At 58.5% G+C, this 57671-nt stretch carries 49 protein-coding genes and 1 tRNA gene (2 of these 50 only partly in view); 30 read left to right on the top strand and 20 right to left on the bottom strand.

Annotated features, from left to right (window positions below; all coding sequences use genetic code 11):
* Both QPL94_RS14870 and QPL94_RS14875 read right to left on the bottom strand, forming a co-directional pair.
* A protein-coding gene (locus QPL94_RS14870) for an oxygen-binding di-iron domain-containing protein (RefSeq protein ID WP_285358428.1) crosses the window boundary here: on the bottom strand, positions 1-407 show its 5' portion. It extends 400 nt beyond the left edge of the window; only the first 407 of its 807 coding nucleotides appear in the window; it begins with the start codon at positions 405-407; its stop codon lies off the left edge, out of view.
* A 141-nt stretch (positions 408-548) separates the two neighbouring features.
* A complete protein-coding gene (locus tag QPL94_RS14875; protein WP_285358429.1) occupies positions 549-977 on the bottom strand; it encodes an SRPBCC family protein in 429 nt (142 codons plus the stop codon).
* A gap of 280 nt (positions 978-1257) precedes the next feature.
* On the opposite strand from QPL94_RS14875, the gene QPL94_RS14880 reads away from it, so the two are divergent.
* Complete coding sequence (locus tag QPL94_RS14880; protein ID WP_285358430.1) at positions 1258-2406, top strand: alcohol dehydrogenase catalytic domain-containing protein; 1149 nt, start codon at positions 1258-1260, stop codon at positions 2404-2406.
* A complete protein-coding gene (locus QPL94_RS14885; protein ID WP_285358723.1) occupies positions 2406-3449 on the top strand; it encodes a proline racemase family protein in 1044 nt (347 codons plus the stop codon). The genes QPL94_RS14880 and QPL94_RS14885 overlap by 1 nt, the downstream gene beginning before the upstream one ends.
* Positions 3450-3503: 54 nt before the next feature.
* On the opposite strand, the gene QPL94_RS14890 is transcribed toward QPL94_RS14885, so the two are convergent.
* A complete protein-coding gene (locus QPL94_RS14890) occupies positions 3504-5432 on the bottom strand; it encodes a sigma 54-interacting transcriptional regulator (RefSeq protein WP_285358432.1) in 1929 nt (642 codons plus the stop codon).
* A gap of 314 nt (positions 5433-5746) precedes the next feature.
* Here QPL94_RS14890 and QPL94_RS14895 point away from each other — a divergent pair, with 314 nt between their 5' ends.
* The 4 genes from QPL94_RS14895 to cynS are packed head-to-tail and all read left to right on the top strand — an operon-like array spanning position 5747 to position 9417.
* Positions 5747-7165 carry an ABC transporter substrate-binding protein gene (locus QPL94_RS14895; RefSeq protein WP_285358433.1) on the top strand — a complete coding sequence of 473 codons (1419 nt, stop codon included), beginning with the start codon at positions 5747-5749 and terminating at the stop codon, positions 7163-7165.
* A 2-nt stretch (positions 7166-7167) separates the two neighbouring features.
* Positions 7168-7995: a nitrate ABC transporter permease gene (gene ntrB / locus QPL94_RS14900; RefSeq protein ID WP_285358434.1), complete on the top strand. Its 828-nt coding sequence runs from the start codon at positions 7168-7170 to the stop codon at positions 7993-7995.
* Between the two features lie 54 nt (positions 7996-8049).
* Positions 8050-8943: an ABC transporter ATP-binding protein gene (locus tag QPL94_RS14905; protein ID WP_285358435.1), complete on the top strand. Its 894-nt coding sequence runs from the start codon at positions 8050-8052 to the stop codon at positions 8941-8943.
* A 30-nt stretch (positions 8944-8973) separates the two neighbouring features.
* A complete protein-coding gene (cynS, locus tag QPL94_RS14910; RefSeq protein WP_285358436.1) occupies positions 8974-9417 on the top strand; it encodes a cyanase in 444 nt (147 codons plus the stop codon).
* A 197-nt stretch (positions 9418-9614) separates the two neighbouring features.
* Here cynS and QPL94_RS14915 read toward each other — a convergent pair whose 3' ends face one another.
* Together QPL94_RS14915 and ilvG are read right to left on the bottom strand one after the other, a co-directional pair.
* On the bottom strand, positions 9615-9893 hold the full coding sequence (locus QPL94_RS14915) for an ACT domain-containing protein (protein WP_285358438.1): 279 nt from the start codon (positions 9891-9893) through the stop codon (positions 9615-9617).
* The gene (gene ilvG / locus QPL94_RS14920) at positions 9890-11590 is read right to left on the bottom strand and encodes an acetolactate synthase 2 catalytic subunit (RefSeq protein ID WP_285358439.1); all 1701 of its coding nucleotides are present in this window, start codon (positions 11588-11590) and stop codon (positions 9890-9892) included. The genes QPL94_RS14915 and ilvG overlap by 4 nt, the downstream gene beginning before the upstream one ends.
* Positions 11591-11885: 295 nt before the next feature.
* On the opposite strand from ilvG, the gene QPL94_RS14925 reads away from it, so the two are divergent.
* A complete protein-coding gene (locus tag QPL94_RS14925; protein WP_285358441.1) occupies positions 11886-12968 on the top strand; it encodes an efflux RND transporter periplasmic adaptor subunit in 1083 nt (360 codons plus the stop codon).
* A gap of 5 nt (positions 12969-12973) precedes the next feature.
* On the top strand, positions 12974-16069 hold the full coding sequence (locus QPL94_RS14930; protein WP_285358442.1) for an efflux RND transporter permease subunit: 3096 nt from the start codon (positions 12974-12976) through the stop codon (positions 16067-16069).
* On the opposite strand, the gene QPL94_RS14935 is transcribed toward QPL94_RS14930, so the two are convergent.
* Complete coding sequence (locus tag QPL94_RS14935) at positions 16036-17850, bottom strand: putative bifunctional diguanylate cyclase/phosphodiesterase (RefSeq protein ID WP_285358444.1); 1815 nt, start codon at positions 17848-17850, stop codon at positions 16036-16038. The two genes, QPL94_RS14930 and QPL94_RS14935, sit on opposite strands and share 34 nt — an antisense overlap.
* Before the next feature lie 245 nt (positions 17851-18095).
* On the opposite strand from QPL94_RS14935, the gene QPL94_RS14940 reads away from it, so the two are divergent.
* On the top strand, positions 18096-19976 hold the full coding sequence (locus QPL94_RS14940) for a sensor domain-containing diguanylate cyclase (protein ID WP_285358445.1): 1881 nt from the start codon (positions 18096-18098) through the stop codon (positions 19974-19976).
* Here the strand turns inward: QPL94_RS14940 and QPL94_RS14945 are convergent.
* Positions 19949-21418: an amidase gene (locus QPL94_RS14945; protein ID WP_350310636.1), complete on the bottom strand. Its 1470-nt coding sequence runs from the start codon at positions 21416-21418 to the stop codon at positions 19949-19951. The two genes, QPL94_RS14940 and QPL94_RS14945, sit on opposite strands and share 28 nt — an antisense overlap.
* Before the next feature lie 177 nt (positions 21419-21595).
* Here QPL94_RS14945 and QPL94_RS14950 point away from each other — a divergent pair, with 177 nt between their 5' ends.
* Positions 21596-22222: a methyltransferase family protein gene (locus QPL94_RS14950; RefSeq protein ID WP_285358446.1), complete on the top strand. Its 627-nt coding sequence runs from the start codon at positions 21596-21598 to the stop codon at positions 22220-22222.
* A 22-nt stretch (positions 22223-22244) separates the two neighbouring features.
* Here the strand turns inward: QPL94_RS14950 and djlA are convergent, their stop codons facing one another.
* Positions 22245-23015: a co-chaperone DjlA gene (gene djlA, locus QPL94_RS14955; RefSeq protein WP_137437723.1), complete on the bottom strand. Its 771-nt coding sequence runs from the start codon at positions 23013-23015 to the stop codon at positions 22245-22247.
* Between the two features lie 57 nt (positions 23016-23072).
* Here djlA and alkB point away from each other — a divergent pair, with 57 nt between their 5' ends.
* Entirely contained in the window at positions 23073-23723 is a 651-nt protein-coding gene (alkB, locus tag QPL94_RS14960; RefSeq protein ID WP_285358448.1) for a DNA oxidative demethylase AlkB, read from the top strand.
* A gap of 6 nt (positions 23724-23729) precedes the next feature.
* On the opposite strand, the gene QPL94_RS14965 is transcribed toward alkB, so the two are convergent.
* Complete coding sequence (locus QPL94_RS14965) at positions 23730-25010, bottom strand: MgtC/SapB family protein (RefSeq protein ID WP_285358449.1); 1281 nt, start codon at positions 25008-25010, stop codon at positions 23730-23732.
* Positions 25003-25893, bottom strand: coding sequence for a LysR family transcriptional regulator ArgP (locus QPL94_RS14970; protein WP_285358450.1), 891 nt, complete (start codon positions 25891-25893; stop codon positions 25003-25005). Before QPL94_RS14970 ends, QPL94_RS14965 begins: the two co-directional genes overlap by 8 nt.
* Positions 25894-25976: 83 nt before the next feature.
* Between QPL94_RS14970 and QPL94_RS14975 the strand changes: the two genes are divergently transcribed.
* From QPL94_RS14975 to QPL94_RS14995, 5 genes are all read left to right on the top strand, one after another.
* Complete coding sequence (locus QPL94_RS14975) at positions 25977-26597, top strand: LysE/ArgO family amino acid transporter (protein ID WP_285358451.1); 621 nt, start codon at positions 25977-25979, stop codon at positions 26595-26597.
* Between the two features lie 235 nt (positions 26598-26832).
* Positions 26833-28338: a sodium/proton antiporter NhaB gene (nhaB, locus tag QPL94_RS14980; RefSeq protein ID WP_285358453.1), complete on the top strand. Its 1506-nt coding sequence runs from the start codon at positions 26833-26835 to the stop codon at positions 28336-28338.
* Positions 28339-28374: 36 nt separating this feature from the next.
* A complete protein-coding gene (locus QPL94_RS14985; RefSeq protein WP_285358455.1) occupies positions 28375-29862 on the top strand; it encodes a SulP family inorganic anion transporter in 1488 nt (495 codons plus the stop codon).
* A 1-nt stretch (position 29863) separates the two neighbouring features.
* On the top strand, positions 29864-30790 hold the full coding sequence (locus tag QPL94_RS14990; protein ID WP_285358457.1) for a universal stress protein: 927 nt from the start codon (positions 29864-29866) through the stop codon (positions 30788-30790).
* A complete protein-coding gene (locus tag QPL94_RS14995) occupies positions 30790-32361 on the top strand; it encodes a phospholipase D family protein (protein WP_285358458.1) in 1572 nt (523 codons plus the stop codon). Before QPL94_RS14990 ends, QPL94_RS14995 begins: the two co-directional genes overlap by 1 nt.
* Here the strand turns inward: QPL94_RS14995 and QPL94_RS15000 are convergent.
* From QPL94_RS15000 to QPL94_RS15015, 4 genes are all read right to left on the bottom strand, one after another.
* The gene (locus QPL94_RS15000; RefSeq protein ID WP_285358459.1) at positions 32358-32891 is read right to left on the bottom strand and encodes a PRC-barrel domain-containing protein; all 534 of its coding nucleotides are present in this window, start codon (positions 32889-32891) and stop codon (positions 32358-32360) included. The genes QPL94_RS14995 and QPL94_RS15000 overlap by 4 nt on opposite strands.
* Positions 32892-33047: 156 nt before the next feature.
* Positions 33048-34232: a BaiN/RdsA family NAD(P)/FAD-dependent oxidoreductase gene (locus QPL94_RS15005; RefSeq protein WP_285358461.1), complete on the bottom strand. Its 1185-nt coding sequence runs from the start codon at positions 34230-34232 to the stop codon at positions 33048-33050.
* Between the two features lie 201 nt (positions 34233-34433).
* Positions 34434-35243, bottom strand: a complete 810-nt coding sequence (locus QPL94_RS15010) for a PhzF family phenazine biosynthesis protein (RefSeq protein WP_285358462.1) — start codon at positions 35241-35243, stop codon at positions 34434-34436.
* Complete coding sequence (locus QPL94_RS15015) at positions 35240-35536, bottom strand: hypothetical protein (protein ID WP_285358463.1); 297 nt, start codon at positions 35534-35536, stop codon at positions 35240-35242. Before QPL94_RS15015 ends, QPL94_RS15010 begins: the two co-directional genes overlap by 4 nt.
* A 177-nt stretch (positions 35537-35713) precedes the next feature.
* Here QPL94_RS15015 and QPL94_RS15020 point away from each other — a divergent pair, with 177 nt between their 5' ends.
* The 5 genes from QPL94_RS15020 to QPL94_RS15040 all read left to right on the top strand — a co-directional run bounded on the left by QPL94_RS15020 (position 35714) and on the right by QPL94_RS15040 (position 41105).
* Entirely contained in the window at positions 35714-37126 is a 1413-nt protein-coding gene (locus QPL94_RS15020; protein WP_285358465.1) for an aminotransferase-like domain-containing protein, read from the top strand.
* Between the two features lie 198 nt (positions 37127-37324).
* Entirely contained in the window at positions 37325-38158 is an 834-nt protein-coding gene (locus QPL94_RS15025; RefSeq protein ID WP_285358467.1) for a metal-dependent hydrolase, read from the top strand.
* A 108-nt stretch (positions 38159-38266) separates the two neighbouring features.
* Entirely contained in the window at positions 38267-39217 is a 951-nt protein-coding gene (locus QPL94_RS15030; protein WP_285358468.1) for a DegV family protein, read from the top strand.
* A 156-nt stretch (positions 39218-39373) separates the two neighbouring features.
* Positions 39374-40408, top strand: coding sequence for a hypothetical protein (locus QPL94_RS15035; protein ID WP_285358469.1), 1035 nt, complete (start codon positions 39374-39376; stop codon positions 40406-40408).
* 31 nt (positions 40409-40439) lie between these two features.
* Positions 40440-41105, top strand: coding sequence for a LysE family translocator (locus tag QPL94_RS15040; protein ID WP_285358470.1), 666 nt, complete (start codon positions 40440-40442; stop codon positions 41103-41105).
* A gap of 9 nt (positions 41106-41114) precedes the next feature.
* Here QPL94_RS15040 and fdxA read toward each other — a convergent pair whose 3' ends face one another.
* Both fdxA and mutS read right to left on the bottom strand, forming a co-directional pair.
* Positions 41115-41438: a ferredoxin FdxA gene (fdxA, locus tag QPL94_RS15045; RefSeq protein WP_137437739.1), complete on the bottom strand. Its 324-nt coding sequence runs from the start codon at positions 41436-41438 to the stop codon at positions 41115-41117.
* Positions 41439-41575: 137 nt separating this feature from the next.
* The gene (gene mutS / locus QPL94_RS15050) at positions 41576-44209 is read right to left on the bottom strand and encodes a DNA mismatch repair protein MutS (RefSeq protein WP_285358471.1); all 2634 of its coding nucleotides are present in this window, start codon (positions 44207-44209) and stop codon (positions 41576-41578) included.
* Between the two features lie 82 nt (positions 44210-44291).
* Between mutS and QPL94_RS15055 the strand changes: the two genes are divergently transcribed.
* The 3 genes from QPL94_RS15055 (at position 44292) to QPL94_RS15065 (ending at position 46495) form a co-directional block, all read left to right on the top strand.
* On the top strand, positions 44292-44792 hold the full coding sequence (locus QPL94_RS15055; RefSeq protein WP_285358472.1) for a CinA family protein: 501 nt from the start codon (positions 44292-44294) through the stop codon (positions 44790-44792).
* Between the two features lie 146 nt (positions 44793-44938).
* Entirely contained in the window at positions 44939-45985 is a 1047-nt protein-coding gene (gene recA, locus QPL94_RS15060; RefSeq protein ID WP_137437742.1) for a recombinase RecA, read from the top strand.
* Between the two features lie 39 nt (positions 45986-46024).
* Positions 46025-46495, top strand: coding sequence for a flavodoxin family protein (locus QPL94_RS15065; RefSeq protein WP_285358473.1), 471 nt, complete (start codon positions 46025-46027; stop codon positions 46493-46495).
* Positions 46496-46502: 7 nt separating this feature from the next.
* On the opposite strand, the gene QPL94_RS15070 is transcribed toward QPL94_RS15065, so the two are convergent.
* Complete coding sequence (locus QPL94_RS15070) at positions 46503-46880, bottom strand: PilZ domain-containing protein (protein ID WP_285358475.1); 378 nt, start codon at positions 46878-46880, stop codon at positions 46503-46505.
* A 127-nt stretch (positions 46881-47007) separates the two neighbouring features.
* Positions 47008-47292 (bottom strand): hypothetical protein, encoded by a 285-nt coding sequence (locus tag QPL94_RS15075; protein ID WP_285358476.1) that lies wholly within the window; start codon positions 47290-47292, stop codon positions 47008-47010.
* 167 nt (positions 47293-47459) lie between these two features.
* Between QPL94_RS15075 and QPL94_RS15080 the strand changes: the two genes are divergently transcribed.
* The 3 genes from QPL94_RS15080 to QPL94_RS15090 are packed head-to-tail and all read left to right on the top strand — an operon-like array spanning position 47460 to position 52167.
* Positions 47460-49868 carry a Lon protease family protein gene (locus QPL94_RS15080; protein ID WP_285358477.1) on the top strand — a complete coding sequence of 803 codons (2409 nt, stop codon included), beginning with the start codon at positions 47460-47462 and terminating at the stop codon, positions 49866-49868.
* A gap of 37 nt (positions 49869-49905) precedes the next feature.
* On the top strand, positions 49906-50532 hold the full coding sequence (gene fixJ, locus QPL94_RS15085) for a response regulator FixJ (RefSeq protein ID WP_285358478.1): 627 nt from the start codon (positions 49906-49908) through the stop codon (positions 50530-50532).
* A gap of 45 nt (positions 50533-50577) precedes the next feature.
* Positions 50578-52167 (top strand): ATP-binding response regulator, encoded by a 1590-nt coding sequence (locus QPL94_RS15090; RefSeq protein ID WP_285358479.1) that lies wholly within the window; start codon positions 50578-50580, stop codon positions 52165-52167.
* Positions 52168-52171: 4 nt separating this feature from the next.
* Here the strand turns inward: QPL94_RS15090 and QPL94_RS15095 are convergent, their stop codons facing one another.
* Positions 52172-53047, bottom strand: coding sequence for a MaoC/PaaZ C-terminal domain-containing protein (locus QPL94_RS15095; protein ID WP_285358480.1), 876 nt, complete (start codon positions 53045-53047; stop codon positions 52172-52174).
* 169 nt (positions 53048-53216) lie between these two features.
* Between QPL94_RS15095 and QPL94_RS15100 the strand changes: the two genes are divergently transcribed.
* The gene (locus tag QPL94_RS15100) at positions 53217-54248 is read left to right on the top strand and encodes an AraC family transcriptional regulator (protein ID WP_285358481.1); all 1032 of its coding nucleotides are present in this window, start codon (positions 53217-53219) and stop codon (positions 54246-54248) included.
* A gap of 125 nt (positions 54249-54373) precedes the next feature.
* A tRNA-Asp gene (locus tag QPL94_RS15105) sits at positions 54374-54450 on the top strand.
* Between the two features lie 205 nt (positions 54451-54655).
* Here QPL94_RS15105 and QPL94_RS15110 read toward each other — a convergent pair.
* Positions 54656-55714: an AraC family transcriptional regulator gene (locus tag QPL94_RS15110; RefSeq protein WP_285358482.1), complete on the bottom strand. Its 1059-nt coding sequence runs from the start codon at positions 55712-55714 to the stop codon at positions 54656-54658.
* A gap of 132 nt (positions 55715-55846) precedes the next feature.
* On the opposite strand from QPL94_RS15110, the gene QPL94_RS15115 reads away from it, so the two are divergent.
* A protein-coding gene (locus QPL94_RS15115) for an NADPH-dependent 2,4-dienoyl-CoA reductase (RefSeq protein WP_285358483.1) crosses the window boundary here: on the top strand, positions 55847-57671 show its 5' portion. Its footprint extends 242 nt past the window's final position; only the first 1825 of its 2067 coding nucleotides appear in the window; it begins with the start codon at positions 55847-55849; its stop codon lies off the right edge, out of view.

Consider the following 57671-nt stretch of genomic DNA (forward strand, 5'->3'; position numbering starts at 1 on the left):
GGCACGTTAATGCCGCCGTCCGGCACGCTTACAATGCGGTCGTAAACGCTTCCGCTGAGTTGCCCGGTTACATAGCCGGATACCAGGTGCGGCAGGAAACGGGCCCAGAGGCGGGAGGTGACGATTTTGGCGCGGGTGTGCACAATCCAGCGGTCGATGGCGCCGATGATATCCGGGTCCTGGTGGGAGGCAAACACGTAGTCCATTTCGCGGATATTCATGTATCGCGATGCCGCAACAGACAGCGGGGTATAGGTCAGATCTCCGCCCGGATCAATCAGGGCCTCATGCTTGCCATCAACAATCAGGAACTGGTTGGACTGTACGCCCTCGCCGGTTACCAGTGAATCGAACATCAGGCACTTGTGTTGCCCGTTATCAAACAGAACGATGGGTTCCGCTGCCATTCTTGTCTCCCGGTAGGCTGACTATCCGGCCGGGACGGCCGGATACTGCAAAATTTCCGGGAGGGTACAAAATTGGTAAAAGCGACCTATTGCGTCAGGTCAATAAACTGATATCCATCAAGAAATGTTTTTCAATATCCCTCAGGCAAGCCTGGGAACGCGCCGAATACCCTTGCGTATGGCCTGGTCCAGTGCGGAGCTCACCAGTTTGCCGGTGTGGGGCACGATGTCTTCGAAGGATATGGTGTACTGGACACGAGTCCTGCCGTTAGCGGCATCCTCGAAGCGGATTCTGCCCAGATGGTTGCGGATAGGGCTCATGCTGGTAATGGTGTACTCGATCAGCGAGCCCGGCTCAAAGGTAATCACGGTTTCCTTGAGACCGATGGGGCCAATTCCGATTTTGCGGATAGACCCGACGCCATTGGGATCGGCCTGGTCGCTATCGCGAATTCGTTTTACCGGGGCACCCAGCAATTTGCCAAAACGTTCGTGGTCGGCAAACAGGGCGAACACCCGGTCTCGCGGAACCTCAAAGGTTTCATCAATTTCAATCGTGTAGGTAGCCATAACTGCACTCTCAAGAGACTGTTTCAAACAGAGTATCGGGTTATGTGCTACAACAAAAGTCGTAGAGCACCGATGACCGGGAGCTGGCCCGAAAGGGGCCATCACAAATCAATCCAGACAGCAAAGGCACTCTGATCTGCGTGGATGACGAACCCCGGAAAAACCAACCGAATGACGAATCGGGCACCGAAGCACCGGCCCACTCCGACCGATCTACAAGGTCATCGCGCGCTAGTGTTATCCTGAACCAATACCCAGCAAAAACAGGAGCAGAAAGCCCATGATCCCCAAGACCATGAAAGCGATGCTGCTCACCGGCCACGGTGGCATTGAAAAACTGGAATACACCGAAGACGTACCTACCCCCGAACCCGGCGCGGGGGAAGTGCTCGTCCGGGTAACCGCTACTGCCAAGAACAACACCGACCGCAAAGCCCGGGAAGGGCTTTACCCCACCAAGGAAAAGGGCGAAGTCACCTCTTTCCAGATGGGTGGCTCAGCGACACTGACGTTCCCCAGAATCCAGGGGGCGGACGTCGTAGGCCATGTGGTCGCCGTGGGTGAGGGAGTGGACGAGACAAGGATAGGCCAGCGTGGCCTGCTGGATTTCAACCTGTACGCCGATGACCGCCGGGATATCAACCTCACCCCGGATTACTACGGCCACGGCGCCGATGGCGGTTTCGCCGAATACATTGCGGTGCCGTCGGACCAGTTCCATCATATCGAGAATACCGAGCTGGCCGATGCCGAACTGGCATCCATGGGCATGTGTTCCTATCAGACAGCCCTGCACATGCTCACCTCGGCCAGGGTGAAGGCGGGCGAACATATACTCGTCACGGGTGCCAGCGGCGGTGTCGGCACCGCCCTGATCCAGCTTTGCCGCATCATCGGTGCCATTCCCTATGCACTGAGCCAGCAGGACAAGGCAGAGGCACTGCTGAAACTGGGGGCAGCTGCAGTACTGGATCGCTCGGATATGGCCAACTTCACCGACAAGGTTCGTGCCGTGACCGGCGGCCGGCCTATCGATGCAGTGATGGACCTGGCCGGCGGCGAGATGACGGACCAGTTCATCGACACCATGATCTTCGACATGAACAGCCGCGACGACTACCCCCGTCTCAGCATTGCCGGCGCCAGCGCGGGCAATGTCAGCGAAATCATGTGGACCCGGATCTACCTCTACCAGGTACAGGTTTTCGGGGTGTCACACGGCACCCGTGAAGAAGCCGAACAACTGGTGGCGTGGATCCGCAGCGGCCAGTTAAAGCCGGTGCTGCACGCTGCCTTCAAGCTTTCAGAGCTGCACGAAGCCGAACGCTATTTCGTCAACCGTAACAGTAACTACCTTGGCAAAATCGTAATTGTTCCGGACGCCCAGTGGGCCGAACACGGCTCCCCTTTTGCCCTGGAGAAAAAATGATGCACCCTGAGCTTAACCTGCAACTGATGGATACCCACGCCGGCGGCGATGTGAGCCGGATTGTGACGGGCGGTATTATGCAGCTTCCGGGAGCTACGGTACGTGCCCAGATGGAATACCTGCGGGACGAGGCAGACGGCTTGCGACGGCTTTTACTTGAGGAACCCTATGGTATTCCCGAAATGTCCGTGGACCTGCTGGTGCCACCGACTGACCCGGAGGCGGCGGCCGGCTATATCATCATGGAGGTTATGGGGTACCCGATCTATTCCGGTTCAAACACCATATGTACCGCCACGGCGGTACTTGAAGCGGGGATCGTGCCGAAGCGGGAGGGTTGGCAAAGCTTCGTGCTTGAAGCCCCGGCGGGCCTGGTTCATATAGACGCCCTTGTACGTGACGGTGTCGTGGAGGCCATTACCTGTGGGGGGCTGCCCAGTTATATTCATACCTACCGGGCCAGCATCCATGTTCCTTCAATCGGTGATGTGACCTACAGCGTGGCCTATAGTGGCGGCTTTTATGCTCTCGTGGATGCGGCAAGCCTGGGGTTCTCCCTGCACCTGAATGAAGAGCGGAAGCTCGCCGAATGCGCCTACCATATTACTGAAGCGATTCAGGCGGAACGAGGTTTCTCCCACTATACGCTGGGCGATGTGGGGCCGCTGCCCTTCCTCCATTTCATGGGGCCGCTGGAGCAGCTGTCTGATCACTTCTATCGCTCCCGGTCAGCCACCTACGTGCATCCAGGCGTGATCTGCCGCAGTACAACGGGCACCGGTACCTCGGCACGGCTTGCGCTGATGAACTACGAGGGCTTGATCAAGCCGGGGGACCGCCTGGAAACGGTTTCCCTTCGGGAAACCGGGTTCATCGGCAAGTTTACCGGTGTGCGTCAGGAAGGGGATCACGAGGTGGTGGAAAATACCATCACCGGCAAGAGCTATGTGCTGAGCCGGGCCGACATCATCGTGAACTGTGACGACCCAATGGTGGACTGCGGGGGGCTCACACACATTCTGACCAGTGCCCATCCGGAATGACCAACTCGCTGTGGTATTTATCGCAGTAACCCTGCTGGCGGCGACAGCTGGGTGTTATTCCCGGCCCGCCCTGAAACCGGCCGGGTTGATGTCCAGTTTCTTCAGGCGCGAGGACAGGGTGGTGGGTTTCATGCCCAGCATGGCCGCCGCACCATCGTCACCGAAAACCCGTCCGTCTGTTGCCGTAAGTGCCCTGATCAGGTTGTTCTTCTCGAGCTCCTGCAGTTCATGCGCCGTCAGTACCTGCGAGCCGGAATGGCGTGGCGGGGGCTCATCGGCTGCCGGCCCGGGCGAGGCGTCCCGGCCCGGCAGGTCAAAGTCCAGGTGACGGTCGGCGGTGATCACCTGCCTTTCGATGACATTCTCCAGTTCCCTGACATTCCCCGGCCAGTGGTATTGCTTGAGGGCTTCCACATCGCTGACCCGCAACGCGAGGCGAGGGCGATTGAACCTCACGCAGGCCCTTTCCAGGAATTCCTGGGCCAGCATCGGGATGTCTTCAATGCGCCGACGCAAAGGCACTGATTCGATGGGGAAGACATTGAGCCGGAAATAGAGATCTTCGCGGAAGTGTTTTTCCTGTACTTCGGCTTTGAGGTCACGATTGGTGGCGGCGATGACACGAACGTTGACGGCCCGGGTGCGGTTCTCGCCGACCCGCTCGAACTGCTGGTCCTGCAACACCCGAAGCAGCTTGCCCTGTTGCTCCAAAGGAATTTCGCCGACTTCATCGAGGAAGAGTGTACCGCCGTCGGCCAGCTCGAAACGGCCAACCCGGTCACTGAAAGCGCCGGTGAAGGCTCCTTTTACGTGGCCGAAGAATTCACTCTCGAACAGGTCTTTTGGGATGGCGGCGCAGTTGACCCGTATCAGCGGCCGGTCCCTGCGGTCACTGGCCTGGTGAATGGCCCGGGCGATGAGCTCCTTGCCGGTGCCGGACTCACCGGTGACCAGCACATTGGCATCGGTGGGTGCCACCAGGCCGATGCGACGGACAATCCCCTTGATGGCGTCACTCTGCCCGACGATTTCATGGAAGTGGTATTCAGCGCTCAGCTCTTCCTGCAGGTAAGCATTTTCGATCTCAAGCCGGTGCTTGAGGTTCTCGACTTCTTCCAGCGCCTGATGCAGTTCCTTCTGCGCCTGCAATCGGGGGGATATGTCGCGGAACACCACCACGGCACCGACCGGGTGGCCGTTGTCGATGATGGGCGTGCTGGTGTATTCAACGGGGAAACCCGAACCATCCTTGCGCCAGAACCAGTCCTCGCCGACGCGGCGGATGCTGCCATCGCGAAAGGCGGCGTAGATGGGGCAGTCTTTGAGCGGGAACAGTGAGCCATCCTCATGGGAATGATGCACCACCCGATGGATGACGCGGCCCATGAGCTCGTCGGCGCGCCAGCCCAGCATGCGCTCGGCCGCGGGGTTCACAAAGGTGGTGCGACCTTCGGCGTCAACGCCATAGATGCCTTCCCCCACCGCATGGAGGATCAGTTGGTTTTCCCGTTCCATGTCCTTGAACAGCTCGGCCACCCGTCGCCATTCCAGGAGTCCACCCCGGTGGTAATGGTTGACCTCGTGTCGCTCGCGCAGGGTTCTCAGTAGCTGACGGTCCCGCAACAGGAACAACAGCTGCTGATCTACGGCATCGCCGGCACGGGCTGCTGATATCTCCAGCTCGATAATACGGCCGTTGCGGTGCTGAAGCGTAAAGTCGCGGCTCCAGGCAGTACCGCGAAACAGGGTTTCCTCAGTAAAGGCGATCAACTGTGGACGTTGGTCCCGGAAGAGAGCGGTACAGGGCTGGCCCAGAAGCGCCCCCCGGCTGCTGCCCAGCAATTTCGCCATGGCCGTGTTCACCGCCAGAACCGTGTCCAGGGAGGCATCTACCAACAATGCCGGTTCCGGAAGGTGGTTTACCCAGTTCCCGGATGGCGCATCAGCAGCAGAAATCGTTGTTTCGGTATCGGTAACTGGCATTGGAGCCTCCCGGGCCGCGCTGTCCCGGTGCATGCCGGGAGGGCATGGGAAAAGGAATCAATTGCCGTGCCAATTACGAGATTTCGTGTCATACGCTACGAAATTTCGGGTTCCACGAATATTCGTAGTGGTCGTTCGAAGCTGGAATTTCAAGAATGTTCAATAGAAACAGATAGATAAAATTTTACGGAAACATGGCACAAACCCTGCGATACCCAGAGGCAGACAGTTGCGATTGGTGATGGCGCGACAGGCGTCGAACACCTATAGCGCACCAAACAAGTGCAAAAGAGCCAAGTTGGGGAGAGCAAGCCATGACAATCAAGAGCCTGGGAAATCCATTTGACGGGGACCAGACCCTCATTCATTCCAAGCAGTGCGGCTGTAACGACTGCGCGAGTGCAAAAGCCGGTTCCGGGGCCGGACTGACTGACGTTCCCGAACGGCAGGTCCGGTCGGGCACTGGTCCGCAAGACTCCGAGGCCATGCTGGACCGAGCCATCGAGAGTGCTGTTGTTCGCTCGGTATTCGGTCACAACGACCACAGTCGTCGTAGTTTCATGAAACTGATGGGAGCAGGCACCGCCGCCGCGCTGGTTTCCAGTGTGTTCCCCCTGGACAAGGCCAAGGCGGCCGTCAAAGATTCTCTGGGCAAGCTGGAGAAGACGAAGCTGAACGTTGGCTTTGTCCCGATTACCTGTGCCACACCGATCATCATGGCGCACCCCATGGGGTTCTACGAGCGTTACGGCCTGGATGTCACCGTGACCAAAACCGCCGGCTGGGCCGTGGCCCGGGATAAATCCCTGGCTGGCGAATACGACGCTTCTCACATGCTGACACCCATGCCCCTGGCGATGACCATGGGTGCCGGTTCCATACCCGAGCCTTTCATTATGCCTGCGGTGGAAAACATCAATGGACAGGCAATCGTTCTGCACGTTGACCACAAGGACAAGCGTGATCCCAAACAGTGGAAAGGGTTCAAATTCGGGGTGCCATTCGAGTATTCCATGCACAATTTCCTGTTGCGCTACTACCTCGCCGAGAACGGCATAGACCCGGATACCGACGTTCAGATTCGAGTGGTTCCGCCACCGGAGATGGTTGCCAATCTGCGTGCCGGCAACCTGGACGGCTACCTGTCGCCGGACCCGTTCAACCAGCGTGCGGTCTGGGAGAAAGTGGGTTTCATCCACATACTCACCAAGGATATCTGGGAAGGGCACCCGTGTTGCGCCTTTGCCTGCAGCCAGAAGTTCGCCACTGAAAACCCCAATACCTATGGCGCCCTGCTGCGGGCCATCATTGATGCCACCCAGTACTCCAACGTTCCGGAAAACCGCAAGGAAATTTCCGAAGCCATTGCCCCGAAAAACTACCTCAACCAGCCGGTGCCGGTGATTCAACAGGTGTTGACCGGCCGCTACGCCGATGGCCTGGGCGAAATCCAGAACGTGCCCGACCGTATCGACTTTGACCCCTTCCCCTGGCACTCCATGGGCGTATGGATACTGACGCAGATGAAGCGTTGGGGCTATATCGAGGGTGATGTGGACTACAAAGGCATTGCCGAGCAGGTCTACCTCGCGGGTGAAACCGGCAAGCTGATGGAAGAATTGGGTTACAGCGCTCCGACCGAGACCTACAAAACCCACACCATCATGGGCAAGACCTTTGACCCGGCCAGCCCCGAAGCCTATGCCCGCAGCTTTGCGATCGGGAGGGTATAGCCATGGCCTCGCTGAATGTGCGCGCCGCGCTGTTGTCAGTGAGCTTCCTGATCCTGGTGCTGGGCGCCTGGGAAATGTCCACCCAGCCGCCGCCGGCCCAGGAAAACATGAGCGAGTACGAAATGCTCATGGGGGGCGCGGACCAGGAGTCCCGGGTGCCGCCGCCCTCGGCAGTGATCAGGCTGGCCTGGGAGGAACTGTCCAATCCGTTCTATGACGCCGGTGCCAACGACAAGGGTATCGGCATCCAGCTGGGCTACTCCGTGTATCGGGTATTGACCGGGTACCTGGCAGCCATGGCCATCGCCTTGCCGATTGGCTTCCTGATCGGCATGTCACCGCTGATGTACAAGGCACTGAACCCTTACATCCAGGTGCTCAGGCCGATTTCACCCCTGGCATGGATGCCGCTGGCGCTGTTCATTATCCAGGATTCAGATGCCTCCGCGATCTTCGTGATCTTTATCTGCTCCATCTGGCCCATGTTGCTGAACACCGCCTTCGGCGTCGCCAATGTGAGGGAAGACTGGATCAACGTCGCCCGCACTCACGAACTGGGTCACCTGCGTACAGCACTGACGGTTATCCTGCCGGCCGCCGCACCGACCATCCTGACCGGCATGCGGATTTCCATCGGCATCGCCTGGCTGGTCATTGTGGCCGCGGAAATGCTCGTGGGCGGCACCGGTATTGGCTACTACGTCTGGAACGAGTGGAACAACCTGGACCTGGCCAGTGTGATCTTCTCCATTCTGATGATCGGCGTGGTGGGCATGCTGCTGGACCTGGCCCTGGGGAAGGCTCAGCGCCTGGTGGAGTACAAAGAGTGAATGGTCCGGCGCCCCTTATTGGCGCCGGCTTCAACCTCCGAATGGAGATGTGACATGAGTAAATCATTCCTGGAAGTCGACGGTTTGTCGAAAGTGTATCCGGATGGCCAGGGCGGTGGGCTGACGGTGTTCGAGGATATCCGCTTCAGCCTGGAGAAAGGTGAATTTGTCTGCATCATCGGCCACTCCGGCTGCGGCAAATCCACTATCCTGAATGTACTCGCCGGCCTGGATGAGGCCAGTTCGGGCAACCTGGTGATGAACGGCAAGGAAGTAAAAGGCCCGAGCCTGGACCGTGGCGTGGTGTTCCAGAACTACAGCCTGCTGCCCTGGAAAACCACACTGAACAATATTATGTTCGCCGTCCGCGCGCGCTGGCCGTCCTGGTCGAAAGAGCAGGTGAGGGAGCACAGCGAACGCTACCTGAAAATGGTGGGCCTGGACCACGCACTCGACCGCAAACCATCCCAGCTGTCCGGTGGCATGCGCCAGCGGGTGAGCATCGCCCGGGCTTTCGCCACGCAGCCCGAACTGTTGCTGCTGGATGAGCCCTTCGGAGCGCTGGACGCGCTGACCCGTGGCGTGATCCAGGACGAACTGGTCAAGATCTGGGAAGAAACCCGCCAGACCGTGTTCATGATCACCCACGATGTGGACGAGGCCATTCTGTTGTCCGACCGCATCTTCCTGATGTCCAACGGCCCCAACGCGCGCATTGCCGAGAGCGTCAAAGTGGACGTGCCCCATCCACGCTCCCGCGCCACCATTTTCCAGAACCCCGCCTACCACAAAACCCGCGATTACCTGGTGGATTTCCTGGTCAATCGCAGTGGCGCAGCGCTGCCCGAGGATGATGGCAGCCCGAAATTCGTTGAACCGGCGAAGGGTATGGCCAAGCCGGCCCCGACACCACCAGAAGAATCTGCCGCAAAAGCGGTTAATGCCTGAAAGCAACCATTGTCACAAGAGGAAATGATCATGATGAACAAAGAACTGATGACCGCAAGAATCCTGGAAGCCAAAGTCGGTAAAGGCATGACCTGGGAAGCCATTGCCGAGTCCATCGGCATGTCGCCGGTGTTTACCACATCCGTGTGTTTCGGCATGAACAGTTTTTCCGAAGACAAGGCCTTTGCCCTGTGTGAAACCCTCGGCCTCGACAAGGACGTAGCGCAGGCCCTGCAGGATTTCCCGAAGAAATCCTGGGACGGCGGCGTTCCCCAGGACCCGCTGATCTATCGTCTTTACGAGGTGGTCGGCGTATACGGCGACACCATGAAAGCGCTGATCCATGAAAAATTCGGCGACGGCATCATGAGCGCCATAGACTTCACGATGGACATCGAAAAGGAAGAAAATCCCAAGGGCGACCGTGTCGTGGTCACCATGAACGGGAAATTCCTGCCCTATAAGGCCTGGTGATCTTTGTTAGCTTGGGAGTTGCCTGCTTTGTAGCCTGAGGTTTCGGGGGCGGGCTTGCGGGGTGGCATCTGTATTTTTTTGGAAAAAGAACTCGCTTCGCTCAGACATCTTTTTCTGGCAAAAAATCCAGATACCTCCACCCCCCGTACCTGCCCGCAAACCCTAAGGCTACGAACAAGAGGGCAACTCCAAATGCCTCAGGCCATCTGAGACCGAACAGCCGCAGCCTGACCAAGGGCGACCTCAGCCACGGTATGCAGCTTCTCCAGTTGGGACTGGAGCATGGTGATGGGGCGGGTGCCTTCAAGGGTCAGGGCGATATCCAGGTGCTCCCCTGCGGACTCCACTGCCATGGTGGCGATGCGGAAGCCGCGGATGCGGACTACCTGGCACAGGCGCTCCAGGGCGGCGGCTTCCCGGGACATGCGGCAGTTGAGGGTGTAACTCGGCATTGAGATATCCGCTTGCGGGGTCATGCTGTTTGCTCCTTGTGGGCAGGGCTGGGGCGTCGGGTTTCGTCGAGCATTTCGCGGTTGCTGGCGCCGGGTTTGACGATGGGCCAGACGTTTTCGTCACGGCTGATGGCCACGTGCAGCATCATCGGGCCGTTGTAGGCCAGGATGGTTTCGATACCGCGACGGACCTGGTCGGTGCGTTCGATGTGCAACGCCGGGATGTCGAAGGCGCGGGCCATGGCAACGAAGTCCGGGTTGTCGTCCAGGTTTATCTGGCTTTCCCGGTTGCTGTAGAACAGCTCCTGCTGCTGGCGCACCATACCCAGGCACTGGTTATCCATGACAATGAGTTTCACCGGCAGATTGTAGCGGCGGATGGTGGCCAGTTCCTGGGCATTCATCATGAACGAGCCGTCGCCGGTGACGTTGATGACCGTGCTGTTGCGGTCGGCAAACTGGGCGCCGATGGCGGCAGGCAGGCCGAAGCCCATGGTGCCCAGGCCGCCGCTGGTGAGGTGGTGGCGAGGGTGGTCGAATTCATAGTGTTGGGCGACCCACATCTGGTGCTGGCCGACGTCGCAGGCAATGACGGTGTCGTCCGGGGCAATACGTGAGAGCTGGCGGATAAACGCCGGGCCGGTGATGGGGGCCAGGGGTTCTTCGTTGTCGGCCGCCTGAAAGCCGCCTGTGGTGTGCCAGGTGCGGCACTGTTTCTGCCATTCGGCAATAGCCAGCGGCCTGTCCGCCATCGCCCCGGTCAGCGCCTCCAGAATGTCATTCAGCTCCCCGCGGATGGCAAGATCGGCCGGGCGAAGTTTGTTGATTTCGGCGGCGTCGGCATCGATGTGGATCGTCTTCGCCTTGGGGGCGAAGCCCTCCAGTTTGCCAGTGGCGCGGTCGTCCAGGCGGGCGCCGATGACCAGTAACAGATCGCACTCGTCCACCGCCTTGTTGGCGGCGCGGGAGCCGTGCATGCCCAGCATGCCCAGGTTCCAGGGGTTGTGCTTGCCGGGGTTGCCGATGCCCTTGAGGGTGACAACTGCGGGCAGGGCCGACTTCTCGGCGAACCTGCGGAAGCTTGTTTCGGCATGAGCCAGGCTGATGCCGCCGCCGCTGTAGAGCAGGGGCTTGCGGGCCGCTCGCAGCATCGCCAGGGCTTCGGTCAGATCCGGACAGCCATTCTGCTGGCGCCCGTGCCGGGCGAAGGAGGCATCCGCAACGTCAGCGAGCAGCAGATCCTTTGGTATGTCTATCCACACCGGCCCCGGCCGGCCGCTTTGGGCCAGCTCCATGGCTTCTTCCATGATGGCCGGCAGGGTGTCGGCGTCGTCAACCAGGTAGCTGTGTTTGACGATGCCCAGGGTCATGCCCAATACGTCGGTTTCCTGGAAGGCATCGGTGCCGATCAGGCCGGAGGGCACCTGGCCGGTGATGACCAGCATGGGGATGGAATCCCGGTGGGCATTGGCAACGCCGGTGATCAGGTTGGTGGCGCCGGGGCCTGAGGTGGCAATGCATACCCCAAGCTTGCCACTGGCGCGGGCAAAACCGTCTGCAGCAAGTGCGCAGGCCTGTTCGTGGCGGCACAGCACGTGTTCCACGCCCACGTCGTCCACCAGCGCGTCGTAGAGCGGCATGATGCAGCCGCCCGGATACCCGAAAACCGTGCTGATGCTGTGGCGGTGGAACGCTTCAAGAATGTGCTGTGCGCCGTTCATGGTCGTTTTTCCCTTTTTCTTGCTGCAAAAAAAAGCCCCCGGGACCTTTCGGTGCCGGGGGCTTCTCGTGTCTTGTCAGGTTGTCGCTATCTCACCCGCTTGTCCACGCAAAAGCCCCCGGACGGTACCACGACCACCAGGACTAGCTTCACAAGGACAACCACTGCGTTGAGATTCATAAAATCCGTATTTACTCTGAATTTGTAAAAAATTTATGTGTAGAATTTACCCCACGAAAATAGCCGGGTGCAACCGTTTTCTACCGAAATCACCTGTTTCAACCTGTGAGCAATCAATGACGAAAGCAAAACTGGGATCCATCGGCCTGTCTTTTCTGGTACTGGCGCTACTGGTTGTCTGGATGGCAACGGGGAACGTCCGCGAGGCTCGCGATGAAGCGCCGGATGCGCAACCTGAGCAGGATAAAGGTGTACCGTCGGTACAGGTGGACATGCTGCGGGACCGGCCTTACCAGCCAGGGCTGATGGTGCAGGGACAACTGGAGCCGTGGCGAACGGTGGTTATTGGTGCGCGGGTGGCCGGTACTGTGGATGAGCTTATGGTGGAGCAGGGCGCCCGGGTCGAGGAAGGGGATGTGCTGTTACGCCTGTCCGAGGATGGTCGTGGTGCAGCCGTCGAGCAGTGGCAGTCCCGCATCCGCAAGCTTGAGGCAGACCTCTCGGCCGCCCAGCAACTCCGTGCCCGTGATCTCACTTCCGAATCGGAAGTGCTGACACTGCAAAGTGAACTCTCGGCCGCCAAAGCGGAACTGGCCCGGGCGCGCCTTGTGATGGAAAACCTGACGCCCCGTGCGCCCTTCGACGGCACCGTCAATCGTCGCGACGTCGACCTGGGCGACCTGGTTCAGGTGGGCACGCCCTTGCTGGAACTGGTGCGGATCGACCGGTTGAAAGCAGCCGGCCAGATTCCACAGCAGTCCGTAGGCAACGTGGAAGAAGGCCAGAAAGTGACGATCCGCACCCTGGACGGCGATACGCTGGAAGGTCGGGTCAGCTTTGTGGCCAGTGCAGCAGACCGGGAAACCCGCAGCTTTGCCGTGGAAGTGACGGTGGAAAACCCGGAACGCAAGCGGGTTGCCGGCGGCAGCGCAACGCTGCGGATTGCATTGCCGGAGGTCAGGGCCATGTTTATTTCACCCGCCTACCTGAGTCTGGGCGACGATGGCCGACCTGGTGTCCGCTACGTGGGCGAGAATAATGAAGTGGTGTTTACCACCGTCAAACTGCTGAACGTTACAACGGATGGCGCCTGGGTAACCGGATTACCGGAAGAGATCCGGTTGATCACCCGTGGTGCCGGGTTCGTGTCCATCGGGCAGCAGGTGCGCCCGGTGAACCGTGATTCGGACCGGGGCTGACCGGTATGCGAACCCTGATATTTGCGGCACTCGATCGCAGCCGTACAACACTTCTCACCCTGCTTTTCCTGATTCTGGGCGGCATTGCAGCCTTTCAGGCGATACCCAAGGAGGCGAATCCGGACGTCACCATTCCCATGATCTACGTGTCCATGACACTGGAAGGCATCAGCCCGGAAGACGCTGAACGGCTGCTTATCCGGCCCATGGAGCAGGAGTTGCGATCCCTTGAAGGGATCAAGGAAATGCGCGGCACCGCCTCGGAAGGCCACGCATCGGTGATGCTGGAGTTTGATGCCGGCTTTGACCCGGATATGGCGCTCCAGGACGTGCGGGAGAAAGTGGACACCGCCCGTAGCAAACTGCCCCAGGAAGCGGACGAGCCCAGAGTGAACGAGATCAATGTTGCACTCTTTCCGGTGATGTCTGTTGGTCTGTCCGGCCCGTTGTCCGAACGCGAACTGGTCACCATTGCCCGACGGTTACAGGACGCCATCGAAGGTATTCCGGAAGTGCTGGAAGTCGATATCGGCGGTGACCGGGAGGATCTGCTGGAAATCGTCGTTGACCCCCAGGTGCTGGAAAGCTACGGCATCGACTTTGACCAGTTGGCATCACTGGTCACCCGCAACAACCAGCTGGTGGCCGCCGGCAGTCTGGACACCGGCGCCGGCCGCATGACCATGAAAGTGCCCGGTGTGATTGAGTCGGTGGAGGACGTGATGTCCATGCCCATCAAGGTGGATGGCGACACCGTGGTCACTTTCGGGGACGTTGCCATGCTGCAGCGTACCTTCAAGGACCCCACCGGGTTCGCAAGGATCAATGGTGAGCCGGCCCTGGTACTGGAAATTTCCAAACGTACCGGCGCCAACATTATCGAAACCGTTGGCCAGGTCAAAGCATTGATCGAGGCGGCGGGGCCGGAATTGCCGGAAGAACTCGAAGTCCGTTACATCATGGATCAGTCCGGTGAAGTGCGGGACATCCTCAGTGACCTGCTTAACAACGTGCTTACCGCCATTGTACTGGTGATTATCCTGATCATCGCTGCCATGGGCCCCCGCTCGGCCCTGTTAGTGGGCCTGACCATCCCCGGTGCCTTCCTCACCGGAATTCTGGTGATCTGGGGCATGGGTCTGACTCTTAATATTGTGGTTCTGTTCAGCCTGATTCTGGTGGCGGGCATGCTGGTGGACGGAGCAATCGTGGTGTCCGAACTGGCTGACAGAAATCTCTCTGAGGGGCAGAGTGTACGATCTGCGTGGGGCGAGGCTGCCAGCCGCATGGCCTGGCCCATTATTGCCTCCACCGCGACCACGCTGGCCGTCTTTATCCCATTGCTGTTCTGGCCAGGTGTGGTGGGTGAATTCATGAAATTCCTGCCTATGACCGTCATCATCTGCCTGACCGCGTCCCTGGCGATGGCGCTGGTCTTTCTGCCGGTTCTCGGCAGTATCAGTGGTGGCAGGCGCAAGCGCCAGGCACCGCCGGACGGGCGAATGACGGGGTTGTATCGGAAGCTGCTTGGGCGCCTGTTGGCCGTGCCGGGGTTCACACTGTTGGGTGTGCTGGCGGTGGTTGTGGTGATCTACGTGGCTTACGGCAAATACAATCATGGCGTGGAATTTTTCCCCAGCGTTGAGCCTGACTCGGCCCAGGTGCAGGTGCGCGCGAGAGGCGATTTGTCGGTGGAAGAGCGGGATGCGATTGTGCGGGAGGTCGAGCAGAGGCTGCAGGGCATGCCGGAAGTGAAGGCACTGTATGCCCGCTCAATGGTCAGCCCCGGTAACCAGATGGCACCGGATGTTATCGGTGTGCTGCAGTTCCAGTTTACCGACTGGTTCGAGCGCCGGTCCGCCACCAGGATTCTGGAGGATTTCCGCGAACGCACGGCAGACATTCCCGGCATAGAGCTGGAGTTTCGCAAACAGGAAGGCGGGCCGGCAGGCGGCAAGCCTATCGAGCTGATGGTCAGCAGTCTCGACAGTCAGAAACTGGATCGGTACGTCGGGCTTATCCAGCAGCGCATGGGCGCCATTGACGGCTTCGTGGATATCGAGGACGACCGCAGCCTGCCGGGTATCGAGTGGCGCCTGAATGTGGACCGGGCATCGGCGGCGCGCTTTGGCTCCGACGTGCTGAGCGTGGGCAGCGCGGTGCGCCTGATCACCAACGGGCTGGTGCTGGCCACGTACCGCCCGGAGGATGTCCGTGATGAGGTGGATATCGCGGTGCGGGTGCCGAACAACTGGCGTGAGCTGGATCAGTTCCAGCGCCAGACCATTCATACCAATCGTGGGCAGGTACCGCTTTCCGAATTTGTCGAACTGGCGGCGGGGGACAAGACCGGAAGCATCGTGCGGGTAGATGGCCAGCGCACGGTGACGATCAAGTCCGATGTGAAACCCGGGCGTAGGGCCGATGAGCTGTTGAAATCCCTGCAGGAGGAAATGCCTGAAACACCCGAAGGAGTGTCCGTCCGTTTCGCCGGTGAAAACGAAGATCAGCAGCAGGCATCCAACTTTCTGGCCTCGGCCTTTATGGTGGCGATCGCCCTGATGCTGCTCATTCTGGTGACACAGTTCAATTCCCTTTACCAGACCCTGCTGATCCTGTCCGCCATTGTGCTTTCCACAGCAGGGGTGCTGCTTGGCCTGCTGCTTAACGGTCAGTCCTTCGGCATCGTGATGGTAGGAATGGGCATCATTGCCCTGGCAGGCATTGTGGTGAACAACAACATCATTCTGATCGACACCTACAACCAGATGCGGAAAAGCGGCAGCGAAGCGTTTGAGGCGGCGCTGGAAACCGGGTGCCTGCGTCTTCGTCCGGTGCTGCTGACCGCCATTACCACCATTCTGGGGTTGATGCCGATGGTGCTGGGGGTGAATGTCGACCTGATAACACCGTCCCTGGGCCTTGGTGCACCCTCAACCCAGTGGTGGACTCAGCTGTCCAGCGCCATCGCCGGCGGGCTGGCGTTTGCGACCATACTGACCCTGTTACTGACACCTGCGCTGCTGGTTCTGGGGGACAAATCCGGACGAAAACTGAAGCAGGCAGCCTATTTGTTGGCGAAAAAACGTTCGACCAGCTGATCGAAGGGTAGCGGTCTGCTGTACAGATAACCCTGAAGGTAGTCGCAACCCTGCTCACACAGCCACTCTTTGTGAGCTTCGGTTTCCACACCTTCGGCCACCACGGACAGCCCCAGACCTTTCGCAAGTCCGAGAATGGACAGAATGATGGCGCAGTCATCCTCGTCATCGGGGATGTTGCTGATGAACGAGCGATCGATCTTGATGCGTGAAAACGGCAGGCCCTTGAGTCGTGACAGGGACGAATAACCGGTGCCGAAGTCGTCGATGGACAGTTGCGCACCGGCGGCAACCAGTTCTTCGAGAATGCGGGAAATGGTGCTGATATCACCCTGGAGGGCGTCCTCGGTGACTTCGAAATGCAGTGACTTGACGGGAACATCGTGTTCGGCACAGATCGTCCTTATCTGGCGGGGAAGCTCCGCAACCAGAACCTGCTCAGGCGCCAGGTTCACCGACACTTCCGGCAGCATGACCTGATGGTTCCTGGCCCATTGCCAGTGCTCACACACGCGGCGCAGCACGCACTCCCCAAGGGCATACATCAGGCCACCGCCCCTGGCGATGTCGAGAAACTCGATGGGGGATAGCCATCCCCGTTCAGGGTGCTGCCAACGCACCAGAGCTTCGACTGACTCCACACTGGACCCGGTAGCGTTGGTTATCGGCTGATAGAACACATCCAGTTTCTGTTCGTTGATGGCAACGCGCAGGTCATTCTCCAGCTCAAAGCGGGAGCGGGCGCTTACCTGGATACTGGAATCAAAGAAGCAGGACTGGCCCCGCCCTTGTTGCTTGGCGTTATACATGGCCGCTTCGGCGCCGCGAAGCAGATCTTCTGTGGTATTGCAGTCACCGGGCAGATGGCAGATGCCGAGACTGGCACCCACCGATAGGATATGTCCGTTCAGACGGATTGGTTTACTGACTTCGTGCCGGATCTTTGAGGCGGTCTGCTCCAGGGTGTCCGGCTGGGTGCGATTGCGAATAATAAGGGCGTATTCATCGCCGCCAATCCGGGCGAGAAGGTCCTTGCCGGGAACGTTGACCTGCTTCAGTCGCTGCCCGATTTCTTCAATGACGCCGTCACCTACTTGTGAACCGAGCCCGTCATTGATGGACTTCAGCCTGTCCACATCCACCCATATCAACGCCAGGCTGCCGAGCCCACGCCGTTCAAATTTATCCACCAGATAGCTGATGCGATCCCGCAGGGATTTGATGTTCAGCAGCCCTGTCAGAGAGTCATAGCGGGTGGCATATTCCAGCGCCTGTTTCGAATCAAGCCAGGCTTCATGGGTATTCATCAGGCTGATGGTATCGGCAATGGCGATGACGAAGGATATTTCCGGCAGGGTCCATTGGCGATACGTGGTCGATTCAAGGCATACCACGCCACTGAGCCGGGCACCGTCGAATACCGGTGCGTCCAGCATGGAACGTATCCCCCTGGGTGCCAGATAGTCAGGGGTAAAATCACGGGTTCGCGGATCTTCCTGGGCGTGAGGGACGGACAGTACCCGCTCGCTTTCCAGCGCGGCGAAATAGGCCGGATTTCCTGACTGGTAGAGACTGATCGACTTTGCGGATGAACCATCCGGTGTATGCAGCCATTCCGATTCAAGGTGCTCCCGCTGTTCCGGAAACTGCCAGACACTGACTCGTTCAACGTCGAGCATTTTTGCGCACAGGGCGGTCAGTGCTGCGAGTTTATGTCTGCGTTCCCTGTTGATGAACGCCGGGCTGTGGCTCAGTTCCATCAGCGCCTTGTGAAAGTTCACAAAGGTATCCGTATCCTTCATAGGCTCTGGCTTTCAGTTGTGAGTGGCGGGTGCATTGTCCGGGTCTTCCGGACTCTATATTGGCATCGGCCAAAGGGCCTGTCCAACCGCAATCGGGCAGTGTCATTTGTGAAGTTTTGTTGTCTGATTGCGTCATTTTTTTGTGCACACGAAGAAGTTCCCGTTTCTGATTCATAATGAAGTGACTCGATTGAAATCAGGTTTTATTCACGCCGGGGCCGCTCTTGAACAAAGCGATCATGCAGCTACTACTGATTCTGGTGACTGCGTTGCCTGTGCTGGCTTCAGCACAGCCGGCGGCCTGGGACAATCACGCCCGGCGTATGGAGCTATCACAGTTTGTGGATTATTGGGCGGAATCTGCCGGACCAGCCACCCTGGAGTCGGTTCGGAACCTTCCTGAAACCCGCTGGCAGCGTAACGGCAAGGACAGCGTGAGCCTTGGCTACGGCGATGAGGTGTACTGGTTCCGGGTTAATATCCATAATCAGGGCGAGGCCTCCGACCCCCTGTTCCTGGAAATCGGTTACCCGGTGCTGGACCACATCGAGATCTACCTGGTTAATGATGGTGAAGTGACTGAGCGCCATGTGCTGGGTGATAAAAAGCCGTTTCACGAACGCCTTGTCGATCACCGGAATTTTCTTGTTCCGCTTACGCTCCTGGCCGGTGAGAACCTTTCCGTTTACCTTCGCGTGGATACCAGCAGCTCCATGCAGGTGCCTCTCACGCTGTGGGATCAGGACGCCTATTACGTGGCCGAGCAATCCCGCAGCATGTTCGAAGGGATCTATTACGGCATCGTGCTGGTCATGATTCTCTATAACCTGTTTGTCTATATTGCCGTCGGTGAGCGAAGTTTCCTGTACTACGTGGGCTACATTTCTGCGATGCCGATGTTCCTGGCGAGTCTGCATGGCGTCAGTTTCCAGTACCTGTGGCCGGAGGCAACCCGCTGGAATGATCAGGCAATTATCGTCTTTCTCAACCTTGTGATCCTCTTCGGTGGCGCTTTCAGCATCCGCTTCATCAATGTATCCCGTAGCAATCACCCGCTGATGAACCGGCTAACGGTGTCGCTGACGATTGTTGCAGGGCTGATGGCAGTAGCGGGGGTTGTGGTCCCGTATTCCCTGATGATTCTGCCAACCATCCTGGTTGCCTTCCTGGGTTGTACGGGCATGCTGATACTGAGCATTGTGCGCTGGCTGAAGAAAGACCCCGCCGCACGATACTACGCGCTGGCCTGGGTGTTCATGCTGTTTGGCGGCATTGTTCTGGCCCTCAGCAAGTTCACCATGTTGCCGCGCAATCTGTTGACGGAAAATGCGACCCAGGTGGGTTCCGCCATTGGCGTTATTCTGCTCTCGGTCGCCCTCGCAGACAGACTTAACAAGGAGAAAAAACGCGCTTTTGAAGCACAGCAGCGGTTGCTGCGGGAAGAGCGAAAAGCGCGAATGGCCCAGGACAAATCCCTTCGAATCCAGCAGGAGGCCAACGCCCTGTTGGAGCAACGGGTACAGGAACGAACCCGGGATCTGGAGTCCCTGAATGGTCAGTTGCGGGAACTCAGCTCTACCGATGCCCTGACTGGCCTCAAGAACCGTGGGCATTTTGACCGCGCGTTTACCTCGGCTGTGGTGAAGGCGTACCGGTTCGGCCAGCCGCTTTCACTGTTGCTGCTGGATATTGACCACTTCAAGAAGTTCAACGACACCTATGGCCACCTGGTAGGGGACGATTGCCTGCAGATGGTCGCCAACTGCATCCGCCAGTATGTCACTCGCCCGCAGGATCTGGCGGCCAGATACGGCGGCGAGGAATTTGTGGTGCTGTTGCCGGATACGCCGGAAGAGGGAGCCCTGCGGGTTGCTGAAAAAATTCGCCAGAAGATTGAGGAATCCGGATTCCGGATATCAGACGAAGTACTCCACCTGACGGTGAGCATTGGGGTATGCACTGTCTGCCCCCATGAGGCCGATGCCACCAAGGCCATCTTCTGCTGGGCAGATGAGGCGCTCTATCAGGCCAAGGGCCAAGGGCGGAACCAGGTCGTCGTCAGAGAGCCTCCGCCTGTTCAGGATGCGGAGGCTGTCATCCTCTGAAGGTTGTCGGCGATGTCGGGCCACTCCATTGCCTCCTCCAGGGCAAAAGCCAGTTCCAGTAGTGTCCGTTCCCCACCATGCCGCCCCATCAGTTGAATAGAGACGGGCAGGTTATGCTGGTCAAGAGTGGCCGGCAGCGACATCGCGGGGGCGCCACTGGCGTTGGCCAATGGAGTAAAGCTGACATAGCGGGTCAGGCGGTCAAACAGGGTGTCAAAGTCCAGTGTCGGGCTCAGGTAGCCGATTTCCGGTGTTGTATGGCCAAGCACCGGGGTGAGCACTGCATCGTAACCTGCCATGGCACGGGCGTAGTCATGATACGACCTGTGCAGGCGCCAGAGGGTGGCCGGCAGTTTGTAGAACTGTCTTCTGAACGCCTTGTCCAGCCCCCGCGTCAGGCCATCCAGCCGTGATTTATCAAAGCTTTTATGAATCAGCCGCTTGCCATTGGAGCGCACGCCAAAGGCCAGCATTCCCCAGTAGAGCGCAAAGTCTTCAGGAAAGGATGAGGCAACCGGAACGTCCATCGGCTCTATCCTGTGCCCGAGCTTTTCCAGGGCCCGTGCTGTGGCCTCGACCGCCTCGCGGGTAGTTGGGTCCGTCGGGTGGCCATTGATGGAATCCAAAACAAGGCCAATTCTGAGTGATCGGGTTGATGGTCCTCCCACGTTACCGATAGCTGGTAGTTTCGGGTTGCGGAAATAATGCTCCGCCCCGGCATAGAAGTTTGCGGTGTCCCTGACGCTGCGGGTAACCACTCCGTCGCTGACAATATTGATGGGCAGCGATTTCGCGGCGTCGTTGTCGATCAGACGGCCCCGGCTGGGCTTCAGACCCACCAGCCCACAGCAGGCGGCGGGTATGCGGATGGAACCACCGCCATCGTTTGCGTGGGCGATGGGGACAACACCGGCGGCTACCAGGGCAGCGGAGCCTCCCGAAGAGGCGCCGGTGGAATAGTTCAGGTTCCAGGGGTTGCGGGTGGGCGTATCGTGGGCCGGTTCCGTGGTGGCGTTGAACCCGAACTCGGGCAGGGTGCTTTTGCCAATACAGACCAGTCCCTGCGCCAGCAATTGGCGGGCGAAAGGACTGGTTCTGTCCGCCGGTAGTGGGCGAATGGCAGCGGTGCCGTGGGTCGTGGGATACCTTTTCACATCGGTGTTGTCTTTTATCACCGTGGGGACACCGGCAAAAATGCCGGGACTTGCCTGCGCCGGAGGTGCTTCCTTTACGGTGATACCGCTGGCCTGGTCCGGAATGGGCGTCACCAGGCCATGGATACAGGGCTCTGCCTGCCGCGCCCGGGCGAGGGTTGCCTGGAGCACCTCGTCTGCTGAGATCTCACCACTACGAATCAGGCTCGCCAGGGCCGTAGCGTCGTGTTTCCCGAGTAGATCGTCACTGAATGTATGCATCGATTGCGGACGTTGTTGTGCGGTCAAGGCAGATACTCCATGTCAATTCCGGGACTGCCTATACCTTATAGGAGGTTTAAACGTGATGATATGTCATATCAGGAAATTGCATCGCCTGACACAAAAGGTAAGAATCCGGTTTTCAGCCGCCGTTGCAGGCTATAAGCTTGTTTACAGGCACCGTCACCGCAAACAGTGAATTTAATGGTATTTCTCGATAGTTTCCACACAGTTGCCGAGCCACTGGTCCGTTATTTTCTCGGTATTTTCTTTCTGATGATCGGCCTTCAGTTCACCAGCCGCAGCCTGGGCCTTTACGCAAGGATGGGGTATTCGTTCATCAACTATGGCGAGCGAGCCTCTGCCGGCTGGTGGCACCGGAACATTTTCAATGTGTTCCGTGGCTTGATTCTGGCAGCGGTGGTGGCGCGTATTTTCGTGGATATCGACCCCTGGCTGGGAGTATTCGACTCGCTGTATTACGGACCGGTGCTGGTAACGGGGATGGTTTTCCTGATGTTTTCTTTCAGCCTGGTCAACTATCTTCAGGCTTTCATGCATGACCAGTGGCGTTCGGGTGTGGACCCGAAACAGGATCGTCAATTGCTTACCGATGGGCCTTTCAGCCGCAGCCGCAACCCGGTGTTCATTACCGTGATGCTGGGCCAGTTGGGCTTTTTCCTGGCGTTACCTTCGGTGTTCTCCCTGGTGTGCCTGATTGCAGGCGTTACGGTACTGGTCCGGCAGGCGAGGGTGGAGGAAAAGGCACTCGCCGAGCTCTTCGGAGATGCCTACGAGGCGTATCGCAGGCGAGTGCCCCGCTGGCTCTGAACCAGCTTTATCGGCGTCAGGGCTACTTACGTGCTTCCTTGATGACATCGTAGGCATGGCTGATCTCCCGGGTGCGCTCTTCCGCCATTTCCCGCATGCTCTCAGGCATGCCTCGGCCGGCCAGCTTGTCCGGATGGTTTTCACTCATCAGCTTGCGATAGGCCTTCTTGATTTCCGCATCACTGGCTGAAGGGGGCACCCCCAGCGCCTTGTAGGCATCGTCAATCTGGCTGGCGGATGAGGCCTGGCCCGTACCACCGGTCTGGCCGGCATGGGCTCCCCGCAACATGGCTTCAAGCTGGTCTACCTGGGCTTCGGGCAGCCCCAGGCCGCGTGCGATACGCACCAGCATTTCATGCTCGGCCGGATGTACCACGCCATCAGCGGCAACAGCAGATACCTGTACTTGCAGGAACATCTGTAGCAGAGAAGGCTGACGACCACTGACTCTCAGGAAATGCTGCAGTTCTGCGTCCAGGTCAAAGTCATCCGCCTTGCCCCGGTTGAAGGCAGCTTTGGCGCGTTCCCGATGTTCGCCGGAGAGCCGGAAACGGTCGAACATGGCTTCTGCTACCCGGATTTCGTCGCGGGTAACCACGCCATCGGCCTTGCAAAGGGCACCCATCACTGCAAACACCGACTCCAGAAAGTCGGTCTGCACATTGCGCAGTTTCTGAAACAGGCGGCTCTTGATATAACGTGTGAGGAGCGCACCCGCTACCGCACCAATCAGCATTCCGGGAAAGCGGCCAAACAGGTAGCCGATCAAACCGCCAATAAACAGGCCGAACATGACAGTGTCCTTTTCAAGTGTTTAAAACTGCGCAAAGTATACGGGGGTGAAAACGTCATGACCATGGACCTTTTCGAACACTCACCACCGGAACCCTGGGCCGAATCGCTCTGTGAGGGAGCGGTTGTCCTGCGTCGGTTTGCCAGCGTCTCTGGCGCCGAACTGCTGGCGGGTATTGAGGGGGTGACAGCGCAGGCGCCGTTCCGGCAGATGCGGACGCCGGGCGGCCACACCATGTCTGTCGCCATGACCTGTTGCGGTGACTGGGGTTGGGTGACCGATGCGCGAGGGTATCGTTATCAACACCAGGACCCGGTTTCCGGGGACCCATGGCCAGCGATGCCGGACCTGTTTCGTACCCTGGCGGTCGAAGCCGCCACGAACGCAGGGTATGACGGCTTTGAGCCCGACTCCTGCCTGATTAACCGTTATTCACCGGGCGCCAGAATGGGGCTTCACCAGGACAAAAACGAGGATGATTTTGGTCAGCCCATTGTCTCGGTGTCTCTGGGTGCACCGGCGACCTTTCAATTCGGCGGCCCCCGGCGCGGGGACCGGCCACAGCGCGTGCCTTTGGAGCACGGAGACGTCGTGGTCTGGGGCGGTCCGGCGCGGCTGCGGTATCACGGCGTATTAACCCTCAAAGTCGCTGACCACCCGTTAACGGGTGCTTGCCGTTACAACCTGACCTTCAGGCGCGCCCGGTAACTGGCCTTATTGCAACCAGGCGACTGCAAGCCCCGCGACCAGAGACAGGATCATCGGGCCGGCAACCAGTGTTCCCAGCTCACGCCGGCCGATGGCACCGGCAATGCCCGATTTGACCAGGTTGTTGGTGGCCGCCGCAATCACAATGCCGATGACGGCCGTTTGCAGGGCGAGAGAGTCCTGGGACATTCGTGTCAGGGACAGGGTGATGGCGTCAACGTCCGCAACGCCGGACGTAGCCGCCAGCACATAGATGCCCAGATCTCCCAGCCACTTCTGGAGAAATTCCCCCAGCAGCAGAATCGCCACCAGTAACAGGCCGAAGACCAGGGCGGACTTCAGGTCCAGCGGATTTTGGGTGAGTTCCGGGCGGCTTACCTCCAGGCGACCCTGGTGTCGCTTCCAGATAAAGAGGGCCGGCAGATAAAGCAACAGGGTCATCACCACGACGGGCCACACCAGCCTGGGTAACAGGGCCGGGTTAATCAGGGCGCAATAGATCAGAATGCGGGGGAACATGGTGCCACAGGCAATCAGGATGCCGCTGGCAAATTGCGGACTGACCTCTGGCGAGAGGTTGGACTGCCTCGCGTAGTGGAGGGTGAGTGCGGTTGAGGAGCTCAGCCCCGCAAACAGGCTGGTAAACAGAATGCCTTTGCCGGTGCCGGCCAACCGGATAGCAAAATATCCGACAAAGGAAACCGAGGCAATCAACACCACCATCCACCAGATTTCCCGGGGATTGAGCACGCCGCCCGGACCCAGGTCCTCGTTGGGCAGCAGGGGCAGCATAACCACTGAAATCACCAGCAGTTTCAGGGCCGCATCCAGTTCGTGCTCCTGCAGTTTGTCCACCAGTCCGTGGATTTCCTTTTTGTTGTCCAGAATCAGCGCAGTGACCACGGCAGCACCGGTGGCGATGGCAGGGTCTACAGCCACGGCTATGGCGCCGAAACAGAAGGTGAGCACCATGCCAATGGTGCCGGTGATGCTGAAGTTGCGGATATGGCTAAGGCGTTCATTGAAGGCCACCAGGGCGATGGCCACCACGCTGATCAGTAGCACCGGAAATGCCCACTCAGTGATCTCCTGCGCCAAAAGCGCGGCCACGCCACCCAACAGGCCGATCAGGGCAAAGGTACGGATGCCGGCGATGCGCTCGCCGGACGCCTGGGCCCTGGCGTCCCAACCACGCTCCAGACCGATGATGGCCCCCAGTAACAGGGCGATGGCCAGGTTCAGGGTGGTCTGGTTGTTGATGATAAACTGGTTGGTTACCTCATCCATGGAGTATTCCGTTGTCGGGTTTAATGGCCCCTTCAAGGGTTGTTGTCAGCCGTTGCAGCAGGGTTCCGCTGTGCCGCCAGAAATGCCAGTAAAGCGGAACCGCCAGCTCATGACCCGGCGCCAGGTTGACAAGGCTGCCATCCTCCAGCCATTTGCGGGCCTGGATACCGGGAATCATACCGTAGCCCATGCCGGCCCTGGCAAGCTGAACAAAGCCTTCAGAGGAAGGGCAGAGGTGATAGGGGAAACGGCCATGATAGCCGCAACCGGCCATGAACCGGTGCTGAAGCTGGTCATTGGGGCCGAACACAATGGCCGGTGAGGTGGCAAACGCAGCCGGTGTAATGCCGTCAGGGAAAAACCGGTGAACGTACTGCGGTGTCGCCAGCGGCATATAGATCATTTCACCCAGTGCCACGCACCGCCCTCCGGCGACAGGCTGGCTGTTGCTGCACAGGCAGGCGGCAACGTCGCCATCACGCATGCGTTTCAGACCCACATCCTGATCTTCAATCACCAGGTCCAGTAGCACACCTTCGCGGCTGCAGAAGTCGCCGACTACGGAAGCCCACCAGGTGGCGAGGCTGTCGGCGTTGATGGCAATCCGCAGGCGTGTGGTGTCCTCGGCCAGGGCGGGAATGGTTTTTCGAAGGTCCCTTTCCAGCAGTTGGACCTGCTGGAAGTGGTTGAGCAGCTTGTTGCCGGCCGGCGTTGCCCGGAGCTCCGGATGCCTGACCAGCACCGGCTGGCCCAGTCGCACCTCCAGTGACTTGATGCGTTGCGATACGGCGGATTGGGTAAGCCCGAGTATTTCGCCGGCACGTTCGAACCCACCGTTTTCGATAACAGCAGCCAGTGCCTGAAGCAGCTTGTAATCCAGCATAAGAATAATTCATGGGATATAAGGTTTATGATTTTTAAGTATAGCGTCGTCCCGGTAGGCTTCCAGCAAATCAGGAGGGAAGAATGCTGACCAGTTATCTGACAGGGCTGATCGTATGCGGTGGGATCATCATTGCCATCGGGGCGCAGAATGCCTATATCCTGGGCCAGGCGATCCGGCGGGAACACCACTGGTATTGCGCGGGCATCTGCATGACGGCCGATATACTGCTGTTCACCGCCGGAATGTTCGGGGTGAACGCGGCACTGATGGCGGTACCGGAGGCGCTGGATGTTCTGCGCTGGCTCGGGGTGGTGTTCCTGGGGTGGCTTGCGCTGGTGGCTTTCTACAAAGTAGCAATGGGGCGGAAGGGCCTGGGTGCGGATACATCAGCGACTGCCAGTCTTCGGGTGGTGGTATTGACCACCCTGGCGGTCACATTACTGAACCCGCAGGTCTATCTGGATACCCTGTTGCTGATCCCTGCCATTGGTGCCCAGCAGGAGAGCCCGGCCGTGTTTGTGGCCGGAGCCAGCAGCGCTTCGGTGTTGTGGTTCGGCCTGCTGGCGTTTGGCGGAGCGGCGTTGTCGCCCTGGCTGGCCAGCCCCATGGCCTGGCGGTTCATTGACGGGGCCATCGGATCGATGATGGCGGTGATCGCTTTTCACCTTGCCAGTAACGGGTTGTCTGGCCCTGCCATGTAAAAGACCTGCGTCGGTTACTTTCCCGGCGCCGTTCTGGTAAGCTTCGCCGCCTTAATTTCACAGCTTACGAACTTACTCTGATGAACGTCTTCGCGACCTTCCCGACGATCACTCCGCCATAGCGCTCTGCGTGCCCTCCAGGTTAATTCCTTGAGCCAATAGCCTGTATTCGCTTCCGGCGAGTACCAAGGACGTTATTGTCTCTGAGTTTTCGTCTCAAGTCGTTCGGTTCCCAATGCCCAAAACAGTGATTTCTGGTTTTACCCACAATTTTCTTGGCAACGCGCCTGTCTGGTACAAGCAGGTTATTCTCCTGTTTCTGATCGTCAATCCCCTGATCGTCTGGTTGCTTGGCCCGGCGACGGCTGGCTGGTTCCTGGTGGGGGAGTTCATCTTTACCCTGGCCATGGCACTGAAATGCTACCCACTGCTCCCGGGCGGCCTGTTGGCAGTAGAAGCATTGCTGATCGGGCTGGCGACGCCGGAGGCGGTCTACCACGAAGTATTGATCAACCTGCCGGTCATTTTGCTGCTGATGTTCATGGTCGCCGGTATCTACTTCATGAAGGAGCTGATTCTGGTGACCTTCACCCAGATCCTGGTAGGGGTGCGATCAAAGTCGGCGCTTTCGCTGCTGTTCTGTGCCGCCGCTGCGCTGCTGTCAGCCTTTCTGGATGCATTAACCGTTACCGCCGTTATTATCAGCGTGGCGGTGGGCTTCTACTCTGTCTACCACAAAGTGGCTTCCGGCAAGGGGTATCAACACAGCGGTCATAATGCCAACAGTGATGAGCATGTGGTGGAACTGCACCGTGAAGACCTGGAGGAATTCCGCGCTTTTCTGCGCAGCTTGCTGATGCACGGCGCTATCGGTACCGCACTCGGTGGCGTTGCCACCATGGTGGGGGAGCCCCAGAACCTGCTGATCGCAAAAGTGGTGGGCTGGAACTTTGCAGAGTTTTTCCAGCGTATGGCGCCCATCAGCCTGCCGGTCCTGGGTGCGGGCCTGTTCACCTGCTGGTGTCTGGAGAAGTTGCGCTGGTTTGGCTATGGAGCTCGCCTGCCAAAACCCGTTCGCCGGGTGCTGGAAGACTTTGCGGACAACGAGCGCGAAAAGCGCACCAAGGCGGATCAGGCGGCCTTGTGGGTGCAGGCTGTAGCGGCAGTGATATTGGTCATCGGGCTGGCATTTCATATCGCTGAGGTGGGGCTGATCGGGCTGTTGGTCATCATCCTTATTACGTCATTCACCGGGGTGACTGACGAGCACCAGATTGGCAAGGCGTTCCAGGAATCCCTGCCGTTCACCTCGCTGCTGGTGGTGTTCTTTGCCGTAGTGGCAGTGATTCATGAGCAGCATCTGTTCAAGCCGGTGATCGATTTCGTGCTCGCCCAGCCGGAAGTGCACCAGCCGGCGTTGTTCTTCGTGGCAAACGGGCTGCTCTCGATGATCAGCGACAATGTCTTTGTCGCCACCGTTTACATCAGCGAAATCAAACAGGCACTGGATGCCGGTGTCATATCCCGGGAGCACTTCCAGGATCTCGCCGTTGCCATCAATACCGGCACCAACCTTCCCAGCGTTGCAACGCCCAACGGCCAGGCGGCGTTCCTGTTCCTGCTGACATCCGCCATTGCGCCACTGGTTCGGCTGTCCTACGGCCGCATGGTGATTATGGCCTTTCCTTACACCGTCGTCCTCGGATCCGTTGGACTGCTGGCGGTCATCAACTTTCTGTAGATTCTCTCGCTCGAATCAATTGACTGGACCTCAACTATGCGAAACAAGCTTAAAGCCGACTGGCTCTCCAATATACGGGGTGATCTGCTCGCCGGTCTTGTGGTGGCCCTGGCACTGATCCCCGAAGCCATCGCCTTCTCCATCATTGCCGGCGTGGATCCGAAAGTGGGCCTTTACGCCTCTTTCTGTATTGCCGTTGTGATCGCCTTTGTGGGCGGCCGCCCCGGTATGATCTCTGCCGCCACCGGGGCCATGGCGTTGCTGATGGTGACCCTGGTCAAGGAGCATGGCCTGGAATACCTGCTGGCGGCCACGCTGCTTACCGGCCTGTTGCAGATCGGCGCTGGCTACCTGAAGCTCGGCGGCCTTATGCGATTTGTATCCCGCTCGGTAGTAACCGGGTTTGTGAACGCTCTGGCTATTCTTATCTTCATGGCTCAGTTACCGGAGCTGACCAACGTCACCTGGCATGTGTACGCCATGACCGCCGCCGGGCTGGGCATCATCTATCTGTTTCCCCTGATTCCGGTGGTCGGCCGCATCCTGCCATCGCCGCTGATCTGTATCGTTGCGCTCACAGCAGTTGCGCTGATCTACAACATCGATATCCGCACCGTGGGCGATATGGGGCAACTGCCGGACACACTGCCGATCTTCCTGTGGCCGGATGTACCGCTGAACCTGGAAACCCTGATGATTATTCTGCCGTACTCGGTGGGACTCACCGTCGTGGGCCTGCTGGAATCGATGATGACAGCCACCATCGTGGACGACCTGACCGACACCACCAGCGATCGTAATCGTGAGTGCAAAGGTCAGGGGATTGCCAATATTGGCTCTGGCCTGCTCGGCGGCATGGCGGGCTGCGCCATGATTGGCCAGTCCATTATCAACATCAAATCCGGAGGTCGTACCCGCCTGTCCACCTTGGCCGCGGGCGTGTTCCTGCTGCTTATGGTACTGGTGCTGGACCAGTGGTTGGTCCAGATTCCCATGGCGGCGCTGGTAGCGGTGATGATCATGGTGTCCATCGGTACCTTCAGTTGGGGATCCATCAAGAATCTGAAGGAGCACCCGTTGTCCACCAACATCGTTATGGTGGTGACCGTCGTCGTGGTTGTGGCCACCCACAACCTTGCGTTCGGTGTGCTGGCAGGCGTACTGCTGGCGGCGCTGTTCTTTGCCAACAAGGTGGGGCATTACATGCTGGTGACCTCCGAGTTTGACGATAGTACCGACACCCGCACCTACAACGTGGTGGGGCAGGTGTTCTTCAGTTCCTCGGAAAAATTCACAGAATCCTTTGATTTCAAGGAAGCAGTGGATAATGTGGTCATTGATCTGACCCGGGCGCACTTCTGGGATATCACTGCGGTAGGCGCCCTGGACAAGGCGGTGATCAAGTTCCGCCGCGAAGGTGCGGAGGTTGAGATCATCGGCCTCAATGAAGCCAGTGCCACCATCGTTGACCGCTTCGGGGTTCACGACAAACCCGATGCCGTTGACCAGTTGATGGGGCACTGATATGACACAAGCCAAGGAATTCAACAACGATCCCGGTCAGAATAACAATCATAATGATCACCAAGGCGAGGTTGAGATGCTACGAGTAGTTGCCTGTATCGACGGCTCCAGGGCTGCACCGGCGGTGTGTGATTACGCTGCCTGGGCCAGCAAGTACATGGAAACGCCCATGACACTGCTGCACGTGCTGGCCGAAGAACGCTATCCGACAGAACCGGACCTGGCCGGTAACATTGGCCTGGGCAGCCGCGAGCAGCTTATGGACGAGCTGGCCGGGCTGGACCGCAAGCGTTCGAAGCTGGCACTGGAGCATGGCCACCACTTGCTGGACGAAGCCGAAGACCGCGTGAAGACACACGGTATAGAGGATGTGATCAAGCGCCAGCGCCACGGCGACCTTACCGAGTCCCTGCTGGCCCTGGAAAACCAGACCCGTTTGCTGGTGATGGGGCTGCACGGCGAGAGCAGCTCGGACCGGGACGTGCACGTAGGCAGCCAACTGGAAACCGTGATTCGTAGCGTCCACCGCCCCATCCTCCTGGTGCCGGACGAATACCAGCCGCCGAAAAGCGCAATGCTGGCGTTTGATGGCAGCGCCACCGCCTTCAAGGGCGTGGAATTGCTGGCCGGAAGCCCGGTACTGAAAGGCATGCCGATTCATCTGGTGATGATCGGAGCGGACACCAATGACCGTTGGGAGCAGCTCAAGAAAGCCGAGAAGATGCTTGGTGACCTTGGTTCCGAGGTTACACTGGCGATTCGTGCCGGTGATGTGGAGCCAACCCTCCACGCCTACCAGGAAGAAAATGATATCGATATCCTGGTTATGGGGGCTTATGGGCATTCGCGGATTCGTCAGTTCCTGGTCGGAAGTACCACCACGACGATGCTCAAGACTGCCCGCAAACCCCTGGTGATTCTGCGTTAATGCCCTCTACCCAGGGTTCTCTTGTCGCGTCGTTGGCGATGCCGGGTTGTTTCCTGGTGTTGATGACGTTGCTGACCGGTTGTGCCGGCGGTTTGCCGCCGGTAGCTCACTCCGGAGTTGAGGAAACCGTGCAGAACGAAGACAGCTTTCTGCTCAGCCAGTCCCGACAGCGGTTGGCCGGTAACGACGGCCAATCGGGCTTTTACATGCTGGATTCCGGACAGGAAGCGTTTCTGTCCCGTGCCGCCCTGATTGCGGCGGCCGAACACAGCATCGACGCCCAGTATTACATCTGGAGCAATGATCCCTCCGGGCGCTACCTGGCCGGTCGGATGCTGCTGGCTGCGGACCGTGGTGTCCGGGTACGGCTGCTGCTGGATGACTTCAACGCCGGGGGTATTGGTGAACTGCTTGCTGCCCTGGACACCCACCCCGGTATTCAGGTCCGCATTTTCAATCCTGCCAGAAGCCGCGGTGGATGGGGTCGGTGGGTATCGTTCCTGATGGATTTCGACCGTATCAACCGGCGCATGCACAACAAGACCTTCGTGGTGGACGGTGCTGCCGGGATTGTCGGCGGACGCAATATTGGCGATGAGTATTTCGGGTTTGCCGCCGATCGCTATTTCCGGGACCGCGACGTACTTGCGCTGGGGCCCGTTGTTGATGGAATGACGGACAACTTCCACGTCTACTGGAATAACCGTTGGGCCTACCCGGTGTCAGCCCTGTACCCGGATGTTCCTGCAGAGGGGGATGTGGCTGCGGCCCTTGACGGGCTTCGCCGCCAGGCCAGAACGCAAGCCGGTCTGCCGGTGCCTGCCCCGGCAGACACCGCGCAAGGAAGGGCAGAGCTCACAGGGCTGTTGGACCAACTGACGGTTGCACCCGGCGAACTGGTGTTTGACTCCCCTTTCGAAACCATGGAAGAGCCGGCTGAGACACCCAAGCGAAGCGCTAAAGCGCTTCAGCAGTTGGCACAGTCCGCTACCCGGGAAATTCTGATCGAATCCGCTTACCTGATACTCACCGGGGAACAGTTGAAGCTATTGGATTTGGGGGATCGCCAGGGCCTGCAGGTTGCCGCATTGACCAATTCACTGGCGACCAATGACCTTGTCACCAACCACGCCGGTTACGCCCGCTGGCGCTCCTATATGCTGGGGCAGGGAATAGAGATCTATGAACTCAAACCCGATGCACAGGCCTGTCAGCAATGGCTGAACACAGATGGTTTCTGCTCGACAGGCCAGGTCAGCCTGCACTCCAAGTCCGTGGTGTTTGATCGCAGCACCCTGGTGGTCGGTTCCTTCAACGTCAATCTTCGCTCCATCTACCTGAATGGCGAAACGGTGCTGATTATCCACAGTGCGGAGCTGGCCAAAGAGGTGGCGCAAGACATACGGTCAGTCATGCATCCCCGTAACAGCTGGGAAGTCTCCCTGGATGATAGCGGAGACCTGCAATGGCGAAGCGGTGAGGCATCCTATACCAGCGAGCCGACCGTTGGCTGGTGGCGCCGCGCCAAGTCACGATTCCTGTCATGGCTGCCCGTCGAGAAGTACCTCTAGTCCTCTGCGCTATCCGACATACTCTTCACACCCTGTTTGAGGTTTTGCCAGGCGGAGGAGGTGGCCTGCTTGGTGTCCTCCCAGGCACTGCGGCTGGTTTCCTTTGTGTTTTCCCAGGCCTGACTCAGAGAGTCACTGGTCTGGTTCCACCAGCTCTCATCGTATTCCGGCAACGCCTTGATCTCATCCCGGGTTGCTTCCATATGGACCTCGTAATCCTGGTCGTCAAACTCGTTGTCGCCATCGTCTTCCAACCGCAGGGTAAAGGTGCCGCGCTCGGCGACTACATCACGGCCACCCATGCCCACCACATCCCCGGTCTTGATCACCAGCGAGTGGACCGACATGTTGTCGTCCATGAGGATGTTCTGCACCTCGCCGATCTCCTCACCGCTGCTGTCGTAGACGTCCGCATCCATCAAGTCGTCCGCTGAATAAAGTCCCTGGGCGGCATGGGCCGACAGGCTGAAAGCCATGGAACCGGCCACCAGGGAAATGCCCATTGCCCGAATCAAACGTGTGCGCATCATATTGAACTCCTGTATTTGCTGAACTCCTGTTGGTTACCCCGCGCCTGGAACCCGGGGTATCTGTACGCGATGTAACAGCGATCACGTCACCAATAACGCTAGCAGGGCCTGGATAATTTATCGAATGACGGTATGGCAACAGGAAAAAGACACTCATCACGCGCTGCTGCCCGCTGCAACTCCTGATGCCCACGCCCACTGAAAGTTATGCCCACCGAGATGGCCCGTCACATCCACCACTTCGCCAATGAAATACAAGTCTGGTCGATCAAGAACGGCCATGGTTTTGGATGACAGCTGGCGGGTATCCACGCCTCCCAGGGTCACCTCAGCCGTCCGGTAGCCTTCAGTGCCGGCGGGTTTGATGGCCCATTGGCCCAGAGCTCGTGCCGCCTGTTCGATGTCACTGTTCTTGTACCCCTGCAGCGGTCCGGCCCAGCCGTGAAGGTCGTTCAGGGCCTGGGCGAAGCGTTTGGGCAGGTGCTGCATCAGATACTGGGCAACGGTGGATTGTGGCCTGGTTTTTCTTAGCTGGTACAGATCCTGTTCAATATTGGTCGCCGGGAGCATGTTGATGCTGAGGCTGTCGCCTGGCTGCCAGAAACTGGAGATCTGCAGCATGGCCGGGCCGCTTAGCCCGCGATGGGTCACCAGCATGGGTTCGCGGAAGTGTTCGTTGTTGCAGTGGACGTCCACCGGGCAGCTTACGCCGGCCAGTGGTGCCAGTTGTGCTTTCAGTTCCGGATGCAGGGTAAAGGGCACCAGTCCTGCTCGGGTGGGCAGAACGGTAAGTCCGAACTGGCGCGCGATGTCGTAGCCGAACCCGGTGGCGCCCATGGTGGGGATGGACAGCCCGCCGCAGGCGACAACCAGGGATTCGCAGTCAAGGGTGCCGGCGCTGGTTTGCAGCTGGTAGCCGTTGTCGGTGCCGCTGATTGTTCTGACGCTGGTATCCAGCCGTACTTCCGCGCCGGCCCATTCGCATTCAGTCAGCAGCATGTTGAGTATTTCTTTGCTGCTGTCTTTGCAGAACAGTTGCCCGGCGGCTTTTTCTTCGTGTTCGATGCCGTGGCGCTCCACCAGGTCCAGGAAGTGCTGGGGGGTGTAGCGTTTGAGGGCGGAGATGCAGTAGTGGGGGTTGTCCGAGAGGAAGTTGGCCGGCGTGCTGTTCAGGTTGGTGAAGTTGCAGCGGCCGCCGCCGGACATGAGAATTTTCTTGCCGGGTTTGTTGGCGTGGTCGATCACCAGAACTTTACGGCCACGGTAGCCGGCTGTTGCGGCGCACATCAGGCCTGCGGCGCCTGCGCCTATGATGATTACGTCGTGCTTTTCTGAGGTCATGGTTTGGAGTTCAGGCTTTGGGAGTACCGGCATGGGTTGAGGGCGGTCAGGGATACGCGGTGAATACGTCCCTGTACGCTCGACAAAAACATCCCTGTTTTTGACGATCCCTGACCGCCCTCAACCCATACCTTTCCAAACATCTGTGCTGCCTGCCGCTGTGCATTATATTTAGCGGCAGTATACAGTTTTGTTGGGGTTTCAGGGCAGTTGAACAGAGCCCTCCATGTAGAACGCGGCCTGGCCGGCGATGGCTACGCGGTCGCCTTTCAGTTCGCAGCGAAGTACACCGCCCCTGGCGGACACTTGTTTTGCCAGCAGGGTATTCTTGCCGAGTTGTTCGGCCCAGTAGGGCACCAGAACGCTGTGGATTGAGCCGGTGACGGGGTCTTCGTCGATGCCGCCGCCCGGTGCGAAGTAGCGGCTGACGAAGTCGCTGTCATTGCCCGGTGCAGTAATGATGACGCCCAGGTTGCCGAGTTCTTTGAGTTTGCGGGAGTCCGGTTGTGCGGCTTTTACCGCCGCCTCGTCTCTGAGGACGACGAGATAGTTGGTGTCTTTGGGGACAAAATACGACGTTTCAGGGGCGCCCTCCAGGGCCTCGAGGATCAGGCCGGGTGTCGGGCGTTCCTCGAAGCCGAGGTTCGGAAAGTCCAGCTCCAGCCAGCCATCGTCGGTCTGTTTCACGCCCAGGGAGCCGCTTTTGGACTGGAGTCTGATCTGCTCCTTTTTCCAGCCCAGTTTGTTGAAGAGGACCCAGGCGCTGGCGAGAGTGGCGTGGCCGCAGAGCGGTACTTCTATGCCGGGTGTGAACCAGCGTATGTGAAAGTCTTCTTCTGCTTCGTCGGAAAGGGGAACCAGAAAGGCCGCTTCCGAGAGGTTATTCTCCAGTGCCAGTTTCTGCATGGTGTCGTCTGGCAGCCACTCTTCCAGTGGCATGACGGCAGCGGGGTTGCCACCGAATACCTGGCTGGTAAACGCGTCGACCTGGTAGATCGGTAATGTTTTCATGATTCCTCCCTTGTGAACGTGTCAGCGTAGCGATGTGCCCGGTGGGCGGCAAATTGGCTCAGTTCCACGGCGCTGTAGAAGTGAATCTCCGGCAGAGCTTTCGAGTGGGTAATGATCCAGTGTTCGGGTTTGACCAGGCGGATTTCAAAGCCGAGGTTCTCCAGCCACTTCCTAGCGGTGTGGATGGTCATCGGGGCCAGGTCGTGGTTGTGGCCAACGCCCAGCAAGTCCTTGCGGCTGGCCGGTGGTATCTCTGTCAGCGGGTGGGGCTGTAATCGGTTCAGTGCGGTCATGGTGAAACTCCTTCTTCCGGACGCTGACCACCATTCTCCACCGGTGCAGACAACCATAACAGATTCAGATATTGTGGTTTTGAACCGGTACAGATTCACCTGTCCGACATCTGTGCTGGTCAGAATCCGGGTGATCTGTACTGCCTCTTCTCTCGATTGATCTGGCAGGATTGGGCAATGGGCATTCTCTATAATCAGATAGCAGACCAGTTGCACGCATTGATTCGTGATGGGGTTTATCGCGAAGGGGAGCGGCTGCCCGGTGTCCGGGCGCTCAGTCGCCAGTTTGGAGTGAGCGTTTCGACGGTACTTCAGGCCCACCAGACGCTGGAGGCCCGTGGCTATCTGGAGGCACGGGAGCGCAGTGGCTATTTTGTGCATTTGCCGCGGTGGGATACGCCCGAACCGGTGATGCAGAAGCATAAGGCCAGGCCCATGCCGGTCAGCGCCAGGGACATGGCCCTGGACCTGTGTGCTGACGAGCAAAAGCGCATGGTGCCGTTGGCCGCTGCGGTGCCGCATCCGGATTTTCTGCCGGTTCGCCAGATTCAGCAGGCCACCTTATGGGCGGCGAGGCGCGGGCTTGAAACCCTGGATTACGCTTTCCCTGGCAAGATTGAGTACCGGCGCCAGCTGGCTCAGCGAATGGCTACGCTTGGCGTCATGGCGACACCGGACGATATTATTGCCACCAACGGCGCCCAGGAGGCGATCATTCTTGCCCTGAAGGCGGTGACCCGGCCCGGTGATATCGTGGTGGTCGAGTCGCCTTCGTTTCCCGGCATCCTGCAGGCCCTGGACGTTGTCGGGCTCAGAGTGATTGAAGTGCCGACGCACCCGTCCGAAGGAATGAGCCTGGAGGGCCTGGAACTGGCGCTGGAACAGTGGCCCGTGAAAGCGTGCGTGGTGGTCCCCAATCACAGCAACCCCATGGGCGCGCGGATGCCTGATGAGCGCAAGCAGCAACTGGTGCAGATGCTTGAGCGGGCGGGCGTGCCGCTGATTGAGGACGATATCTACGGTGACCTGTTCCATAGCGGTGAGCGCCCCAGGCCGGCCAAGGTGTTCGACCGCACCGGCAACGTTATCTATTGCAGTTCATTCTCCAAAACCGTCTCGCCGGGGTTGCGTCTGGGCTGGATGATGCCCGGCAAATACCTGGCCGAGGCGCGTCAGCAGAAGTACTTCAGCAACCTGGGTACGGCAAGCGTGCCGCAGCTGGCGGTGGCCCATTTCCTGGAACAGGGGGGTTATGACCGCTACCTGCGGTCTGTGCGGCCGCGCTTTCGTGAGGTGACAGAGCGGATGCGGGCCGCCGTGGGGAGATCCTTCCCGGAAGGGACCGCGGTCAGCCGGCCACAGGGTGGTTTCGTATTGTGGGTTCAGCTGCCGGATAATACCTCAGGCACGGAGGTCTACCGCCGGGCGCGGGAGGAAAATATCAATGTCGCTCCGGGGCTGATGTTCTCTACCACTGACAAATATGAAAACTGCCTGCGGCTCAACGGGGCCAACCCCTGGAGCGAGCGGATTGAGCAAGCCATTGGTCGCCTCGGCGCCATCGCAACCGCAGTGGCCGCCGAATCCTGAGGTGGTTCGGCGTTGTACCTCGGTTTTACGATGCTTTGACAATTTGTCATTTCGTGACAATTTGTCCAGTTTTTTCTGTTTCAGCCTTCCTTCGCAACCGAATTCAGGTTTAAACTGATCTTTCTGATCAATTTTCGTACGTGGTTCCCCGCTGTACGGTGAATGCCGCTCCATAATCACAATAAACCGGAGGCAGTCATGACTATCAGTTCCACCCCTGAGGGTGTGTCCGTTTCCCCACGGCACCTGCGCTTTGATCTTGCCGACGAACTCAAAACGCTCTGGCACGGTAACGACACCTTCCGCACCGCCTTCTTCAATGCACTTTCTCTTCAGTTTCCGGATGGAGAGCAGCAGTTCATCAATGCGGTCCGCCTGTATCGCGACCAGGTGGAGGATCCCAAGCTGAAAGGGGAAATACGCGGGTTTATCGGCCAGGAAGCGCTGCACAGCCGGGAGCACAAGCATTACAACGAAGCCCTGAAGGCGCGGGGCTATGATATCGATGCCATTGACCAGCGTTTTCGCAAGCACATGGAATGGGTGGGCAAGTTGCCACCCAGCCGTCAGCTTGCGGGAACCTGCGGTGCTGAGCATTATACGGCCGTGTTGGCCAATGCAATCCTCAGCCATCCGGAGTGGATGGAGGGTGCCACCCCCGGTATGACCAGACTGTGGCGCTGGCACGCCATTGAAGAAACCGAACACAAGTCCGTGGCTTTCGATGTCTATCGCCATTGCGTCGGCAACGAACGGTTGCGGCGGATTGTGTTCCTGTTCGTGACCTGGAATTTCTTCAAGTACACCTTCCTGAACACCTGCAGCCTGCTGAAAACCGATGGCAAGTTATGGAACCTGGGCACCTGGATTGGTGGGATCAACTTTCTGTGGGGTAAACCGGGTGTTTTACGAAAGTGTCTGCCTGACTTTCTGGCCTATTTCCGCGAGGGTTTCCACCCCTGGCAACAGGATAATCGTGACCTGATCGATAAAAACCTCAACGAACTTGAGCTGGAGCAAACTGCCGGTTAGCAGGGTGCTGAAATTACCACGGCTTTGTGTAAGACTGGGCGCTGCTACGAACAACGACAATAAAGGGAAGTGTCCGGCAGGAACAACTTCCCGCAGCTGGAGGCCCCCATGCGCGTTGGTCTTATAGTGGATTCGGCTTGCGATTTACCCTACGAGTTTAGCCGAAAGCACGACCTGTTCGTTCTGCCCGTGACCGCCGTTATCGACGGCCAGACCTACATCGATGAGCACGATCCGGTGCGAACCCAGGAGTTCTATCAGGGCGGGTTGCTGCAAAAGGGCCACCATGCCGAGACACAGGCCTTCTCTCCCCAGCAGATCCATGACTTGTTCATGGAGAAAATTGTCACCCAGTTTGACGTGGCGATTTGCGAAACCGTTACCCGCTCCCGCAGCCTGATTTTCCAGAACGCCACCGAAGCCATGAACACGGTCATGTCGCACTACGAGGAGGCACGCAAAGCTGCCGGGCGTGACGGTAAGTTTTCCATGCGTGTCATCGACAGTAAGCAGATTTTTGCTGGCCAGGGCCTGTTGGCAGCTCATACGCTCAGGCTGATCGAGCAGAAACTGTCAAAGAATGCACTCCGTAATGAAGTCGAAACCTTCACTGACAAGATCTATACCTGCGTAATTCCCCGTGATCTGCATTATATTCGCGAGCGAGCCCGCAAGCGCGGTGACAAAAGCGTGTCGGCGCTGGTGGCCTTTCTGGGCAAGGCTCTGAACATTACTCCGGTAATATTCGGCCAGGGGGCCGAAGGCCAGCCTGCCGCCAAGACCCGAAGTTTTGACATGGCGGTTGAAAAGGTCATGAACTATGCCGCGGGCCGGGTGGAGGCGGGGTTGCTGACCCCCTATGTCAGCCTGTCCTGTGGGTTGACCTGGACCGAAATCGAGGACCTGCCGGGCCTGAACCGCCTGCGGGATGCGTGCGAGAGTAACGGTGTGGAGCTGCTGCTTTCCCAGATGGGCATTACCAGCAGCATCTACGTCGGCCCGGGCAGCCTTTGCCTGGCCCTGGCAGCAGAGCCTCACGAATTCAGCGATTTCCAGTAACTCCCCGTCTGATGCAGTCCCGGAGCGACATTGCCTCTTGGCCTGCCAGCACCCCACCGACTGTTTCTTCGGCAAACGCAGCTGACGTGGCTTCGTGTTAGCCTCTTCCTCTTCTGACCCTTGTCGCCCATTTTCAGCCAGCACCGGACCGTGACTATGACCAAAGGCAAAACGGATCTCGCCAATGCCCTGCTTGAGCAGCATGTAAAACACGAACTCGCGTCCCTGAAAGGGGCAAAGCTGCGTCGGTTCCTGGCAACCGAGGTGGATGCCCTGTTCGATTACGCCGGCACCATCACGCTCAACCGTCTGATCTCGGTGGAGCAGGTGATGGGGGTGATCCAGCGCATAGTTATAGATATGGAGCTGGATGCCGGGATACCGGAGATGGCAGCTGAAATGGCCACCGAAGTACTGAATGCTCCGGTCCAGGGAACCTCACGGCTGCGGGACATCATCACCCGCGAGCAGGCGACAGGCTTCCTGGAAGAGGCACTTGAGCTTCGCCAGCAGCGGGAGAGGGTGATCAGCGAGATCATGGCGCACCCGGTCTACCAGGAACTGGTTTCAAACGTGGTCTACCAGGGTGTGGTGAATTATCTCTATGAAGACAACCTGATCACCAAGAGTGTTCCCGGTGTGGGCTCAATGATGAAGTTTGGCAAGCGCTGGGCCAACAAGGCTGTGCCCGGGCTGGATGAATCCTTTGAGCGCCGGTTCAAGACCTGGCTCTCGGACAGCCTGCCTGGGCTGATTGCCCGCAGTGAACAGTTCCTGCATCGGGCACTGACGGACGATGAACTGCGCGACAGCGTGATGGCGGCCTGGGTTGCGGTGGAAGACCGCACCATTGAAGAGCTCCACGAAGGCCTGGGCGACGTCCAACTGCAGGAGTTTGTGGTACTGGGGTACGAGTTCTGGCTGCAGTTCCGCAAAACCGCGTATTTCGAGGGCTGTACCAGGGCAGTGGTGGAACGCCTTTTCGACATGTATGGCGACAGGCCGGTGATTGAGCTGCTGAGTGACGTAGGTGTTGACCATGATCTGGTGATGGCGGAAGTGGGTGCCCTGGCAGTTCCGCTGATAGACGTGCTGCGGGAGGAAGGGTATCTTGAAGCCCTGATTCGCCGTCGTCTCGAGCCCTTCTACCAGTCGGCGGCGACGAAAAAGCTTCTGCAGCAGGAGAGCTGATTACTCTTGCTTTGTGTGGGGGAAGGTGGACGTGTGGATACCAACCGAGCTGTTCTGGGCCTATCTGGTGGCCATTTCACTGCTGACGGTGACACCAGGGGTGGATACCCTGCTGGTGATGCGAAATGCCGGGCGGGGTGGATTGGAGCGTGGCTTGCAGGATGGTTGTGTAACGAGCGTGGGCATCTGTAGCGGACTGTTTATCCATGCCACCCTGTCTGCCCTGGGTATTTCTGTGTTGCTGGTGGAGACTGCCTGGGCATTTACCGCGCTCAAGTGGGCAGGTGCGTGTTATCTGATCTGGCTGGGACTGAGCTCATTGCGACAGGCCCTGAGGCGTGCCCCTGAAGAGCGTTCAGAGCCGGAAGCCGCCGGTGTGAGGCCGTCACGGATGAAACCGCTAACGGCCTCAGTAGCGTTCCGCGAGGGCCTGTTGTCCAATGTGCTGAACCCCAAAACCGCGCTGTTCTATATGGCGCTGTTGCCCCAGTTTATCGACCCGGCAGGAAATGCCTTCCAGCAATCGTTGTTCCTCGCGGGGGTTCACTTTGTGTTGGCGATGGTGTGGCAATGTGCGCTGGCGGTGCTGGTGGTCAAGTCGCGCCGGCTTGGGGTGGGGCAGGGCGTCAAGCGTACGCTCAACGCTCTGACCGGCGGCTTCTTTGTGGCTATCGGGGGAAAGCTGGCTACGCAGTAAGCGCCACCATTACTTTTCCAGGTACTGCAGCTTGTTCGGCTTGCCGTCCCACTCTTCTGCATCCGGCAACGGATCTTTCTTTTCGGTGATATTAGGCCATTTGCCTGCCAGATCGGCATTGAGTTCAACAAACTGGACCTGATCTGCAGGCAGCTCGTCTTCCGAGAAGATGGCCTCTGCAGGACACTCCGGCTCACACAGCGCGCAATCGATGCACTCGTCCGGGTCGATCACCAGAAAATTCGGGCCTTCGTAGAAGCAGTCAACCGGGCATACTTCCACGCAGTCCGTGTATTTGCACTTGATGCAGTTATCGGTAACGACAAACGTCATAGTCAGCTTCCTGGTCCAGTAGTCAATCTCATCGGTGTAATAATAATTGCGCGGTATTGTATTGAGCGGCCTGCCCACTCGCAAGCGCCGAGGCGCTATATCGTTATTACATGGGTCAATTCTGCCGCATTTTCCACTTATTTGTTCAGTAGTTCCTTCAATTCATACAAGCGGTTCAGTGCATCCCTCGGTGTCAGTCCGTCAACGTCCAGTTTTGCCAGGGTTTCTTCCACCTTGCTGGGTTCCAGGCTGGCGAACATATCTCCCTGCATTACCGGCTCGCTGACCCGGGCCGAACGTGTGCGCTTTTCAGGTTCGGCCGGAGCCGTTGCGGCTTGAGCAGGCAGGGGATTGGCCGGCGCCGCGCTCCCCTCAAGATGAGAGAGTTGCTCCCGCGCGTTACGGATAACCTCCTGGGGCACGCCCGCCAGTTTGGCCACCTGCAGCCCGTAACTCTGGCTGGCAGGGCCGTCGTGGACATTGTGCAGGAATACGATGGTGTCGTCGTGCTCTGTGGCCGTCAGATGAACGTTAACGGCGTGTTCCAGGTCATCGGCCAGTTGCGTGAGCTCGAAATAGTGAGTGGCAAACAGGGTGTAGCAACGAATGTATCTGGCCAGATGTTCCGCCGTCGCCCAGGCCAGTGAGAGGCCATCGAAGGTGCTGGTGCCGCGCCCGACTTCGTCCATCAGCACCAGGCTGTGTTCGGTGGCGTTATGGAGGATGTTAGCGGTTTCCGTCATCTCCACCATGAACGTGGAGCGCCCACCGGCGATGTCATCGGAAGAACCCATGCGGGTAAAAATACGGTCCAGCGGGCCGATGACCACGCGGTTAGCCGGAACGAAGCTGCCGGTGTAGGCCAACAGGGCAATCAAGGCCGCCTGGCGCATGTAGGTGGACTTACCGCCCATGTTGGGGCCGGTGATCACCAGCATGCGACGCTGCTGGTCCATCAGCAGGTCGTTGGGCACGTAGGGATCACTCAGCAGTTGTTCCACGACCGGGTGGCGGCCTTCTTCGATGTCGAAGCCAGGGGTGTTGCTGAATTCAGGTGCATTGAATCGCAGGCTGGTTGCCCGCTCGGCGAAGTTGCTGAGCACATCCAGCTCTGCCAGGGCCTGGGCTGCATCCTGCAAGGGTGCCAGTTCTGCGGCGACGGCTTCCAGGACTTCATCGTAGAGGGCCTTCTCCCGCGCCAGTGAACGGCTCTTGGCGCTGAGGGCCTTGTCTTCGAACTCTTTCAGCTCCGGGGTGATAAACCGCTCGGCGTTCTTCAGGGTCTGGCGGCGTATGTAATCCACTGGCGCCTGGCCGGACTGGGCGCGGGTGATCTCAATGTAATAACCATGCACCCGGTTATAGCCCACTTTCAGTGTGCTGATGCCGGTGCGTTCCCGTTCCCGTGTCTCTACATCCAGCAGGAACTGGCCGGCGTTCTCGCTGATGTTGCGCAACTCGTCCAGCTCTTCGTCAAAGCCTTCCCGGATAACGCCACCGTCGCGAATCACCACCGGCGGATTATCGATGATGGCCCGCTCCAGCAAGTCCGCCAGTTCCGGGTATTCGCTGATGATGGTGGCCAGCTTCACGATGTGGTGTGAGTTCACCGGTTTCAGGGCCTGCTGTAAATCCGGCAGGGCCTGGAAGGCATCCCGCAACCGCGCCAGATCCCTTGGGCGGGCTGAACGCAATGCCACCCGCGCCAGAACCCGCTCGATATCGCCGATGCTTTTGAGCAGGTCGTGGACCGGCTCGTAGTGAAACCCGTCCAGCAGCGCGGAAACTGCCTGCTGACGTTGCTCAACCACGGTAACGTCGCGCAGCGGCCGGTTGAGCCAGCGCCGCAGCTGACGGCCACCCATGGCGGTCGCCGTGCGGTCCATCACCCAGGCCAGGGTGTGCTGGGTGCCGCCCATCAGGTTGGTGTCGATCTCCAGGTTGCGGCGGCTGGTGGCGTCCAGAATCACCGCCTCTTCGCGACGTTCACGGCTGAGTTTGCGGATGTGGGGCAGGGCGGTGCGCTGGGTTTCCTTTGCGTATTGCAGCAGGCAGCCGGCAGCGCAGATCGCCAGGGTGAGATCTTCGCAGCCAAACCCGGTCAGATCACGTACCTGTAGTTGCTGGGTCAGCACCCGGCGGGCGGTGTCGGCTTCAAATAACCATGGGCCCTGGCGGCGGATACCGGTGTAGCCTTCCAGTACGTCCTGATAGGGAAAATCTTCGCTGACAAGAATTTCCGCCGGCCTCAGGCGCTGAAGCTCGCCCTGCAGACCTTCAAGGTCATCCAGCTCGGACACCGTAAACCGTCCGCTGGAAATATCCAGGGAGGCAAACCCGAACTGTTCCCGGTGGCTATAGATGGCGACCAGCAGATTATCCCGACGATCCTCCAGAAAAGCATCATCGCTGAGAGTGCCTGGTGTCACAATGCGCACAACCTGGCGGTCTACCGGCCCCTTGCTGGTAGCGGGGTCGCCAATCTGCTCACAAATGGCAATGGATTGACCAGCCCGCACCAGACGTGCAATGTAACCTTCGGCAGAATGATACGGAATGCCGGCCATGGGTATCGGGCTGCCACCGGACTGCCCGCGGGCGGTGAGCGTGATATCCATCAGCTCGGCGGCCTTGCGGGCGTCTTCGTAAAACAGCTCGTAGAAGTCCCCCATGCGGTAGAACACCAGTTCGTTCGGGTGTTCGCCCTTTATCCTGAGGTATTGCCTCATCATCGGAGTGTGCTGGGACAGATCGGTCTGGGCTGCTGACATGAACGGTTCCGGATCCATTGGCTTTATGTGAAGGCAGGGATTGTAAGAAAATAACCGCCATGATGAAACGAAGGAGGTCATTATGCCACTGACTGACCAGGCATTGGCGGACGCAGGTAATCAACTGGCCGAATTGCTGGAGCGGCGCCAGCTTACCATTGCAACCGCCGAAAGCTGCACCGGCGGCTGGGTTGCCAAGGTGTTGACTGACCGCGCAGGTTCGTCGGCCTACGTACTGGCAGGGCTGGTCACCTATAGCAATGATGCCAAAAGGGCATTGCTCGGGGTTACGGACGCCTCCCTTAACAAGCAGGGCGCCGTCAGCGAACCGGTGGTGCGAGAGATGGTGGCCGGGGCACTGTCCACAACCGGCGCCAGTGTTGCGGTTGCTATCAGCGGCGTTGCAGGTCCTGGTGGTGGTAGCGACGACAAGCCAGTGGGTACCGTGTGGTTTGCCTGGGGCCGTTCTCCGGCAGACACTGTGGCGGTAGTTGAAACCTTTCCGGGCGACCGTGATCAGGTGCGGCGCCAGGCTGTTCTGTATGCGTTACAGGGGGTTAGGAGCTTTCTGGAAAACTCCTGAAACGGAGGGGTTGGTCTTGCCCCGATGTTATGTTTTAATACTGTTCAAATATACAGGGGTTCGGTTTTTCCGGGTTCCGGAGTTAACGATTTCGGCCGCCGGGCTCCCGTCCCGATAACGGCACAGGCGACAGAGGGTTTGTAACAATGGAAGACAACCGCAACAAAGCACTGAGCGCAGCGCTTAGCCAGATTGAACGCCAGTTCGGCAAGGGTGCCGTCATGAAAATGGGCGACCAGCCCCGGGAAGCCATTCCTGCAGTGTCCACCGGCTCTCTCGGCCTGGATGTCGCTCTGGGTATTGGTGGCCTGCCTTACGGACGCATCTGTGAAATCTATGGTCCGGAAAGCTCCGGTAAAACCACGCTGACCCTTCAGGTGATTGCCGAAGCCCAGAAAGCCGGCAAAACCTGCGCCTTTATCGACGCAGAGCACGCCCTTGACCCGATCTACGCCGAAAAGCTGGGCGTGAATGTGGACGACCTGCTGGTGTCCCAGCCGGATACTGGTGAGCAGGCGCTGGAAATCGCTGACATGCTGGTGCGCTCCAATGCGGTAGACGTCATCATTGTTGACTCGGTTGCGGCCCTGACCCCGAAAGCCGAAATTGAAGGCGAGATGGGCGACAGCCACGTCGGCCTGCAGGCCCGGCTGATGTCCCAGGCCCTGCGCAAACTGACCGGTAACATCAAACACGCCAACTGCCTGCTGATCTTCATCAACCAGATCCGCATGAAGATCGGCGTTATGTTCGGTTCACCGGAAACCACCACCGGCGGTAACGCCCTGAAATTCTACTCTTCCGTTCGCCTCGATATCCGCCGCATTGGCTCGGTGAAGGACGGCGACGAAGTGGTGGGTAACGAAACCCGCGTGAAAGTGGTCAAGAACAAGGTTGCCCCGCCGTTCAGGCAGGCCGAGTTCCAGATCATGTACGGCAAGGGCATCTACCACATGGCCGAAGTGCTCGATATGGGTGTGAAGGAAGGCTTTGTCGATAAGTCCGGTGCCTGGTACGCGTACAAGGGTGACAAGATCGGCCAGGGCAAGGCCAACGCCTGCAAGTTCCTGGAAGAGAACCTGGATATCGCTAACGAAATCGAAGCCGCTGTACGTGACAAGCTGATGCCCAAGCCGGCAAAAAAAGAGGCGGCTGAAGAGGCAACGGCAGACGCTAACGGAGAGCTTCTCTAAGCACTATCAGATTGGATTCCGCACTATCGGGGAGGTGATATGGATGCAAAAAAAAGACTGCTGGTCGTTGCCCATGCGCCCTCCCCGAATACCCTCAAACTGCGGGAAGCGGTAGAGCAGGGCGCAAGGCACGAAGACATCGAAAATGTCGAGGTGACCGTGCTTCCGCCACTGGAAGCCGGCCCGGACGACGTGCTGGCCTGTGACGCCATTATCCTCGGCACCACTGAAAACCTCGGCTATATGAGCGGCGCGTTAAAGGATTTCTTTGACCGCAGCTACTATCCCTGTCTTGAGAAAACCCAGGGGCTCCCCTTCACCTTTTATATCCGCGCAGGGCTAGACGGTACCGGCACCCACCGTGCTATCGAATCGATTACTACCGGCTTACGCTGGCGCCTGGTGCAGGAGCCACTGCTCTGCCATGGCGAATATCGGGGTGAGTTCGAGGAACAGTGCCGTGAGCTCGGGCTTTACATGGCTGCCGGCCTGGATACGGGTTTGTTCTAGGTAGGGCTTAACTGGCGTACTGGTTGTAGATGCCTTCAATGCGGGAAAGAGCGTTATCCACGGCCCTTGAATAACCCTTCTTGTCAAAACAGTAGCAGAACTGGAGGCTTACCCGGAAACCCGTCTGAAAGGGTTGGCAACTGACCACCTGGGCGGCAACGCGGGACTCGCGGATGTACTTACCGTCAAAATCCATATAAAGACGTGCTCCTGGCTCTACCGGCCTTGGGCACAGGACTGCCATTCCGTAACGGTTCATATCCAGGCAGGTGACAGCGATTGAATTCTTCCCCCGACCCAAAAAACCCCGTTCCTGCAATTGTACCTTCAGGCACATGGCAGGGTAGCGGTCCTTGATTCTGCGGTCTGCGGAATCATTCGTCATAGGTTGGCATCCATTGCTGATCTTGTGTTTGTTATCGGCCCGTTTTTCCATCGGGACATGGAGTTTAGTTCCCGCAGGTGTGAGTGAAAAATGACCAAGCAAAGAACTGTGATCTGGTTATCAATTTCTACGCGCGGGTACTGACCAACCGGCCTCTCCGGTCTTCGGCAGGTGCTTCCTGCCCGGTCTTCGGGTTCAGCAGGCGTGGGCTGCGCCTGGAGCGTTTCTTGCGGCGGTCCGGCCCTTCAAAAGCCACCTGCGCACGCCGCCGGTCGGGTTGTACTCGACGATCCCCCTGGGGTTTTTCCGGAGACGGAGTCGGTTGCTGCGGTTCAGGTAGCGTAAAGGGTTTGCGCTTGCGCAATGACTCCAGCACTGTCAGCGGTTGCGATTGATTCCGGTAAATATCCATTCTGTGAGTGCCCTGACTGTGCCTTTCTGCGGTGGATAATTATGCCCGATTGATCAATTTATCGACAAGTTTGGCTAAAACTTTAGGCTGAGCGCGACAGGGCGGGCCCCAGATTCTACAATGACCGCCCATAACCAAATGCTTTCATACCGTTACAGGACCGAACCTTGAAGTCACTGTCCCTGAACCAGCTCTATAAAGCCTGTGTTTTAAAAGATTTACCGTTCAAGACCACCCGTCAACTCGAGCCCCTGGCAGAAATCGTCGGCCAGAATCGGGCCCAGGCAGCGGTGCGTTTTGCCCTGTCCATGCCCCACGGTGGCTACAACGTGTATGCGGTGGGTCGCAACGGGCTCGGTAAGCGCACCATGATGCTGCGGTACCTGGAACACCATGTAGACACGGATAACCAGAGCCACGACTGGTGCTATGTGGCCAACTTCGAGGAGCCCCGTGTGCCCAGGATGCTCAGGCTGCCTGCTGGCAAGGGCACGGAGTTGAAGCAGGACATGGAAAAGCTGATGGGCCGTCTGATGAAGATGATCCCTCAGACGTTCGATAGCGACAGCTTTCTGGAGCGTGCTGAAAAACTGAAGAACGACTACGTCAAGAGGCAGGAAGACGAACTGGAAAAGGTCGCAGCCCAGGCCAAGCGAAAGAAAGTCAGCCTGAACATCACGACCCCGGGCGGCTATCGCCTGGTGGCAATGAATGGCGATGAAGCCCATACCGCCGAGTCATTCCAGGCCCTGACTGAGGCACAACGGGACAAGTTCGAAAGCGATATTAACAAGCTGGAGAAAAAGCTCAGACAGGCGCTGCGGAAACTGGCGGACTGGGAGCAGGAATACGCGGAGAGCCAGCAAGCGCTTAATGAGGAGACCCTGGAGGGCATTTCAGGCCATCAGATTGATGAACTGATAGAAAAATATCGGGATCAGCCGGATGTGGTGGCTTACTTCGACGCCGTTCGCAAGGATCTGTCGGAAAGCCTGGAAATTTTCCTGGAAGACAATGAAGAGCAGGCGGCCATTGCGTATGCCTCTCTGGACAAGAAGATGCCCCGTCGCTACCTGGTAAATGTGCTAGTACACCAGAAAACCGACGAAGTGCCGGTGGTGGTGGAGGATAATCCCACTTACCATAATCTGTTCGGTTACGTGGAGAGCGTGACTTTCAAAGGCACCGTGTTTACTGACTTCTCCCTCATTCGCCCCGGCAGCCTTCACCGCGCCAATGGTGGCTATCTGCTGATGGATGCCATCAAGGTCCTGGAGCAGCCGTTTGTCTGGGATGGCCTCAAGCGGGCTCTGCGTTCAAAGACCATTCAGATCAATTCCCTGGAGCGGGAGCTGACCCTGTCGGGCACGATCTCGCTGGAGCCTGAGGAAATCCCGCTGGACGTGAAAATCGTGCTGTTCGGCGATCGGGAAACCTGGATGTTGCTGCAGGAGTACGATCCGGAGTTCGCCGAGTTGTTCCGGGTGACGGCGGATTTTGAAAACGAGATGATGCGTACGGACGAAAGCCAGGTACTTTATGCCAAGTTCATCGCCAGCCTGGTGGATGAAAAGAAGCTGCTTCACTGCAGTAACAAGGCGGTCGCCCGTATCATTGAACACAGTGCACGCATGGCAGAGCATCAGGATCGCCTGTCTTTGCATGCAGCGGATATTGCCAACCTGTTGCGTGAGTCCGATTACTGGGCCCGGCAGGCTGGTGCCCGGCTGATCCAGAACTCCCATGTGGATCAGGCGCTGGAGAGTGCCCGTTATCGCAGTAGCCGGATTCGTGATCAGTTCTACGACTCCATTCGTGATGGTTCAACACTGGTGTCCACCACAGGTACCTGTGTGGGGCAGGTAAATGCGTTGTCGGTACTTTCGACCGGGGGCTTCGAGTTCGGTCTGTCCAACAGAATTACTGCCACCTGCTATTATGGTGATGGCGGCGTGATGGATATCGAACGTGACGTGAAGCTGGGGGGAAACATCCACTCCAAGGGTGTGATGATACTCAGCTCCTGGCTTTCTTCCCATTTTGCCGTCACCGACCCCATGCATCTGTCGGCGAGCCTGACGTTTGAGCAGAATTACGGCGAAGTCGACGGTGACAGTGCGTCCCTGGCAGAGATGTGCGCCCTGGTTTCGACGCTGTCGGGGCTGCCGGTGCGGCAGGACCTGGCAATCACCGGGTCGGTCAACCAGTTCGGCGAGGTCCAGCCGATTGGTGGCGTCAATGAAAAGGTCGAGGGTTTTTACAGCACCTGCAAACTGATCGGCGAGCTGACCGGAACCCAGGGCGTGATCGTACCTGCAACCAATGTGCAGAACCTGATGCTCGACCAGGAGGTCGTACAGGCAGTCCGCGACGGCAAGTTCCATGTTCACTCGGTGTCCCGGGCAGAAGAGGCCATTACGCTTTTGCTGGGCAAGCCGGCAGGCAGGGCAGACAAAAAAGGCAGGTATCCCAAACAGACTGTTTTTGGCATGATCCAGCAACGTCTGGAGAAGATGCGCGAACACGAGCGTCAGGAACATGCCCGGGATGACCACAAAGACCCGTCGATTCACTAAGGCGTATCGGCGGTAATTGAAAGGAGAGACAAGGCACATGACTGATTCCCAGCAAACGGTGTACGTAGTTGAAGATGACGAGGCAGTGCGTGACTCGCTGGAGTTGCTGCTGAAGTCCGATGGCAAGCCCGTCAGCACTTACGACAATGCCAATGCCTTTTTAAAGGATTATTCCGAAAAGATGGCTGGCTGCATTGTGCTGGATATCCGTATGCCCGGCATGGACGGCATGGAACTTCAGAAAAAACTGAACGAAAAGCATTCCATTCTTCCGATCATCTTTGTGACCGGCCACGGTGATGTGCCGATGGCTGTGGATGCCATGAAAGAGGGCGCGGTGGACTTCATTCAGAAACCCTACCGGGAAGAGGCCTTGTTGCAGAAAATTGAAGCTGCGCTTGAGCAGGACCGTGAACAGCGCAAAACCCTCGGTGAGAAGCAGGAAATCCTGCGTCGGGTGAAGAGCCTGACCCCCCGTGAACACGAGATAATGGACCGGATGATTGCCGGGCAGGCCAACAAGGTCATAGCGATCGAGCTTGAAATCAGCCAGCGAACCGTGGAAATACACCGTTCACGGGTCATGCACAAAATGGGTACCCATTCACTGGCACACCTGGTCCGTATGGTTCTGTCCGTAAAGGACCTTATCGACCCGCGCTGATTTGGCCGGCATTATGCAATCACCATCGTAACCGGCCGTATTCCTATGACAGATGCTGTCCTGGAGACAACAGACGTAACGGTTCTGCTTGTTGACGACAACCCGCAGAACCTGAAAGTGCTCTATGAAACCCTGAAAGACAAGGGTTACCGACTGTTGATTGCCAACGATGGTGAAAAGGCACTGGATCTCGCCCATCGTCACCAGCCTGAAGTTATCCTGCTGGACATCATGATGCCGGAACTGGACGGCTATCAGGTGTGTGAGCGCCTGAAGGCCGACCCGGTTACCTCAGACAGTGCCGTTGTATTTCTCTCCGCCCTGGACGATCTCCAGGCCAAGGTACGTGGTTTTTCCCTCGGTGGCGCAGACTATATCTCCAAGCCTTTCCAGGCCCAGGAAGTGATTGCCAGGGTGAAGACCCATGCCCGGGTCATCCGGCTGGAGCGGGAGCTTCAGGCCCGCAATCGCCAGCTCGAGAACGACCAGGCCCGCATACTGAACTCCATCAGCGAAGGCATCTACGGCCTGGACGCTAGCGGTGTCATCGTGTTCGCCAATCCCGCCGCTGCCGTGACCATGGGTAGCTCTGCTGAGGAATTGATTGGCCAGAATTTTTTTGATCTCCATTTCCGCACTGCCGGCCAGGGATGCGAGTCGCTCCCGGTTTATGCCACGTGCAGCCAGGGTATTGCGGAAAATCAGCGGGATATCGAAATGCTGCGGGCGGATGGCACCGCGTTTCCGGTGGAGTATCGCTCCACGCCCAAGCTCGACGGAGAGGAACTGCACGGCGCGGTCGTGGTATTCCGGGACATCACCGCCGAGCTTGAGAGTGAGCGGGCGCTCGAGAACGCCCGTAACATGGTGCAGGAACAGCGGGAGCAGATCGCCCACTTTTCACGCCTGACCACCATGGGAGAAATGGCCGCGGGCGTGGCCCACGAAGTGAACCAGCCGCTGACCGCCATCACCAACTATGCCCGTGTTGCCAGGCGTGTGCTGGCCAAGGAAGAGCCGGATCACCAGTTGCTCGAAGAGACCCTGGAAAAGATTGAAGCCCAGTCACACCGCGCCAGTGAAGTGATTCGGCGGATTCGCCGGTTCATGAAGAAACCGGCAGCGGGAAAGGACGTGCTTTCCATTTCAGCGCTGCTTGAGGATACCCGCAAGTTCGCGGAAGTGGATATTCGTAACAATGAAGGTGGCGTCGAGATCTCGGTGGCGGATGACGTTCCCGAGGTGCTGGCGGACCCGGTTCAGGTTCAGCAAGTAGCGCTGAATCTGATCCGCAACGCCCTGGAGTCAACCCGCAGTGCCGGTTCTTCGGCACCTGTGGAAGTGGCAGTGACCATGTCCGGCGGCCGCTGTGTGAGGGTCACAGTGACCGATCACGGCGTCGGTTTGCCGGATGACGCCGAAGAAAAGCTGTTTCTGCCGTTCTACACCACCAAGGAGGAAGGCATGGGGATCGGCCTGCCTACGTGCCGCTCCCTGATCCAGGCTCAGGGGGGCGATATCGGATTCGAGCGCCCGGAGCACGACGGTGCCTGCTTCTATTTCACCCTGCCCGTGGCAGGTTCCGATGGCACCCCCTGTGCGCCTGACGCCGACTCCCCGGGGCCGGTGGCATAACCCCTCAGCTTCCCCAGCGAACCTCGCCGCTCAGGTGAGGGGCGGCTCCTGATGCGTTCAGCAACTGATAATCCCAGCCAGACTTTCCGGTCTGCCAGTTCAGCTGTGCCGTTCCCGGCAGAAACAGCGGCTTTTTGAACTGACAGGATACCGATACCGCCTCCTGCCGCCAGCCAGTCTGCTGTTCCAGCACTGCCAGTACCCGGGCCTTGCTCCACATGCCGTGGGCGATGGCCCGGGGAAAGCCGAACGCTTTCGCCGTCAGCGCATGCAGGTGTATCGGATTTCTGTCCCCGGAAACGCTGGCGTACTGCCGGCCAATGGATTCCGCGGCGCTGATCTCGGTTGTCTCCGGGTAGCGGGGCAGTTCGGGTGGTTTGCCGCCGGATTGACTGCCGCCTTTGTCCGGCTGCCGGAACAGGTTGGTGCTGGTTTCCTCCCAGACAAGCCGGCCTGCGGACCAGGCCTCGGTGACCAGGTCAAATTCCAGTCCCTTCGGGGTGTTGTTCTGGCCGTCAAGTCTCACGGCGATGTCCAGGCTTTCACCGGCCCCGACAGGGCGATGCTGGGTGATGTGGTTGCGCAGGTGCACAAGGCCCAGCAATGGCAGGGGGAACGCTTTGTCCGTCAGCAGCTTCAGGTGCAGCGGAAATGCCAGGATATGGGGCCAGGTGATGGGTACCGTCGTTTGTGTACCGAATCCGCATACTTTCTGGTAGCGTTTCAGGTTATCGTTGGCCGTACTGACGCCAACCAGCCTGGCGGACAATCCGGGAATGCGGATATCACCACCGGAGGGCTTCTCTTTCGGGAGCAGCGCTTTGCTGTAAAGCGACCATAGGCCGGGCGGGTGATTACGATAGATTACAGTATCTGTCATATTCTTAACTCTCCTGGTACACCTGTGCGTCTGTGGCCTGATATGCTCTAATATACGACTTAGGTCTCAGAGTCTGGCAAACCCGGCCAGTATGGACATTGACCTGGCTCGCCGGCAAGGTTGTCCGGCCGGCCAAGCCAATCAATAAACAACTATAAAGCGGGACACTATGCAGGAACTTCGCGATGCGGGTGTGATGTTGCGTCTGATTTATCAGGCCATGAAACGCAAAGGGATTGATACCGATGCCATATTTGCCCGACTGGGTGTGGATGAAGCCTATGTCTACACCGAACAACTGAGAACGCCCCACAGCGCCCAGCTTTATTTCTGGCAGGTGGTTGAGGATGTCTCTGGCGATCCGGACGCCGGCCTTCACCTTGGCCCGCTTCTGCCCGCTTACAAGGGGCAGGTGCTGGAGTATCTGTTTCTCAGCAGCCCCACGTTTGGTGAGGGCCTGCGGCGGGCGCAGAACTACCAGCGGCTATTGAGCGATGCGGCCAATACCGATTTCTTTATTGAGGGGGATGAGGCCTGCATGGTGCTGGATGCGGCCTCAGATGAAGTCAGCCGCCTGCGGCATTTCAACGAGTGTTTTGTTCAGGGTCTGATTACCTTTTTCAAATCCATCACTGACGACCAGTTCTATCCTTCCCGGATCGAATTCGAACATGAGCGTGACCACGGCAAAGCCCACGCGAGCGAGGTACTGGGGTGCGATGTCGTGTTTGGCGCGGAGGAGAACCGGCTGTATTTCCCGGCGTCCCTGTTGTCCCACGCGTCACCCCATGCGGAACCGGAACTGCTGGATCTCCATGAGCGGTTTGCCAGCGAACAGGTCGCTCGCCTTGAGAAAAAGGACATTGTTGGCCAGGTGGAGCGGATTGTGGCAGAGCTGCTGGACAGTGGGGAAGTCACCCTGGATGCGGTGGCCGAACGCCTGGGTATCAAGCCGCGAACCTTGCGTACCCGCCTGACCGAAGCAGAAACCAGTTTCAACCAGGTGTTGGCGGATTTCCGTTATCGCCTGGCGCGGCAGCTGTTGGCAACCACCGATGAGTCCATTGATGAGATCGTGTATCTCACCGGCTTCTCGGAACCCAGTACCTTTTACCGGGCGTTCAAGCGCTGGTCGGGAATGACCCCCATTGAATACCGCAAAACCGCACAGGGAAAGGATGTCATGGTTGATGCCATGTAATGGCACCGACGTAACCCGATTTTTTTCATGAAAAACGTTGACATGCGGGGCCGCCTCTTTATAATGCGCCCTCGTTGTCACCGAGCAATCACACCCTTGATTGCGCCCGAGGTGGCGGCTCACGCGGAGCGGTAGTTCAGCTGGTTAGAATACCGGCCTGTCACGCCGGGGGTCGCGGGTTCGAGTCCCGTCCGCTCCGCCATTTTCCCCTCCCTGCACTGCATTTATCCATTGTCATTCCTGGTTCATCTTCACGTAACAGTTGCATGTTATCGTCTTCCTTGTTGATTCAAAGGAGATGAACGATGTCCGATTACGAAGAAGAACTCATGGAGCGTCAGTTTGAAGATTATGATGACGATGATTCCCTGGATGACGCCACCGAAATGTAGTCATGGCTCTGGCGCCTAGCGGATTCCTTTGGCGGCCTGCTCCGCCAGGTATTGTTTTCTGTGTTCCCCCGGGCTGGTTTCGAACCAGCGACGCCAGGCCTTGTGAAAAGCCGCCGGATTGGAAAACCCCAATAGCCAGGCTATCTCCGATAGCGATGCCCGTGTTTCCCGGATGTACTCCAGCGCCAGTTCCCGGCGGGTTTCGTCCACCAGTTCCCGGAAACCTGTCTGTTCATCCGCGAGTTGTCTCTGCAGCGTCCAGGGTGCCATGCCCAGCTTTTCCGCAACCGCTGGCAGGGTAGGGGTATCTCCCTGCAGCAGGGGCGGTAGCAGGTCCTTGACACGGTCCCCGGTACTCCAGCCGGCACGGATCCGCGAAAGGTCCCGGTGGCATTGCCCCGCCAGTTTCTCAAACATGGCCGCTTGCGCCTGCAGCGAGGCCGCTTCCCTGATGCCCGGGGCCAGTCTCAGGCCGTTGCCCTCCGCGCCGAACCTTACCGGGCATCCGAACCACCGCTCGAACACGTCGTCCTGGCCCTGGGAAGGGTACTCAATGGTCACCCGTTCTACGACCTTGTCCTGGCCGGTAATGATTCTCAGAAACTGCGTCCAGGCTGCCAGCACGGAGTCCACCACGAAAAAGTTGAAGACGTTGTAGGGCTTGATCGAGTAGAAGTGCGCTTCCCGACCACCATTGGCCGTCCATGGCGCCCCCCGGCTATTGCGGCTGGTCAGCAGGGCGTAGTGAATCAGGATGTTGATGGCCTCTCCGGCTGTCGGCGCACATTGGGCGGCCAGCCCGGCAATGCCGGCGTCGACCGGTCGTGACAGTTGCCCCATGGTCAGGCCCAGCGCCGGGTTGCCGGTGAGGGCAATGGCGGCCTGGCCCATTCGCATAAAGCGGGGGATGCTGATGCGGGCCTCCGGTTCCCTCAGGGCCTGTTCATCCAGCCCGAAACGACCGAACAGGTCTGTGGGGTCTGCGCCTTCCGCACGGATGGCTCCTGCCATGACAGCAACATACAGCACGCTGATGTCACCGAGGGGGTTCTTGTGTCTGGTGATGGTGGGCATGGTGTTCAGCATTGTCTTACAAGTTATCTCAGGATATCAGATTGTGCTTCAGGGATATTGTCTGCTTCAAGTGCGGGGGCTACTTTAGAGCCCATGATTCGGCACCGCCGTTCCGATAACAGGAGAGAGACCATGACAGCATCCACACCAGGCGTTACGCGCTACCCCAACCTGCTGGAGCCACTGGACCTCGGGTTTACCCGCCTTCGCAACCGTACCCTGATGGGCTCCATGCATACCGGCCTGGAAGAAGCAAAGAACGGCTTTGAGCGGCTTGCAGCCTTTTATGCCGAACGCGCCCGTGGTGGCGCCGGCCTGATTGTGACCGGTGGTATTTCTCCAAACCTGGAGGGCGCCGTATTCCAGCATGCGGCCAAGATGAGCACCCCGGAAGAAACGGAAAGACATAAGGTGATCACCCATGCGGTGCATGAGGCCGAGGGCAAAATCTGTATGCAGATTCTTCATGCCGGCCGCTATGCCTATCATCCGGAACTGGTGGCCCCCTCCGCTATACAGGCGCCAATCAACCCGTTGAAGCCGAAGGCACTGGACGAGGCGGGTATCGAGAAACAAATCGAGGACTACGTGAATTGTGCCGCGCTGGCCAGGGAAGCCGGGTACGACGGTGTGGAGATCATGGGCTCCGAAGGCTACTTCATCAACCAGTTTATTGTGGCTCACACCAACCACCGCACCGACCGGTGGGGCGGCAGTTACGAAAACCGTATTCGTCTGCCTATCGAGATAGTTCGTCGGGTTCGCGAGCGTGTCGGCAGCGATTTTATCCTGATCTATCGCCTGTCGATGCTGGATCTCATCGAGGACGGCAGCACCTGGGAAGAAGTGGTGCAGCTGGCCAAGGAAATTGAAAAGGCCGGTGCTACCATCATCAACACCGGCATTGGCTGGCACGAAGCCCGGGTGCCGACCATCGCGACGTCGGTTCCCCGGGGCGCCTTCACCAAGGTCACGGCTCGCCTGAAAGATGAAGTCAGTATTCCCCTGGTGACCACCAACCGCATCAACATGCCGGAGGTGGCCGAGAAAATCCTCGCGGAAGGCGACGCCGACATGGTCTCCATGGCCAGGCCGTTCCTGGCGGATGCGGATCTGGTGCTCAAAGCAGCACAAGACCGTGCCGACGAGATCAATACCTGCATCGGCTGTAACCAGGCCTGCCTGGACCACACCTTCAGCGGCAAGCTGACCTCGTGCCTGGTTAACCCTCGTGCCTGCCATGAAACCGAGCTTACCTACGTTAAAACGGCAGCGCCCAAAACCATCGCCGTCGTGGGTGCCGGCCCTGCCGGGCTGGCGTTTGCCACCGTAGCGGCAGAGCGCGGCCACAAGGTCACACTGTTTGATGCCGGCAGCGAAGTGGGCGGGCAGTTCAATGTGGCCAAGCTGATTCCGGGCAAGGAAGAGTTCTATGAAACCCTGCGTTATTACCGGGTAATGCTGGACAAGCACGGAGTGGATGTTCGCCTGAATACCCGTGTTGATGTGGAGGGCCTGAAGGCTGGCGGATTTGATCACGTGGTCCTGGCCAGCGGTGTCAGTCCTCGCACGCCTGACATTGAGGGGGTGGATCACCCCAAGGTGATCGGTTACCTGGATGCCCTGTTGGGGCGGAAGCCGGTAGGTCAGAAGGTGGCGGTGATTGGCGCCGGCGGGATCGGCTTCGATGTCTCTGAGTTTATCGTTCACAAGGGGTCGTCCGCGGCGCTGGATCCGGAGCACTTCATGCGGGAATGGGGTGTGGATCTGAGCGTTGAGCATCGCGGTGGTATCCAGGGCATGGAGCCCGAGGTGCCGGAGCCGGCGCGTGAGGTGTATCTGCTGCAACGCAAAACCTCCAAGGTTGGCAAGAACCTGGGCAAGACCACCGGCTGGATTCACCGTACCTCCCTGAAAAATCGCCAGGTCCAGATGGTGCCGGGTGTCAGTTACCGCA

The sequence above is a fragment of the Marinobacter sp. SS13-12 genome, assembly GCF_030227115.1.
Classification (GTDB): Bacteria; Pseudomonadota; Gammaproteobacteria; order Pseudomonadales; family Oleiphilaceae; genus Marinobacter.

Bases quoted from the DNA above. Each gene is read 5' to 3' on its own strand.
- QPL94_RS14875 (WP_285358429.1), bottom strand. From the start codon at position 977: ATGGCTACCTACACGATTGAAATTGATGAAACCTTTGAGGTTCCGCGA.
- QPL94_RS14880 (WP_285358430.1), top strand. From the start codon at position 1,258: ATGATCCCCAAGACCATGAAAGCGATGCTGCTCACCGGCCACGGTGGC.
- QPL94_RS14885 (WP_285358723.1), top strand. From the start codon at position 2,406: ATGCACCCTGAGCTTAACCTGCAACTGATGGATACCCACGCCGGCGGC.
- QPL94_RS14890 (WP_285358432.1), bottom strand. From the start codon at position 5,432: ATGCCAGTTACCGATACCGAAACAACGATTTCTGCTGCTGATGCGCCA.
- QPL94_RS14895 (WP_285358433.1), top strand. From the start codon at position 5,747: ATGACAATCAAGAGCCTGGGAAATCCATTTGACGGGGACCAGACCCTC.
- ntrB (WP_285358434.1), top strand. From the start codon at position 7,168: ATGGCCTCGCTGAATGTGCGCGCCGCGCTGTTGTCAGTGAGCTTCCTG.
- QPL94_RS14905 (WP_285358435.1), top strand. From the start codon at position 8,050: ATGAGTAAATCATTCCTGGAAGTCGACGGTTTGTCGAAAGTGTATCCG.
- cynS (WP_285358436.1), top strand. From the start codon at position 8,974: ATGATGAACAAAGAACTGATGACCGCAAGAATCCTGGAAGCCAAAGTC.
- QPL94_RS14915 (WP_285358438.1), bottom strand. From the start codon at position 9,893: ATGACCCCGCAAGCGGATATCTCAATGCCGAGTTACACCCTCAACTGC.
- ilvG (WP_285358439.1), bottom strand. From the start codon at position 11,590: ATGAACGGCGCACAGCACATTCTTGAAGCGTTCCACCGCCACAGCATC.
- QPL94_RS14925 (WP_285358441.1), top strand. From the start codon at position 11,886: ATGACGAAAGCAAAACTGGGATCCATCGGCCTGTCTTTTCTGGTACTG.
- QPL94_RS14930 (WP_285358442.1), top strand. From the start codon at position 12,974: ATGCGAACCCTGATATTTGCGGCACTCGATCGCAGCCGTACAACACTT.
- QPL94_RS14950 (WP_285358446.1), top strand. From the start codon at position 21,596: ATGGTATTTCTCGATAGTTTCCACACAGTTGCCGAGCCACTGGTCCGT.
- djlA (WP_137437723.1), bottom strand. From the start codon at position 23,015: ATGTTCGGCCTGTTTATTGGCGGTTTGATCGGCTACCTGTTTGGCCGC.
- alkB (WP_285358448.1), top strand. From the start codon at position 23,073: ATGACCATGGACCTTTTCGAACACTCACCACCGGAACCCTGGGCCGAA.
- QPL94_RS14965 (WP_285358449.1), bottom strand. From the start codon at position 25,010: ATGGATGAGGTAACCAACCAGTTTATCATCAACAACCAGACCACCCTG.
- QPL94_RS14970 (WP_285358450.1), bottom strand. From the start codon at position 25,893: ATGCTGGATTACAAGCTGCTTCAGGCACTGGCTGCTGTTATCGAAAAC.
- QPL94_RS14975 (WP_285358451.1), top strand. From the start codon at position 25,977: ATGCTGACCAGTTATCTGACAGGGCTGATCGTATGCGGTGGGATCATC.
- nhaB (WP_285358453.1), top strand. From the start codon at position 26,833: ATGCCCAAAACAGTGATTTCTGGTTTTACCCACAATTTTCTTGGCAAC.
- QPL94_RS14985 (WP_285358455.1), top strand. From the start codon at position 28,375: ATGCGAAACAAGCTTAAAGCCGACTGGCTCTCCAATATACGGGGTGAT.
- QPL94_RS14990 (WP_285358457.1), top strand. From the start codon at position 29,864: ATGACACAAGCCAAGGAATTCAACAACGATCCCGGTCAGAATAACAAT.
- QPL94_RS14995 (WP_285358458.1), top strand. From the start codon at position 30,790: ATGCCCTCTACCCAGGGTTCTCTTGTCGCGTCGTTGGCGATGCCGGGT.
- QPL94_RS15000 (WP_285358459.1), bottom strand. From the start codon at position 32,891: ATGATGCGCACACGTTTGATTCGGGCAATGGGCATTTCCCTGGTGGCC.
- QPL94_RS15005 (WP_285358461.1), bottom strand. From the start codon at position 34,232: ATGACCTCAGAAAAGCACGACGTAATCATCATAGGCGCAGGCGCCGCA.
- QPL94_RS15010 (WP_285358462.1), bottom strand. From the start codon at position 35,243: ATGAAAACATTACCGATCTACCAGGTCGACGCGTTTACCAGCCAGGTA.
- QPL94_RS15015 (WP_285358463.1), bottom strand. From the start codon at position 35,536: ATGACCGCACTGAACCGATTACAGCCCCACCCGCTGACAGAGATACCA.
- QPL94_RS15020 (WP_285358465.1), top strand. From the start codon at position 35,714: ATGGGCATTCTCTATAATCAGATAGCAGACCAGTTGCACGCATTGATT.
- QPL94_RS15025 (WP_285358467.1), top strand. From the start codon at position 37,325: ATGACTATCAGTTCCACCCCTGAGGGTGTGTCCGTTTCCCCACGGCAC.
- QPL94_RS15030 (WP_285358468.1), top strand. From the start codon at position 38,267: ATGCGCGTTGGTCTTATAGTGGATTCGGCTTGCGATTTACCCTACGAG.
- QPL94_RS15035 (WP_285358469.1), top strand. From the start codon at position 39,374: ATGACCAAAGGCAAAACGGATCTCGCCAATGCCCTGCTTGAGCAGCAT.
- fdxA (WP_137437739.1), bottom strand. From the start codon at position 41,438: ATGACGTTTGTCGTTACCGATAACTGCATCAAGTGCAAATACACGGAC.
- mutS (WP_285358471.1), bottom strand. From the start codon at position 44,209: ATGTCAGCAGCCCAGACCGATCTGTCCCAGCACACTCCGATGATGAGG.
- QPL94_RS15055 (WP_285358472.1), top strand. From the start codon at position 44,292: ATGCCACTGACTGACCAGGCATTGGCGGACGCAGGTAATCAACTGGCC.
- recA (WP_137437742.1), top strand. From the start codon at position 44,939: ATGGAAGACAACCGCAACAAAGCACTGAGCGCAGCGCTTAGCCAGATT.
- QPL94_RS15065 (WP_285358473.1), top strand. From the start codon at position 46,025: ATGGATGCAAAAAAAAGACTGCTGGTCGTTGCCCATGCGCCCTCCCCG.
- QPL94_RS15070 (WP_285358475.1), bottom strand. From the start codon at position 46,880: ATGACGAATGATTCCGCAGACCGCAGAATCAAGGACCGCTACCCTGCC.
- QPL94_RS15075 (WP_285358476.1), bottom strand. From the start codon at position 47,292: ATGGATATTTACCGGAATCAATCGCAACCGCTGACAGTGCTGGAGTCA.
- fixJ (WP_285358478.1), top strand. From the start codon at position 49,906: ATGACTGATTCCCAGCAAACGGTGTACGTAGTTGAAGATGACGAGGCA.
- QPL94_RS15090 (WP_285358479.1), top strand. From the start codon at position 50,578: ATGACAGATGCTGTCCTGGAGACAACAGACGTAACGGTTCTGCTTGTT.
- QPL94_RS15095 (WP_285358480.1), bottom strand. From the start codon at position 53,047: ATGACAGATACTGTAATCTATCGTAATCACCCGCCCGGCCTATGGTCG.
- QPL94_RS15100 (WP_285358481.1), top strand. From the start codon at position 53,217: ATGCAGGAACTTCGCGATGCGGGTGTGATGTTGCGTCTGATTTATCAG.
- QPL94_RS15110 (WP_285358482.1), bottom strand. From the start codon at position 55,714: ATGCCCACCATCACCAGACACAAGAACCCCCTCGGTGACATCAGCGTG.